The sequence below is a fragment of the Pseudomonas sp. NPDC099000 genome (assembly GCF_044759925.1).
Taxonomy (GTDB): Bacteria; Pseudomonadota; Gammaproteobacteria; order Pseudomonadales; family Pseudomonadaceae; genus Aquipseudomonas.
In genome coordinates, this window is the sequence record NZ_JBIWAF010000012.1 from 57,672 (window position 1) to 115,342 (window position 57,671).

General features: G+C 60.5%; 50 protein-coding genes and 1 pseudogene (2 of these 51 cut by a window edge). 26 read left to right on the plus strand and 25 right to left on the minus strand.

All coding sequences use genetic code 11. The features are described from left to right. The 4 genes in view from ACIQV9_RS16155 to ACIQV9_RS16170 are tightly spaced (at most 27 nt apart) and all read left to right on the plus strand, a layout consistent with a single transcriptional unit that may run on beyond the window. Positions 1 to 151: the end of a hotdog family protein gene (locus ACIQV9_RS16155; RefSeq protein WP_403103211.1), read on the plus strand. It extends 314 nt beyond the left edge of the window; the window shows 151 of its 465 coding nt (coding positions 315–465); its start codon lies beyond the left edge, outside the window; it ends in the stop codon at positions 149 to 151. Continuing rightward, positions 144 to 872 carry a 3-oxoacyl-ACP reductase FabG gene (fabG, locus tag ACIQV9_RS16160; protein WP_403103214.1) on the plus strand — a complete coding sequence of 243 codons (729 nt, stop codon included), beginning with the start codon at positions 144 to 146 and terminating at the stop codon, positions 870 to 872. The genes ACIQV9_RS16155 and fabG overlap by 8 nt, the downstream gene beginning before the upstream one ends. Beyond that, positions 872 to 2,098, plus strand: coding sequence for a beta-ketoacyl-ACP synthase (locus ACIQV9_RS16165; protein ID WP_403103218.1), 1,227 nt, complete (start codon positions 872 to 874; stop codon positions 2,096 to 2,098). Before fabG ends, ACIQV9_RS16165 begins: the two co-directional genes overlap by 1 nt. Before the next feature lie 27 nt (positions 2,099 to 2,125). Further along, positions 2,126 to 2,947 (plus strand): hypothetical protein, encoded by an 822-nt coding sequence (locus ACIQV9_RS16170; protein WP_403103221.1) that lies wholly within the window; start codon positions 2,126 to 2,128, stop codon positions 2,945 to 2,947. 190 nt (positions 2,948 to 3,137) lie between these two features. Here ACIQV9_RS16170 and ACIQV9_RS16175 read toward each other — a convergent pair whose 3' ends face one another. From ACIQV9_RS16175 to ACIQV9_RS16185, 3 genes and pseudogenes are all read right to left on the minus strand, one after another. Continuing rightward, positions 3,138 to 3,425, minus strand: a complete 288-nt coding sequence (locus ACIQV9_RS16175) for an addiction module antidote protein (protein ID WP_131061443.1) — start codon at positions 3,423 to 3,425, stop codon at positions 3,138 to 3,140. Then, a pseudogene (locus ACIQV9_RS16180) lies at positions 3,422 to 3,728 on the minus strand (type II toxin-antitoxin system RelE/ParE family toxin). The gene ACIQV9_RS16175 and the pseudogene ACIQV9_RS16180 overlap by 4 nt, the downstream one beginning before the upstream one ends. Positions 3,729 to 3,805: 77 nt before the next feature. Then, positions 3,806 to 4,708 carry a LysR family transcriptional regulator gene (locus ACIQV9_RS16185; RefSeq protein WP_223488453.1) on the minus strand — a complete coding sequence of 301 codons (903 nt, stop codon included), beginning with the start codon at positions 4,706 to 4,708 and terminating at the stop codon, positions 3,806 to 3,808. A 118-nt stretch (positions 4,709 to 4,826) separates the two neighbouring features. Between ACIQV9_RS16185 and ACIQV9_RS16190 the strand changes: the two genes are divergently transcribed. Beyond that, a complete protein-coding gene (locus ACIQV9_RS16190; protein ID WP_403103225.1) occupies positions 4,827 to 6,101 on the plus strand; it encodes an MFS transporter in 1,275 nt (424 codons plus the stop codon). A gap of 172 nt (positions 6,102 to 6,273) precedes the next feature. Here the strand turns inward: ACIQV9_RS16190 and hemE are convergent, their stop codons facing one another. From hemE to ACIQV9_RS16245, 11 genes are all read right to left on the minus strand, one after another. After that, positions 6,274 to 7,341, minus strand: a complete 1,068-nt coding sequence (gene hemE, locus ACIQV9_RS16195) for a uroporphyrinogen decarboxylase (RefSeq protein WP_403103228.1) — start codon at positions 7,339 to 7,341, stop codon at positions 6,274 to 6,276. Positions 7,342 to 7,568: 227 nt separating this feature from the next. Then, positions 7,569 to 8,987: an FAD-dependent oxidoreductase gene (locus ACIQV9_RS16200; RefSeq protein WP_403103231.1), complete on the minus strand. Its 1,419-nt coding sequence runs from the start codon at positions 8,985 to 8,987 to the stop codon at positions 7,569 to 7,571. 33 nt (positions 8,988 to 9,020) lie between these two features. After that, on the minus strand, positions 9,021 to 13,466 hold the full coding sequence (gltB, locus tag ACIQV9_RS16205) for a glutamate synthase large subunit (RefSeq protein WP_403103234.1): 4,446 nt from the start codon (positions 13,464 to 13,466) through the stop codon (positions 9,021 to 9,023). Between the two features lie 350 nt (positions 13,467 to 13,816). Beyond that, on the minus strand, positions 13,817 to 15,427 hold the full coding sequence (locus ACIQV9_RS16210) for an AAA family ATPase (RefSeq protein WP_403103237.1): 1,611 nt from the start codon (positions 15,425 to 15,427) through the stop codon (positions 13,817 to 13,819). A gap of 10 nt (positions 15,428 to 15,437) precedes the next feature. Further along, a complete protein-coding gene (gene aroB / locus ACIQV9_RS16215) occupies positions 15,438 to 16,538 on the minus strand; it encodes a 3-dehydroquinate synthase (protein ID WP_102593630.1) in 1,101 nt (366 codons plus the stop codon). A 151-nt stretch (positions 16,539 to 16,689) separates the two neighbouring features. Continuing rightward, on the minus strand, positions 16,690 to 17,208 hold the full coding sequence (gene aroK, locus ACIQV9_RS16220; RefSeq protein WP_010464421.1) for a shikimate kinase AroK: 519 nt from the start codon (positions 17,206 to 17,208) through the stop codon (positions 16,690 to 16,692). Positions 17,209 to 17,212: 4 nt separating this feature from the next. Beyond that, positions 17,213 to 19,294 (minus strand): type IV pilus secretin PilQ, encoded by a 2,082-nt coding sequence (gene pilQ / locus ACIQV9_RS16225; protein WP_403103242.1) that lies wholly within the window; start codon positions 19,292 to 19,294, stop codon positions 17,213 to 17,215. 13 nt (positions 19,295 to 19,307) lie between these two features. After that, positions 19,308 to 19,835 (minus strand): pilus assembly protein PilP, encoded by a 528-nt coding sequence (locus ACIQV9_RS16230; protein WP_403103245.1) that lies wholly within the window; start codon positions 19,833 to 19,835, stop codon positions 19,308 to 19,310. After that, the gene (gene pilO, locus ACIQV9_RS16235) at positions 19,832 to 20,455 is read right to left on the minus strand and encodes a type 4a pilus biogenesis protein PilO (RefSeq protein WP_403103248.1); all 624 of its coding nucleotides are present in this window, start codon (positions 20,453 to 20,455) and stop codon (positions 19,832 to 19,834) included. Before pilO ends, ACIQV9_RS16230 begins: the two co-directional genes overlap by 4 nt. Further along, entirely contained in the window at positions 20,452 to 21,018 is a 567-nt protein-coding gene (locus ACIQV9_RS16240; RefSeq protein WP_403103251.1) for a PilN domain-containing protein, read from the minus strand. Before ACIQV9_RS16240 ends, pilO begins: the two co-directional genes overlap by 4 nt. Then, on the minus strand, positions 21,018 to 22,082 hold the full coding sequence (locus ACIQV9_RS16245; protein WP_403103254.1) for a pilus assembly protein PilM: 1,065 nt from the start codon (positions 22,080 to 22,082) through the stop codon (positions 21,018 to 21,020). The genes ACIQV9_RS16240 and ACIQV9_RS16245 overlap by 1 nt, the downstream gene beginning before the upstream one ends. A 217-nt stretch (positions 22,083 to 22,299) precedes the next feature. On the opposite strand from ACIQV9_RS16245, the gene ACIQV9_RS16250 reads away from it, so the two are divergent. After that, positions 22,300 to 24,744, plus strand: a complete 2,445-nt coding sequence (locus ACIQV9_RS16250; protein WP_403103380.1) for a penicillin-binding protein 1A — start codon at positions 22,300 to 22,302, stop codon at positions 24,742 to 24,744. A gap of 256 nt (positions 24,745 to 25,000) precedes the next feature. On the opposite strand, the gene ACIQV9_RS16255 is transcribed toward ACIQV9_RS16250, so the two are convergent. The 3 genes from ACIQV9_RS16255 to rpmE form a co-directional block, all read right to left on the minus strand. Next, positions 25,001 to 26,269 carry a malic enzyme-like NAD(P)-binding protein gene (locus ACIQV9_RS16255; RefSeq protein ID WP_201115270.1) on the minus strand — a complete coding sequence of 423 codons (1,269 nt, stop codon included), beginning with the start codon at positions 26,267 to 26,269 and terminating at the stop codon, positions 25,001 to 25,003. A 182-nt stretch (positions 26,270 to 26,451) separates the two neighbouring features. Continuing rightward, positions 26,452 to 27,252 carry a thermonuclease family protein gene (locus ACIQV9_RS16260; RefSeq protein WP_403103258.1) on the minus strand — a complete coding sequence of 267 codons (801 nt, stop codon included), beginning with the start codon at positions 27,250 to 27,252 and terminating at the stop codon, positions 26,452 to 26,454. A 14-nt stretch (positions 27,253 to 27,266) separates the two neighbouring features. Further along, on the minus strand, positions 27,267 to 27,497 hold the full coding sequence (gene rpmE, locus ACIQV9_RS16265) for a 50S ribosomal protein L31 (RefSeq protein WP_059181778.1): 231 nt from the start codon (positions 27,495 to 27,497) through the stop codon (positions 27,267 to 27,269). A gap of 368 nt (positions 27,498 to 27,865) precedes the next feature. Between rpmE and ACIQV9_RS16270 the strand changes: the two genes are divergently transcribed. The 10 genes from ACIQV9_RS16270 to ACIQV9_RS16315 all read left to right on the plus strand — a co-directional run bounded on the left by ACIQV9_RS16270 (position 27,866) and on the right by ACIQV9_RS16315 (position 40,863). After that, positions 27,866 to 30,085: a primosomal protein N' gene (locus ACIQV9_RS16270; RefSeq protein ID WP_403103262.1), complete on the plus strand. Its 2,220-nt coding sequence runs from the start codon at positions 27,866 to 27,868 to the stop codon at positions 30,083 to 30,085. A gap of 235 nt (positions 30,086 to 30,320) precedes the next feature. Then, a complete protein-coding gene (argS, locus tag ACIQV9_RS16275; RefSeq protein WP_403103265.1) occupies positions 30,321 to 32,057 on the plus strand; it encodes an arginine--tRNA ligase in 1,737 nt (578 codons plus the stop codon). 1 nt (position 32,058) lies between these two features. Beyond that, on the plus strand, positions 32,059 to 32,766 hold the full coding sequence (locus ACIQV9_RS16280; RefSeq protein ID WP_403103268.1) for an SPOR domain-containing protein: 708 nt from the start codon (positions 32,059 to 32,061) through the stop codon (positions 32,764 to 32,766). A gap of 232 nt (positions 32,767 to 32,998) precedes the next feature. Further along, positions 32,999 to 33,529, plus strand: a complete 531-nt coding sequence (hslV, locus tag ACIQV9_RS16285) for an ATP-dependent protease subunit HslV (protein ID WP_007899242.1) — start codon at positions 32,999 to 33,001, stop codon at positions 33,527 to 33,529. A gap of 55 nt (positions 33,530 to 33,584) precedes the next feature. Then, positions 33,585 to 34,922: an ATP-dependent protease ATPase subunit HslU gene (hslU, locus tag ACIQV9_RS16290; RefSeq protein WP_403103271.1), complete on the plus strand. Its 1,338-nt coding sequence runs from the start codon at positions 33,585 to 33,587 to the stop codon at positions 34,920 to 34,922. 128 nt (positions 34,923 to 35,050) lie between these two features. Beyond that, positions 35,051 to 35,428: a gamma-butyrobetaine hydroxylase-like domain-containing protein gene (locus ACIQV9_RS16295; RefSeq protein ID WP_102593627.1), complete on the plus strand. Its 378-nt coding sequence runs from the start codon at positions 35,051 to 35,053 to the stop codon at positions 35,426 to 35,428. 258 nt (positions 35,429 to 35,686) lie between these two features. After that, positions 35,687 to 37,366 (plus strand): class II poly(R)-hydroxyalkanoic acid synthase, encoded by a 1,680-nt coding sequence (phaC, locus tag ACIQV9_RS16300; RefSeq protein WP_403103275.1) that lies wholly within the window; start codon positions 35,687 to 35,689, stop codon positions 37,364 to 37,366. Between the two features lie 149 nt (positions 37,367 to 37,515). After that, a complete protein-coding gene (gene phaZ, locus ACIQV9_RS16305) occupies positions 37,516 to 38,370 on the plus strand; it encodes a poly(3-hydroxyalkanoate) depolymerase (RefSeq protein ID WP_403103278.1) in 855 nt (284 codons plus the stop codon). Positions 38,371 to 38,500: 130 nt separating this feature from the next. Beyond that, positions 38,501 to 40,183, plus strand: coding sequence for a class II poly(R)-hydroxyalkanoic acid synthase (gene phaC, locus ACIQV9_RS16310; protein WP_403103280.1), 1,683 nt, complete (start codon positions 38,501 to 38,503; stop codon positions 40,181 to 40,183). A 59-nt stretch (positions 40,184 to 40,242) separates the two neighbouring features. Next, the gene (locus ACIQV9_RS16315; protein WP_403103283.1) at positions 40,243 to 40,863 is read left to right on the plus strand and encodes a TetR/AcrR family transcriptional regulator; all 621 of its coding nucleotides are present in this window, start codon (positions 40,243 to 40,245) and stop codon (positions 40,861 to 40,863) included. Positions 40,864 to 41,077: 214 nt separating this feature from the next. Here ACIQV9_RS16315 and ACIQV9_RS16320 read toward each other — a convergent pair whose 3' ends face one another. The 3 genes from ACIQV9_RS16320 to ACIQV9_RS16330 form a co-directional block, all read right to left on the minus strand. Next, positions 41,078 to 41,908 (minus strand): phasin family protein, encoded by an 831-nt coding sequence (locus tag ACIQV9_RS16320; protein ID WP_403103285.1) that lies wholly within the window; start codon positions 41,906 to 41,908, stop codon positions 41,078 to 41,080. A 10-nt stretch (positions 41,909 to 41,918) separates the two neighbouring features. Then, positions 41,919 to 42,341 (minus strand): phasin family protein, encoded by a 423-nt coding sequence (locus tag ACIQV9_RS16325; RefSeq protein ID WP_403103288.1) that lies wholly within the window; start codon positions 42,339 to 42,341, stop codon positions 41,919 to 41,921. Between the two features lie 243 nt (positions 42,342 to 42,584). Then, positions 42,585 to 42,860, minus strand: a complete 276-nt coding sequence (locus ACIQV9_RS16330; protein WP_403103291.1) for a polyhydroxyalkanoic acid system family protein — start codon at positions 42,858 to 42,860, stop codon at positions 42,585 to 42,587. A 155-nt stretch (positions 42,861 to 43,015) separates the two neighbouring features. Here ACIQV9_RS16330 and ubiE point away from each other — a divergent pair, with 155 nt between their 5' ends. From ubiE to ACIQV9_RS16380, 10 genes are all read left to right on the plus strand, one after another. Next, entirely contained in the window at positions 43,016 to 43,786 is a 771-nt protein-coding gene (ubiE, locus tag ACIQV9_RS16335) for a bifunctional demethylmenaquinone methyltransferase/2-methoxy-6-polyprenyl-1,4-benzoquinol methylase UbiE (protein ID WP_007948968.1), read from the plus strand. Beyond that, positions 43,786 to 44,409 (plus strand): SCP2 domain-containing protein, encoded by a 624-nt coding sequence (locus tag ACIQV9_RS16340; protein WP_403103292.1) that lies wholly within the window; start codon positions 43,786 to 43,788, stop codon positions 44,407 to 44,409. The genes ubiE and ACIQV9_RS16340 overlap by 1 nt, the downstream gene beginning before the upstream one ends. Beyond that, complete coding sequence (gene ubiB / locus ACIQV9_RS16345; protein WP_403103294.1) at positions 44,406 to 46,010, plus strand: ubiquinone biosynthesis regulatory protein kinase UbiB; 1,605 nt, start codon at positions 44,406 to 44,408, stop codon at positions 46,008 to 46,010. The genes ACIQV9_RS16340 and ubiB overlap by 4 nt, the downstream gene beginning before the upstream one ends. A gap of 81 nt (positions 46,011 to 46,091) precedes the next feature. Then, positions 46,092 to 46,493, plus strand: a complete 402-nt coding sequence (hisI, locus tag ACIQV9_RS16350; RefSeq protein ID WP_403103296.1) for a phosphoribosyl-AMP cyclohydrolase — start codon at positions 46,092 to 46,094, stop codon at positions 46,491 to 46,493. After that, the gene (locus tag ACIQV9_RS16355) at positions 46,486 to 46,818 is read left to right on the plus strand and encodes a phosphoribosyl-ATP diphosphatase (protein WP_008047820.1); all 333 of its coding nucleotides are present in this window, start codon (positions 46,486 to 46,488) and stop codon (positions 46,816 to 46,818) included. The genes hisI and ACIQV9_RS16355 overlap by 8 nt, the downstream gene beginning before the upstream one ends. Before the next feature lie 25 nt (positions 46,819 to 46,843). After that, positions 46,844 to 47,122 carry a twin-arginine translocase TatA/TatE family subunit gene (locus tag ACIQV9_RS16360; RefSeq protein ID WP_403103299.1) on the plus strand — a complete coding sequence of 93 codons (279 nt, stop codon included), beginning with the start codon at positions 46,844 to 46,846 and terminating at the stop codon, positions 47,120 to 47,122. Positions 47,123 to 47,132: 10 nt separating this feature from the next. Then, on the plus strand, positions 47,133 to 47,582 hold the full coding sequence (gene tatB, locus ACIQV9_RS16365) for a Sec-independent protein translocase protein TatB (RefSeq protein ID WP_403103302.1): 450 nt from the start codon (positions 47,133 to 47,135) through the stop codon (positions 47,580 to 47,582). Then, complete coding sequence (gene tatC, locus ACIQV9_RS16370) at positions 47,579 to 48,373, plus strand: twin-arginine translocase subunit TatC (protein WP_403103305.1); 795 nt, start codon at positions 47,579 to 47,581, stop codon at positions 48,371 to 48,373. The genes tatB and tatC overlap by 4 nt, the downstream gene beginning before the upstream one ends. Further along, on the plus strand, positions 48,370 to 49,077 hold the full coding sequence (locus tag ACIQV9_RS16375; RefSeq protein WP_403103307.1) for a 16S rRNA (uracil(1498)-N(3))-methyltransferase: 708 nt from the start codon (positions 48,370 to 48,372) through the stop codon (positions 49,075 to 49,077). The genes tatC and ACIQV9_RS16375 overlap by 4 nt, the downstream gene beginning before the upstream one ends. A gap of 238 nt (positions 49,078 to 49,315) precedes the next feature. Then, positions 49,316 to 51,232 carry a methyl-accepting chemotaxis protein gene (locus ACIQV9_RS16380; RefSeq protein ID WP_403103309.1) on the plus strand — a complete coding sequence of 639 codons (1,917 nt, stop codon included), beginning with the start codon at positions 49,316 to 49,318 and terminating at the stop codon, positions 51,230 to 51,232. Between the two features lie 157 nt (positions 51,233 to 51,389). Here ACIQV9_RS16380 and ACIQV9_RS16385 read toward each other — a convergent pair whose 3' ends face one another. From ACIQV9_RS16385 to ACIQV9_RS16405, 5 genes are all read right to left on the minus strand, one after another. Continuing rightward, entirely contained in the window at positions 51,390 to 52,124 is a 735-nt protein-coding gene (locus tag ACIQV9_RS16385) for an amino acid ABC transporter ATP-binding protein (protein ID WP_403103311.1), read from the minus strand. Next, the gene (locus tag ACIQV9_RS16390) at positions 52,117 to 53,076 is read right to left on the minus strand and encodes an amino acid ABC transporter permease (RefSeq protein WP_403103313.1); all 960 of its coding nucleotides are present in this window, start codon (positions 53,074 to 53,076) and stop codon (positions 52,117 to 52,119) included. Before ACIQV9_RS16390 ends, ACIQV9_RS16385 begins: the two co-directional genes overlap by 8 nt. A 90-nt stretch (positions 53,077 to 53,166) precedes the next feature. Continuing rightward, the gene (locus ACIQV9_RS16395; protein WP_403103315.1) at positions 53,167 to 53,964 is read right to left on the minus strand and encodes a transporter substrate-binding domain-containing protein; all 798 of its coding nucleotides are present in this window, start codon (positions 53,962 to 53,964) and stop codon (positions 53,167 to 53,169) included. Positions 53,965 to 54,286: 322 nt separating this feature from the next. Then, positions 54,287 to 56,857 carry a glucans biosynthesis glucosyltransferase MdoH gene (mdoH, locus tag ACIQV9_RS16400; protein WP_403103317.1) on the minus strand — a complete coding sequence of 857 codons (2,571 nt, stop codon included), beginning with the start codon at positions 56,855 to 56,857 and terminating at the stop codon, positions 54,287 to 54,289. Then, on the minus strand, positions 56,850 to 57,671 hold the end of the coding sequence (locus ACIQV9_RS16405) for a glucan biosynthesis protein (RefSeq protein ID WP_403103319.1). It continues 1,008 nt past the right edge of the window; the window shows 822 of its 1,830 coding nt (coding positions 1,009–1,830); its start codon lies off the right edge, out of view — the gene reads right to left on this strand; its stop codon occupies positions 56,850 to 56,852. The genes mdoH and ACIQV9_RS16405 overlap by 8 nt, the downstream gene beginning before the upstream one ends.

A 57,671-nucleotide genomic window follows, 5' to 3' on the forward strand; every position in this document is an offset into this window, starting at 1 on the left:
GTTGCGCTCGCTGGAAGACGACAACGGCATGGGCGTGTTCGAATGCCACATCAACGCCCCCGGCATTCACGCCACCGCCCGCCTGAACGTGTTCCGCCCGCCTCAGGCCGCTCAATACCTTCATGAATCCCAAGGAGCCAGCCATGACTGAATCCGTACTGGTCACCGGTTCCAGCCGCGGCATCGGCCGCGCCATCGCATTGCGTCTGGCCCAGGCCGGGCACGACATCGTGCTGCATTGCCGCAGCGGCCTGGCCGACGCCATCACCGTTCAGGGCGAAATACAGGCGCTGGGGCGCAATGCTCGAATTTTGCAATTCGACGTCTCCGACCGTGCCAGCTGCAAAGCCATTCTCGAAGCCGACGTGGAAGCTCATGGCGCCTATTACGGCGTGGTGCTGAACGCCGGCCTGACGCGCGACGGTGCTTTTCCGGCGCTGAGCGAGGATGATTGGGATGTGGTGATGCGCACCAACCTCGACGGTTTCTACAACGTGCTGCACCCGGTGATGATGCCGATGATCCGGCGTCGCGCGGCCGGGCGGATTGTCTGCATCACCTCGGTTTCCGGGTTGATCGGCAATCGTGGCCAAGTCAACTACAGCGCCTCCAAGGCCGGTTTGATCGGCGCAGCGAAAGCGTTGGCGATCGAACTGGGCAAGCGCAAAATCACCGTCAACTGTGTCGCACCCGGCCTGATCGACACAGCCATGCTGGACGAAAACGTGCCGGTGGAAGAACTGATGAAAATGATTCCCGCACAGCGCATGGGCACCCCGGAAGAGGTGGCCGGCGCGGTGAATTTCCTGATGTCGGCGGAAGCCTCGTACATCACCCGGCAGGTTCTGGCCGTCAACGGAGGCCTTTGCTGATGAAGCGCGTCGTCGTCACCGGCATGGCCGGCATCACCTCACTGGGCAGCGACTGGAACACCATCGCCGGCCACTTCGCGGCCAACCGCAGCGGTATTCGGCGGATGGACGAGTGGGATCGGTTCACCGAACTCAACACGCGTCTGGCCGGGCCCATCGACGACTTTAAAGTCCCGAGTCACTGGACCCGCAAGCAACTGCGCAGCATGGGCCGGGTCTCGCGTCTGGCGGTCGGCGCATCTGAGCAGGCGCTGGCCGACGCCGGACTGTTGGGTAACCCGATCATCAAGGATGGGCGCATGGGCGTCGCCTGCGGCTCCTCTACCGGCAGCACCGACGAGATCAAGGCGTTCGGCAACATGCTGCTCAACTCGGTGGCCGAAGGCCTGAACGCCAACTCCTACGTGCGGATGATGCCGCACACCACCGCCGCGAATATCAGCATCTTCTTCGGCCTCACCGGCCGGCTGATCCCGACGTCCAGCGCCTGCACCAGCGGCAGCCAGGGCATCGGTTATGCCTACGAGTCGATCAAGTTTGGTCGCTTGCCATTGATGCTCGCCGGCGGCGCCGAAGAGCTGTGCCCGACCGAAGCCATGGTCTTCGACGCGCTCTACGCCACCAGCCTGAAAAACGATGCGCCGCAGACTTCCCCACGCCCATACGACAGCGGCCGCGATGGGCTGGTGATCGGTGAAGGCGGCGGCATGCTGGTGCTCGAAGAGCTTGAACATGCGTTGGCACGCGGTGCGCACATCCATGCCGAACTCGTCGGCTTCGGCAGCAACGCCGACGGCCAGCACACCACCCGTCCAGAACAGGTCACCATGCGCCGGGCCATGGAACTGGCGCTGGAAGACGCCGGGCTGCAGCCTTCAGACATCGGCTACGTCAATGGTCACGGCACGGCGACAGAACAGGGCGACATTGCCGAAACACTAGCCACCAGCGCGTTGTTCGGCGAGCACATGCCGATCAGTTCGCAGAAGAGCTTCCTCGGTCACACCCTGGGCGCCTGCGGTGCGCTGGAGTCCTGGTTCAGCATCGAAATGATGAACCGCGACCTGTACGTGCACACGTTCAACCTCGACGAGGTCGATCCGCACTGCGGCAAGCTCGACTACCTGCGTGGCGAGTTCCGCCAGATGAGTAATGAGTACGTGATGAACAACAATTTCGCTTTCGGTGGCGTCAACACCTCGTTGATTTTCCGTCGCTGGCACTGATCTGAAAAAACGTCTGGAGTGAAGGGAATGACTCGGTTTCAGCGCATCGGCGCAGTATTCACCCTGGCCGTTACGCTGAGTGGCTGCACCAGCCCGGTGTACACCGCCAAGGAAAACTTCCCCGGCGACAAGGGCATGAGCGATGACCGAATGAGTCGCGCCATCGTCACCGCTCTGATCGAGCGCCGATGGACCGTGCAGTCGGCGCGCCCTGGCATGATCAAAGCGGCCATCACCGTGCGCGACCGGCACCACGCCGAAATCGACATCCCCTACACCTCCACCTCGTTCGAAATGGACTACCGCGACAGCCGCGGCCTGGACTACAAGGACGGCAGGATCCACGGCACCTACAACCGCTGGATCAACTACCTGCGCGACGACGTGGTCAAGCAACTGGCCTCCGACCCGGACGCTGATCAAGTCTTCGCGTCGCAAGGCGCCTATGAACCCACCTACCAGGACTTCCAGGAAGGCGTGAAACGCGCCACCGAAGTCGGCCTGCTGGACGGCAGCGTCAAGTTCTACCTGGCGGGAGAAGCGCTGCCGACGCAGGTGCGCAAGCTGAATGCGGTGAGCAGCAGCCGAAGAGCCGACGACAACGAAGACAAATCCGCTGAGGATTCCTGCTACTGGGCGTTGCAATCGACCTTGGCGACCTTGCAGAGCAAAGCCAAAAAGGCCGGTGCCAATGCCGTGATCAATATTGCGGGTATCAACAAGCGCGACCTGAGTAAAGACACCGGGAAATACCAGTGCAGTGACGACGGGGAGAGACCCGGGCTGGAGGCACTTAAGGCGGTGGTGTCCGGGGTGGCATTGCGTGGGGATCTGGTGCAGGTTGACTGAGGCGGCCACTTCAGAACGACAAAGGGCGCCTTTCGGCGCCCCTTCACAAACAGGTTGGCTTGTCATCGCCCTGTACCTGTCCGGCTCTGCGATGGCTGGTTACCCAGGATCCTCAGAGTCTCACAAGCCCCATTCGGGAACGGGGGGAGTATTGCTCAAGACACCACTAGTCGTCTTTTTTTGTTTTGACTCATGTACTTGCGTGTAACTTCAGTCCTAAAGCCTTCATAACTTTAAGAATGGTACCGAACTCCGGATTGCCTTCACCCGAAAGTGCACGGTAAAGGCTTTCCCGAGAGAGCCCCGCATCCCGTGCGACCTGGGTCATGCCCCGAGCACGCGCGATAGTCCCGAGTGCTCTGGCGATAAATGCTGGATCATCTCCCGCCTCTTCCATGCTAGCGTCAAGATAATTGGCCATGTCCTCTTCGGTCTTGAGGTACTCGGCAGAGTCCCAGCGAGTGAATTGTTCGGTCATGGGTTTTGCTCCTGCCAGGATTTTGCAATGAGCCTGGCTTTGTTTGATGTCACGTGTTTGGCTGCTTTTGTCACCTCCGCAAAGGAGGATGACTAACTGACGACCTTGCTGCATGAAGTAGACCCGATAACCGGGGCCGTAATCTATGCGGATTTCACTCAACCCTTCCCCGATGCCTTTCACATCACCGAATTGCCCATCGGCCATACGATCGATTCGCACCTGAATACGCATCCTGGCGCGGCTGTCGGCCAGCTTCAATAGCCAGCCGGAAAATGTTGAGCTTCGAAGGATTTCGGTCATGCAGCGAGTGTAGCTCTTGAGCCACACCTGCTCAACCAGGAATTTCAATCAGCCGTAATTCTATGATCGCAAAACAGTCACGACTTCAACGGCTCAACCTTCCTCGTCAACAACTCCACAAACGCCTTGGCCATCGGTGATTTCTGATCCTTGCGCTGCACCAGCCACACCGCCGACACCGCTTCCGGATCGAGCAATGGCCGATACACTACCCCGTCGATACGCATCCGCTGATAAGACGCCGGCAACACCGACACGCCCAAGCCCGCCGCCACCAACCCGATAATGGTCATCGCCTCGCCCGCCTCTTGTGCGAAGTGCGGGCTAAAACCGGCATCGCGGGCCAGGCTGAGCAACTGTGCGTACAGACCACTGCCATAACTGCGTGGGAAAAATACGAACGGTTCGAGGGCCAATGCCGACAGGAACAAGCCTTCTTCACTGCCGTTGACCAGCGGATGCTTGGAGCTGAGCACTGCCACCAGCGGCTCACGCATCAGTTCTACGACGCTGAGGGAATCCGGCAACCCCAGCGGTCGCATGATGCCGACTTCAATCGACTCATCGACCAGCGCGTCGGCCACTTGGGTGCTGCTCATCTCCCGCAGGTTCAAATGCACGGCCGGGAAGCGCTGGCGAAACGAGAAAATTGCCTGGGGGATGGTCGAGTTAAAGGGCGCCGACGAGGTGAAGCCAATTTTCAGTTCGCCCAACTCACCCAGCTGCGCACGCCGTGCCACATCAGCCGCTTTATCGACCTGCGCCAGCACCAGCCGCGCTTCTTCCAGAAACAAGCGACCGGCTTCGCTGAGTTCGACCCGACGATTGGTTCGCTCGAACAGCCGCGCCCCCACCTCTTGTTCCAGCGCCTGAATCTGCTGGCTCAGGGGTGGTTGCGAGATGCCCAGCACTTGGGCGGCGCGGCCGAAGTGCAGCTCCTCGGCGACAGCGATGAAGTAGCGCAGGTGACGCAATTCCATGAAAACTCCATTAGGTCGTAAAACCTATCAAACAGGTCGAACAATATATTGGATTGAATCATTAGGCAGCTATATGCTTTTTTCATTGCCTGACCGGCTGCGCCCTCCGAGGTCCGAAGTGAAAACTGCTGTCGCCCCCCTTGCCCATGAAGTTCCGCCCGCCGCGGTGGACGATGTTGTCGCCGAATTGAAAGAGATCTACATCGAGAAAGGCACGCCGATGTTCATGCGCACGGTGCTGGCGCTGTTCTCCGGCGGCTTTGCGACTTTCGCTTTGCTCTACTGCGTGCAGCCGATGATGCCGCTGCTGTCCCACGAGTACTCGATCAATGCGGCGCAGAGCAGCCTGATCCTGTCAGTGGCCACCGGCATGCTCGCCATCGGGTTGCTGATCACCGGCCCGATTTCCGACCGGGTCGGACGCAAACCGGTGATGGTGGCGGCCTTGTTCGCCGCCGCGCTGTGCACCATGGCCAGCGCGATGATGCCGAGCTGGCAAGGCGTGCTGGTGATGCGTGCGTTGATCGGGTTGTCGTTGAGCGGCCTGGCGGCGGTCGCCATGACGTACCTGAGCGAAGAGATTCACCCGCAGCACATCGGCTTGGCGATGGGCTTGTACATCGGCGGCAACGCGATTGGCGGGATGAGCGGCCGCTTGATCACCGGCGTGCTGATCGACTTCGTCAGCTGGCACACGGCAATGCTGGTGATCGGCGGTCTGGCGCTGATCGCGGCGACGGTGTTCTGGAAAATCCTCCCCGAATCACGCAACTTCCGCGCCCGCTCGCTGCACCCGCGCAGTCTGGTTGATGGCTTCACCATGCACTTTCGCGACGCCGGTTTGCCGCTGCTGTTCCTTGAAGCGTTTGTGCTGATGGGCGCGTTTGTCACCCTGTTCAACTACATCGGCTATCGCTTGCTGGCCGAGCCGTACCACATGGACCAGGTCTTTGTCGGTCTGCTGTCGGTGGTGTACCTGTCGGGTATCTACAGCTCGGCGAAAATCGGCGCCTTGGCCGACCAACTCGGCCGTCGCAAAGTGCTATGGGCGACGATCGCGCTGATGCTCGCAGGCCTTGCACTGACCATGTTGACGCCGCTGCCGGTGGTGATCATCGGGATGCTGATCTTCACCTTCGGCTTCTTCGGCGCTCATTCTGTGGCGAGTAGCTGGATTGGGCGTCGTGCGATCAAGGCGAAGGGGCAGGCTTCGTCGCTGTACCTGTTCAGCTATTACGCCGGGTCGAGTATTGCGGGAACGGCGGGCGGGGTGTTCTGGCACTTGGGCGGGTGGAACGGGATCGGGTTGTTCATTGGCGGGTTGCTGGTGATTGCGCTGTTGGTGGCGTTGAAGCTGGCGAAGTTGCCGCCATTAGGCGATGTAAGGGCCTGATGCAAAAACCTGTGGGAGCGGGCTTGCCCGCGATAGCAACAGTTGATCCAGCACAGGTGTTGTATGTGATGACGCCATCGCGGGCAAGCCCGCTCCCACAGTGATCAAGTACAACCTGATACCTCACACAAAAACGCCCGGCATAAGCCGGGCGTTTTTTATTGGGCGACGATCACTCGTGATACTGCGCCGACAGCTCATGCACCGCACGCAGGAAGGCGCCAGCATGTTCCGGGTCGACTTCCGGCGTGATGCCATGGCCGAGGTTGAACACGTGGCCGCTGCCCTTGCCGTAGCTGGCGAGGATGCGGCCGACTTCAGTGCGGATGGCTTCTGGCTTGGCGTAGAGCACGGTTGGGTCCATGTTGCCTTGCAGCGCGACTTTGCTGCCGACGCGATCACGGGCATTGCCGATGTCGCAGGTCCAGTCCAGGCCCAAAGCATCAGCGCCAGCGTCGGCGATGCTTTCCAGCCACAGGCCGCCGTTCTTGGTGAACAGGATGACCGGCACTTTTCGGCCTTCGTGTTCGCGGATCAGGCCGCTGACGATTTTGCGCATGTAGGCCAGGGAGAATTCCTGATACGCCGCCGCCGAGAGGTTGCCGCCCCAGGTGTCGAAGATCTGCACCGCTTGCGCACCGGCCATGATCTGGCCGTTGAGGTAGCTGGTGACCGACTGCGCGAGCTTGTCCAGCAGCAGGTGCATGGCTTGCGGGTTGTCGTAGAGCATCGCCTTGGTCTTGCGGAAGTCTTTCGAAGAACCGCCTTCGACCATGTAGGTGGCCAGGGTCCATGGGCTGCCGGAGAAGCCGATCAGCGGCACGCGACCGTTCAGTTCGCGGCGAATGGTGCTGACCGCGTCCATGACGTAGCCGAGGTCTTTGTGCGGATCAGGAATCGGCAGGGCTTCGATGTCAGCCAGGGTGCTGACGACTTTCTTGAAGCGCGGGCCTTCACCGGTTTCGAAGTACAGGCCCTGGCCCATGGCGTCCGGGATGGTGAGGATGTCGGAGAACAGGATCGCCGCGTCCAGTTGTGGATAGCGGTCGAGCGGTTGCATCGTGACTTCGCAAGCGAACTCCGGGTTCATGCACAGGCTCATGAAGTCACCGGCCTTGGCACGGCTGGCGCGGTATTCCGGCAGGTAGCGACCGGCCTGACGCATCATCCATACCGGCGTGACGTCTACGGGTTGCTTGAGCAGGGCGCGAAGGAAACGGTCGTTCTTCAGGGCAGTCATGTCGGCATCCGGAAAAAAAGTGCGGGCATTTTCTCAGAGCGCGACGCAAAAGGCACGGCAAGAGCCGTGCCTTTTGTCTATCGGGTCAATTTGTCGCGGTTTGCACATGCTCGATCTACGTTGATGCGACCGGCCCTTTCGCGGGCAAGCCTCGCTCCTACAGGGTTTACGCGATCCCTGTAGGAGCGAGGCTTGCCCGCGAATGGAGCGACGTCGATCAAGCAGATTTACACGCCCAGGTAATCCAGGATCCCTTCAGCGGCATTACGCCCTTCGAAGATCGCCGTCACCACCAGGTCAGAACCGCGAACCATGTCGCCACCGGCGAAGATTTTCGGGTTGCTGGTCTGGTGTTTGTACTGACCTTGTTCCGGCGCCACAACGCGGCCCTGGCTGTCGGTCTGGATGCTGAACTGCTCGAACCACGGCGCCGGGCTTGGACGGAAACCGAAGGCGATGACCACGGCGTCGGCCGGGATGATCTCTTCGGAGCCCGGGATCGGCTCGGGGCTGCGACGGCCACGGGCGTCCGGTTCGCCGAGACGGGTCTCGACCACCTTCACGCCTTCGACCTTGTCTTCACCGACAATGGCAATCGGCTGGCGGTTGTAGAGGAATTTCACGCCTTCTTCCTTGGCGTTCTTCACCTCTTTGCGCGAGCCCGGCATGTTCGCTTCGTCTCGACGATAAGCGCAGGTCACCGACTTGGCGCCCTGGCGGATCGAAGTCCGGTTGCAGTCCATCGCCGTGTCGCCGCCGCCCAGCACCACGACCTTCTTGCCTTTCATGTCGACGAAATCTTCCGGCGACTTTTCAAAGCCCAGGTTGCGGTTGACGTTGGCAATCAGGAAGTCGAGCGCGTCATGCACGCCCGGCAGATCTTCACCGGCAAAGCCGCCCTTCATGTAGGTGTAGGTGCCCATGCCCATGAACACGGCATCGTATTCTTCGAGCAGTTGCTCGACGGTCACGTCCTTGCCCACTTCGGTGTTCAGACGAAACTCGATGCCCATGCCGGTGAAGACTTCGCGACGATTGCTCAGCACGGTCTTTTCCAGCTTGAACTCCGGGATGCCGAAGGTCAGCAGACCGCCGATTTCCGGGTTCTTGTCGAACACCACCGGGGTCACGCCGCCGCGTACCAGCACGTCGGCACATCCCAAGCCTGCCGGGCCTGCGCCGATCACCGCAACACGTTTACCGGTCGGTATGACCTTGGACATGTCCGGGCGCCAGCCCATGGCGAACGCCGTGTCGGTGATGTACTTCTCGACTGAACCGATGGTCACCGCGCCGAAGCCGTCGTTGAGGGTGCAGGCACCCTCGCACAGACGATCCTGAGGACAAACCCGGCCGCACACTTCCGGCAGGGTGTTGGTCTGGTGCGACAGCTCGGCGGCCTGAAGAATGTTGCCCTCGGCCACCAGCTTCAGCCAGTTCGGAATGAAGTTGTGCACCGGGCACTTCCATTCGCAATACGGGTTACCGCAACCCAGGCAGCGGTGGGCCTGATCGGCCGAATGCTGGGGTTTGAAGGGTTCGTAGATCTCCACGAACTCTTTCTTGCGTTGACGCAACAGTTTCTTCTTCGGATCTTTGCGCCCGACGTCGATGAACTGGAAGTCGTTATTCAGACGTTCAGCCATTGTTAAAACCTCATCAAACTCTTCAGGCGCATATCACTGCGGGTTGGCACGGGTGCTGGAAAGCAACGATTTCAAGTTGGCAGCCTTGGGCTTGACCAGCCAGAAACGACGCAGATAGTCATCGAGGTTTTCAGCGAGGTTACGACCCCACTCGCTGTCGGTTTCCTCGACGTATTCGTTCAGCACGCGTTGCAGGTGGCTGCGATAGGCTTCCATCGCCTCACCGCTGATCCGCTGGATTTCCACCAGTTCGTGGTTGACCCGGTCAACGAAGCTGTTGTCCTGGTCGAGCACGTAGGCGAAACCGCCGGTCATGCCTGAGCCGAAGTTGTAACCGGTCTTGCCCAGGACGCAGACGAAACCACCGGTCATGTATTCGCAGCAGTGATCGCCCGTGCCTTCCACCACGGTGTGAGCACCGGAGTTACGCACCGCGAAACGCTCGCCCGCGGTACCGGCGGCGAACAACTTGCCGCCGGTGGCGCCGTACAGGCAGGTGTTGCCGATGATGGCACTGTCCTGCGTCTTGTAGACGCTGCCCTTCGGCGGAACGATGACCAGTTTCCCACCGGTCATGCCTTTGCCGACGTAGTCGTTGGCGTCGCCTTCCAGGTACATGTTCAGGCCGCCAGCGTTCCACACACCGAAGCTCTGACCGGCCGTCCCTTTGAAGCGGAAGGTGATCGGTGCATTCGCCATGCCTTGGTTGCCGTGTTTACGAGCGATTTCACCGGAGACCCGCGCGCCGATCGAACGGTCGCAGTTGCAGATGTCCAGGGCGAAATCGGCGCCGCTCATGTCGTTGATGGCAGAGGTGGCCATGTCGACCATTTTCTCGGCCAGCAGGCCCTTGTCGAATGGCGGGTTGCGGTCGACCTGGCAGAACTGAGGCTTGTCTGCCGGAATGTGATCGCTGCCGAGCAACGGGGTCAGGTCCAGGTGATTCTGCTTGGCGGTCTGGCCTTCGAGGATTTCCAGCAGATCGGTACGACCGATCAGCTCTTCGAGGGAGCGCACGCCCAGCTTGGCCAGCCACTCACGGGTTTCTTCGGCGACGTAGGTGAAGAAATTCACCACCATGTCGACGGTACCGATGTAGTGATCCTTGCGCAGCTTCTCGTTCTGAGTTGCGACGCCGGTGGCGCAGTTGTTCAGGTGGCAGATACGCAAGTATTTGCAGCCCAGGGCGATCATTGGCGCGGTGCCGAAACCGAAGCTTTCGGCGCCGAGGATCGCGGCCTTGATCACGTCGAGGCCGGTTTTCAGGCCGCCGTCGGTCTGCACCCGGACTTTGCCGCGCAGGTCGTTGCCACGCAGGGTCTGGTGGGTTTCGGCCAGGCCGAGTTCCCAAGGCGCGCCCGCGTATTTGATCGAGGTCAGCGGCGATGCACCGGTACCGCCGTCGTAGCCCGAAATGGTGATCAAGTCCGCATAGGCCTTGGCCACACCGGCGGCGATGGTGCCGACGCCTGCTTCAGCAACCAGCTTCACCGAGACCAAAGCCTTCGGGTTGACTTGTTTCAGGTCGAAAATCAGCTGCGACAAGTCTTCGATCGAATAGATGTCGTGGTGCGGCGGCGGCGAAATCAGGGTCACGCCCGGTACTGCGTAACGCAGCTTGGCGATCAGACCGTTGACCTTGCCGCCTGGCAGCTGACCACCTTCGCCGGGCTTCGCGCCCTGAGCGACCTTGATCTGCAGCACTTCAGCGTTGACCAGGTATTCCGGGGTCACACCGAAACGGCCCGTCGCGACTTGCTTGATTTTCGAGCTCTTGATGGTGCCGTAGCGCGCCGGGTCTTCACCGCCTTCGCCGGAGTTGGAACGCGCACCGAGGCGGTTCATGGCTTCGGCCAGGGCTTCGTGAGCTTCCGGCGACAACGCACCAAGGGAGATGCCCGCGGAGTCGAAGCGCTTGAGCACCGATTCCAGCGGTTCGATCTCGCTGAGGTCCAGCGGCGTGTCCAGGGTTTTGACCTTGAACAGATCGCGGATCATCGACACCGGGCGGTTGTCCACCAGCGCCGTGTACTCCTTGAACTTGCTGTAGTCGCCCTGCTGCACAGCGGCTTGCAGGGTGTTGACCACGTCCGGGTTGTACGCGTGATATTCGCCACCGTGGACGAACTTCAGCAGACCGCCCTGCTGGATCGGCTTGCGCGGGCTCCAGGCTTCGGCGGCCAGGGCTTTCTGTTCGGCTTCGATGTCGACGAAACGCGCACCTTTGATGCGGCTCGGCACGCCACGGAAGCTCAGCTCGCAGACTTCTTCAGACAGGCCGATGGCTTCGAACAGCTGCGCACCGCGATACGACGTGATGGTCGAGATGCCCATCTTCGACAGGATCTTCAACAGGCCTTTGGTGATGCCTTTGCGGTAGTTCTTGAACACCTCATAGAGGTCGCCCAGGACTTCACCGGTACGGATCAGGTCGCCCAGCACTTCGTACGCCAGGAACGGATAGACCGCCGAGGCGCCGAAACCGATCAACACCGCGAAGTGGTGCGGGTCGCGAGCGGTGGCGGTTTCCACGAGGATGTTGGAGTCGCAACGCAGGCCTTTTTCGGTCAAGCGGTGGTGCACCGCGCCGGTGGCCAGGGAAGCGTGGATCGGCAACTTGCCCGGGGCAATGTGACGGTCACTCAGTACGACCTGGGTGCGGCCAGAGCGCACGGCTTCTTCAGCCTGATCGGCGACGTTGCGGATGGCCGCTTCGAGGCCGACGCTTTCGTCGTAGTTGAGGTCGATGATCGCGCGCTCGAAGCCCGGACGATCGAGGTTCATCAGCGAACGCCACTTGGCCGGAGAAATGACCGGCGAGCTGAGGATCACGCGCGAGGCGTGTTCCGGCGACTCCTGGAAGATGTTGCGCTCGGCACCGAGGCAGATCTCCAGCGACATGACGATGGCTTCACGCAGCGGGTCGATCGGCGGGTTGGTGACCTGCGCGAACTGCTGGCGGAAATAGTCATACGGCGTGCGCACGCGCTGGGACAGCACGGCCATCGGCGTATCGTCGCCCATGGAGCCGACGGCTTCGTAGCCTTGCTCGCCGAGCGGACGCAGCACCTGATCACGTTCTTCGAACGTGACCTGGTACATTTTCATGTACTGCTTGAGCTGGTCTACGTCATAGAAAGCCGAACCGTGGTCGTTGTCTTCCATGGTCGCCTGGATGCGCAGGGCATTCTTGCGCAGCCATTGCTTGTACGGATGACGGGACTTCAAGCGGTTGTCGATGGCGTCGGTGTCGAGGATCTGACCGGTTTCGGTGTCCACGGCAAAGATCTGACCCGGGCCCACACGCCCCTTGGCGATCACGTCTTCAGGCTGGTAGTTCCAGACGCCGATTTCCGAGGCCAGGGTGATGAAACCGTTCGTGGTGGTGACCCAACGCGCCGGACGCAGACCGTTACGGTCGAGCAGGCACACCGCGTAACGACCATCGGTCATTACCACGCCGGCCGGGCCGTCCCACGGTTCCATGTGCATCGAGTTGTATTCGTAGAACGCCCGCAGATCCGGGTCCATGGTTTCGACGTTCTGCCACGCAGGCGGAATGATCATCCGCACGCCACGGAACAGGTCGATGCCACCGGTGACCATCAGCTCGAGCATGTTGTCCATGCTGGAGGAGTCGGAACCGACGCGGTTGACCAGCGGGCCGAGTTCTTCAAGGTCCATCAAATCGTTGGTGAACTTGGTGCGACGGGCCACGGCCCAGTTGCGGTTGCCGGTGATGGTGTTGATCTCGCCGTTGTGCGCCAGGAAGCGGAACGGTTGAGCCAGCGGCCATTTCGGCAGGGTGTTGGTGGAGAAGCGCTGGTGGAACACGCAAATCGAAGTTTGCAGGCGCTGATCGCTGAGGTCTGGATAGAAGGCGGTCAAGTCCGCCGGCATCATCAGGCCTTTATAGATGATGGTCTTGTGCGAAAAGCTGCAGATGTAGTGATCGGTGTCGGCGGCGTTGGCCACGGACGAGCGACGACGGGAGGTAAACAGCTTGATCGCCATGTCCTGATCGCTCAGGCCTTCACCGCCGATGTACACCTGTTCGATCTGCGGCAGGCGCTCCAGGGCCAGACGGCCGAGGACGCTGGTGTCGATTGGCACTTTGCGCCAGCCGACGAGTTGCAGGCCGGCAGCGAGGATCTCGCGGTTCATGTTCTCGCGAGCGGCTTCGGCTTTGACCGGGTCCTGGTTGAAGAAGACCATGCCCACGGCGTATTGCTTGGGCAGGTCGACGCCGAAGGTTTCCTGGGCGATGGCTCGCAGGTACACGTCCGGCTTTTGAATCAGCAAGCCGCAACCGTCACCGGTCTTGCCGTCGGCGTTGATCCCACCGCGGTGGGTCATGCAGGTCAGGGCCTCAATGGCCGTTTGCAAAAGGGTATGACTGGGCTCGCCCTGCATATGGGCTATCAGGCCGAAACCGCAGTTATCCTTGAATTCATCTGGTTGGTACAGACCTGCTTTCATAGACACTTTCTCACCAGGCTGCCTCTTTTCGAGGCAAATTTCTTTTCAATTCAACCACTTGCGATCCGCGCCGAACGTTCGCCGGCTTAGCGGGGGCAAAAGGGTGGTCATTGTACACAGCGACACAGAGGCTCACAAATTTGACGACGAACTGTCGCAAATCTATGTCGCATTTGTGAAAGGTTTAAAGCGATCTGCTGTGCTAGTCAAAACTTTTTTAATTTTGACCGCAACGACTCAAAGACTACTGTAACGCAGACACCACAAGGCACGCGGTCTTGAGAGACGGCATGCGCTTGCAGAAATTTTGAGGTGCTTGGAGAGGCGGCCTGGGTAAGGCCGCCGAATCTTCAGCGAGTTGTTGCCAGTTCCTGTTGGACGCTGGCGACAGTGCGAGGCCAAGGTTTACCAGCCTGAACCTTCGCTGGCAAGGCCTTGATGGCGGTCAGGGCTGCATCGCGGTTGGCGAAGTTGCCGTAGGTGATGACGTAAAGCGGCTTGCCGTTGAGCACTTTCTTGAAATAACGGTACTCGCCGCCCTGCTCTTTCACGAAGTTTTGCGCGGTCGCTTCGGAGCTGGTGCCGAGGATCTGCACCACGTAGTTGCTGGTAGGCTGCCCGGCGTACCAGGTGCCGCCGGCGCCTTTCGCAGGAGCGGCAGCTGGCTTCTCGACAGGCTTGGCGGTGGCCACGACGGCTGGCTTGGCTGGCGCTGGGGCCGGCTTCACGGCAGGCGCAGTCGGGACTGGCTTGGCGGTTGCCACCTGAGTTGGCGCTGGAGCCGGTTTGGCCGCAGGCATCGGCGCAGGCGTCGGTGCAGGACCAGGCTGGATGCCCGCCGGTGGCGCGGTGGTGGTCACAGTTGGCGGTGTAGCGCTGGAACCTTCGACCGGCACGCCGTCGTCGCCTTCGGTGATGCCACCGGCGGCTTCGGCCAGCGGTCCGCGCATGACCGGTTGCGAGTTGCCGACCAGCGGCAATGGCATCGGTTGCGAATTACCGGCGAATTCGACGGCAGGAGCACCGCCACTGTTGGGTTGTGGCGCGCCCTGGCCGAGCGGCAGTTGCGCCTGTTCGTTGGCAGGCGCGCCGGTGGTCGGTGCTTTGCTGCGACCCGGCATCAACCAGGCGGCGGCTACCGCGACCACGACGACGGCGGAAATCGCCAATACGTGTTTCTTCGGCATGTTAAACCCCATACTTGGACGCTTGACCGCTGAGCGGCTGGCAATCATGGCTTCGATCATTGCATCGCGGGCAACCTGGTTGATGGTGCCAGGCCAGCCGTCGGAGCTTTCGTGAATATCAGAGATCTGATCTGCGGTGAAAAGTTCGATACCCCGACCAGCGCCTTCGAGCCGCTGGTCCAGATATTCACGGGTTTCTTCTTCGGTGTAAGGCTGCAACTCGATGACGTGGAAGCGCTCTTCCTCGAGGCTCAGCGCATCCAGTTGCGCAATCAGCGACGACTCACCGAACAGGAACACATGCGGGCGGCCTTCCGGCGCGCCAGCGGCCAGGGCCAGCAGGGCCTCCAGCGCGGATTCATCGAGCTGCTCGGCATCATCCACCAGCAAATAGACTTCCTGCCCGGTCAGCGCAAGTTGCACGACCTGTGCCAGAATCGCGTTGACCTCTGCCTGGGCAACGTTCAGCGCCTGGGCCACCTGACGCAGCACGCCGGCCGCATCGCCAGCGCCACGGGCGGACACCACCACGCTCTGCACCGATTGCTTGTTGGTGCTGGCCACCAGGGCCTGGCGCAACAGGGTCTTGCCACTGCCTTGCGGGCCGGTGACCACCAGCAGCAACTGGCTGTAGCGGGCCAGATGATGCAGTTGCCCCAGCACCGGTTTGCGCTGGGCCGGGAAGAATTTGAAGCCAGGCACCCGTGGAGCAAAAGGGTCATGACTCAACTGGTAATGGCCGAGGAAAGCCTCGTCGGCATGCAAACTAGTCATCGGGATCTTATTAACCTTTAAGCTGAGCCAGGGCGCGGTAATCCGCTCCCAGCGTGGCCTGTAAAACTTCTTTCGGATAATCGTCGGTCACCACCGCTTCGCCCATGTGGCGCAGCAGCACCAGGCGTAAACGACCGTCGATCACTTTCTTGTCAATTGCCATGTGTTCGAGAAAATCGGCTTCGGTCATCTCTTCCGGCGGGATGACCGGCAGGCCGGCACGCTGAAACAGGCGAATGCCGCGATCGCGCTCTTGCTCGCTGATCCAGCCCAGTCGCGCGGACATTTCCAAAGCCATTACGGTGCCAGCCGCGACGGCTTCACCATGAAGCCAGACACCATAGCCCATATGGGTTTCGATAGCGTGGCCGAAGGTGTGACCCAGGTTCAACGTGGCACGAACACCGGTCTCCTTCTCGTCGGCACCGACGACCTCGGCCTTGGCTGCACAGGAACGCTCGATGGCGTAGGTCAGGGCGACCTGGTCCAGGGCGCGCAGGCGATCGACGTTTTCTTCGAGCCAGGTCAGGAACGGCTCGTCGCAGATCAGCCCGTACTTGATGACTTCCGCCAGCCCCGCAGAGAGTTCGCGGGCCGGCAAGGTATTGAGGGTCGCGGTATCGATCAGCACGACGTTCGGCTGATAGAAGGCGCCGACCATGTTCTTGCCCAGCGGATGGTTGATCCCGGTCTTGCCGCCCACCGAGGAGTCGACTTGCGACAGCAACGTGGTCGGGACCTGAATGAAATCAACACCGCGCTGATAGCAGGCAGCGGCGAAACCAGCCATGTCACCAATTACACCGCCACCGAGGGCGATCACTGTGGTGCGGCGGTCGTGGCGTGCGGTCAGCAGGCCGTCGAAAATCAGTTGCAGGGTTTCCCAGGTCTTGAAGGCTTCGCCATCGGGCAGCACCACGGAAATCACCGAGAATTGCGCGAGGCTGCGGGTCAGACGCTCGAGATAGAGCGGCGCAACGGTCTCGTTGGAGATGATCGCCACTTGCCGTCCGCGGATGTGCGGGGCCAGCAGCTCAGGCTGATCCAACAAACCTTCGCCAATGTGAATCGGGTAGCTGCGCTCGCCTAGATCGACCTTGAGTGTCTGCATGTGTCCCCACAGTGAAGATGGAATCAGGCGTCCTGCCTTGAGTTAACGAATGTCCACGGCGTCTGCTGGTGTGACGCCGTTCGGTAGCCATCCGCCACAACCTTGAGCGGTCGTGACAGGACGCCGAGGATAGCGCATTTCGCGCTACGCATTAACGGGGGGGTAGCTGCTGCAAGCGTTCGAGAATATCGAGGACGACCATTCGCGGCGGCCGCTCATCGGTTTCAACCACCAGGTCGGCGATTTCCCGATACAACGGATCGCGGATCGCCAGCAGATCCCGCAGGGTCTTGGCCGGATCGGCTGTGCGCAACAAGGGCCGATTGCGATCGCGGGAGGTGCGGCCGACCTGCTGCTCGACTGAGGCATGCAGATAGACCACCCGACCACCGGCGTGCAACGCCCGACGATTGGCTTCGCGCATCACCGCGCCGCCACCGGTCGCCAACACCACGCCATCGCAGCCGCACAGCTCGGCAATCATCGCCTGCTCGCGGTCACGAAAGCCCGGTTCGCCTTCTTTATCGAAAATCCACGGGATATTGGCGCCCGTGCGCAATTCAATTTCCTTATCGGAATCTTTGAACGGCAGGCGCAGTTCTTTGGCCAGCAACCGGCCGATGGTGCTTTTTCCAGCACCCATCGGTCCAACAAGAATCAAATTTCGCACAGAATCAATGACTCACAGCAATCGCCTGGTTATTCATGATACGCGGAGTGAGAAATACCAGCAGCTCGGATTTTTTCTCCGAAACCACGTCACGCCGGAAAAGGCGGCCAAGATACGGCACATCACCGAGAAATGGCACCTTATCTACAACCTTGCTCTGAGTATTTGAGAAAACCCCGCCAATCACGATGGTCTCGCCATCATTGACCAGGACCTTGGCATTGACCTCGTTTTTCTTGATCGGCGGCACATCCTGGACCTTGTTCAGGTAGTCCGGCTCATCCTTGGTGACCTTGACCTCCATGATGATCCGGTTGTCCGGGGTGATCTGCGGCGTGACCTCAAGGGACAGCGACGCCTCCTTGAACGACACCGACGTGGCACCGCTGGAGCTGGCCTCCTGATAGGGAATCTCGGTGCCCTTGAGGATTTTCGCGGTCTCCTTGTCGGACGTGACCACCTTCGGTTGCGAGACAATTTCGCCGTTACCGGTCTTCTCCATCGCGGTCAGCTCCAGGTCCAGCAGCACGTTATCGGTGATGAAGGCGATGCCGATCCCCGAGGTATTGCCCGCAGCGCCCAGGTCGACAAACGGCGAGTTGGTGCTGGTGCTGCCCGGCGTACCAATGGTGGTCGACGAACCATTACTGACCCCGGAGGTGTTCCAGTTGCCCTTGTTCTGCACCGAACCACCCCAGCGCACGCCGAGGCTTTTGTCGTAGTCGACGTTGGCTTCGACGATTCGTGCCTCGATCATCACCTGACGCACCGGGATATCCAGTTGCGCGACGATGCGACGAAGTTCGTCCAGCCGGTCCTGGGTCTGGTAGGCAATGATGTTGTTGGTGCGCTCATCTACCGTGATCGAACCCCGTTCGTCGATCTTCGCTTCGGCACTGGTCACCGACGTGAACAGCTTGGCGATGTCCGCAGCCTTGGCGTAGTTGACCTGCAACAACTCACGACGCAGGGGCGCGAGTTCGGAGATCTGCTTTTGCGATTCCAGTTCCTGACGTTCACGCGCAGCGATTTCATCGGCCGGCGCCACCAGCAGGACGTTGCCTATCTTGCGCTTGTCCAGGCCTTTGGTTTTCAGCACTAGGTCCAGCGCCTGGTCCCACGGCACGTTCTGCAAACGCAAGGTGATGCCGCCCTGCACCGTGTCGCTGGCCACCAGATTGAGGTTGGTGAAATCGGCGATCAGTTGCAGCACCGAGCGCACATCGATGTCCTGGAAATTCAGCGAGAGTTTTTCACCGGTATAGGCAAAGCGTTCGGCGTTGCGCTTTTGCAGGTCGTCGACGGTCATCGGCCGGATGCTGACCGTCAGCTTGTTGTCGGTCTGGTAGGTCGAATAATCGAATGCTCCGCTGGGCTCGATGCTGATCGTGGCCCGATCGCCCGTGGCGCTGGCGTTGACGAACTGCACCGGAGTAGCGAAGTCCTTGACGTCCAGACGCACGCGCAACGGCTCTGGCAATTGGGTTCTGGCGAAACCGAGGATGATCTTGCCGTCGCGCTCCTGAATGTCCGGGGCGATGGACGGATCCGACAGATCAATCACCACGTTGCCTTCACCCTGCGTACCGCGCTGGAAATCCACACCGCGGATGGCCTTGCCGACGGGCGCATAGGCTTTCGTCGGGGCGGGCGTTGCCATCGCGGCGCGGGGTGCGCTGGTAGTCGGTCGGGGCGTTTTGTTGTTGGCGCCTTGCCCGACCACCACGATCAGGTTGTTGCCCTCTACCCGTGCGCTGTATGGGGTCAACTGGGTCAGATTGATGATAAGCCGCGTACGGTCCTTGGCTTCCACCACTGTGGCGCTACGGACATTGCCGCCGCCCAGTTCACGATTTTTGCTTTTGAGCTGACTGACAACGCCGGGCAAATCCAGCGCAATGCGTGCGGGCGACTCGGTCGTGTAACCGTGGGGCTGCGGGGGCGGGCCATCGAAAGACAACTTCAACTCGACACGGTCACCCGGCAGCGCCGCAACATCCAGCGTCTTGAGGTTGGCCGCTTGTACCATCGGCGACAGCAACGCTATCCATAGCGAGATACCGAGGGTTGAGAAAATCCTGTTCATTATTCGAGTTCCACTATGAGTGCTCTTTCAAAGGGATGGTCCGGGGTCGTTCCAGCCAGGCACCTTCGCCGTCGGGAACGATTTCGACCACATCGACTTGCGAGCCGCTGATGGCGACGATCCGTCCATCGTTACGCCCCAGGTAATCGCCGACTTTCAGCCGATGCACCCCGCCTGCCCCGCGCAACAGCGCAAAGGAGCCGGAGGCATTGGAGATCGTGCCGACCATTTCAAACTGCTCGATGTTGAAACCTTCGAGGTATTGCTTGGCCCGGCCGGGGTCGGGCTTGACGTTGCGCGAGCCGCGCTGCTGCCCGGCCAGGTCGACCCTGACCTGCCGGGAAAACGGGCTGCGCAGGTTGGCAGCGTTGTAGGTGAACGTTGGGTAAGACCGGAATGTCGGCGTTGGTTCAATCTTGCCCGGCGGCCGCAGGCGCACCTCGTTCATGTAGGCGTCGAGGTCGCCGACGTCATTGCCGTTGCCGCAACCGGCCAGACCGGCGAGCAATACAACCATCAACAAGCAACGAATCGGGTTCATTTCTGCAACCCCTTGTCGTTGTAGCGATAGGTCTTGGCCAGGATGCTCATGCGCAGTTTCGGACCGCCCTCGGGGTCGGCCGGCGCAAGGTCGAAATCATGCAGCGTCACGATCCGCGGCAACCCGGCCACGCCACTGACGAACGTCGCCAGGTCGTGATAGGCACCGGTCACAGTGATCTGAATCGGTAGTTCGATGTAGAACTGCTGGGTAACCTCCGGCAACAGCTTGATCTCCTCGAACTCCAGCCCGCTACCGAGGCCGGTGCGGGTGATGTCCTCCAGCAGCCCGGGCACCTCGGTATCGCTGGGCAATTGCCGCAGCAGCACGCCGAAGGAGTTCTCCATCTCTTTCATTTGCTGGGTGTACAGCTCCAGGTTCGCCGCCATGTGCGCCTTGGTCGCAAATTGCTCCTTGAGTGTCGACTCTTCTTCACGCTTGAGTCCGAGGTGATCTTCCTGATCACTGATGTAAAAGGTGTACCCGAGGGTCAACACCAAAACCATCAGTAAGACACCCGCCAAGGCCTTGATCGCCGGCGGCCAGGAACCCATGTTGTTGGTGTCGAGATCGTTGATGTCGATCTTGCGCAGGCCTTCGAACCATTCCGAGGGGCTCATTTGCCAGCCTCCACAACAGCGGGCTGAGTCTGACGGACGGTCAACTGAAAGACATTGGCCTGATCCAGTTGCCCGGCGGTGGTGGCTTTGACTTCCGTGAGACTCGGTGCATCGAACCAGTCGGACGCATCCAGGTTACGCATCAAGTCCGAAACACGATTGTTCGATTCCGCCGCGCCGGTAATGGACAGGGTTTTGCCAGCCATTTTTACTTCGGTGAAATACACCCCGTCCGGCAGGGTACGCGCCAACTGGTCGAAAATCCGCCCACTGATCGGACGGTTGCCTTGCAGGTCCTGGATGATGCGCATGCGCTCGACGAGCTGCTGGCGACGGGACTTCAGGTCGCTGATCTGCTTGATGCGCTCGTCGACCACGACAATCTGTTTGCCGATGTAATCGTTACGGGCCACTTGTCGGTCAATGGCGCCACTGATGACCTGGTCCGCGATAAAAATCGCGCCCACCGAGCACACCAGCACGCCGACCAGCGCCAGCAAAAAGCGTTTGCGGCGCTCTTCACGCAGCTCTTCGCGCCAGGGTAAAAGATTGATCCGCGCCATCAGTCGAAACTCCTGAGGGCGAGCCCGCAAGCGATCATCAGCGCTGGCGCATCGCTTGCCAGGGCCCCGGCATTGACCTTGCTGCTCAACGCCATGTCGGAGAACGGGTTGGCCACCTGGGTCGGCGTACCCAGCCGCTGTTCGATCAGGCGATCAAGCCCCGGAACCGACGCGGTACCGCCAGCCAGCAGAATGTGATCGACCGCGTTGTACTGACCGGATGCGAAGAAGAACTGCAACGAGCGGGAAACCTGCTGCACCAGCGCATCGCGAAACGGCTGCAAGACTTCGCTGACGTAATCGTCCGGCAAGCCGCCCTGCTTCTTCGCCAGCCCCGCCTGCTCGATGGTCAGGCCATAACGACGCTGGATTTCCTCCGTGAGCTGACGACCGCCGAACAATTGTTCTCGGGTGTAGATGATCCGCCCGTTGAACAGCACGCTAAGGGTGGTCATGGTCGCGCCGATGTCGACCACCGCCACGGTCAGCCCCTCCTGAGAGACCGCCAGTTGCCGCGCCAGCAAGGAGAAGGATCGTTCCAGCGCATAGGCCTCGACATCCACCACTCGCGCCGTCAGGCCGGCCAGCGCCAGGGCAGCTTCACGCACCTCGACGTTTTCCTTGCGACAGGCCGCCAGCAGCACGTTGACCCGCTCGGGGTTACGCGCCGACACGCCCTGGACTTCGAAGTCGATGGCGACTTCATCCAATGGATAGGGAATGTACTGATCGGCCTCGATCTTCAGCTGGTTTTCCATCTCGTCGTCGGAAAGACCTGCGTCCATCTCGATGGTTTTGGTGATGACTGCCGAACCGGCGACGGCCACGGCGACATTCCTGAGGTTGGTTTTGGCCTTGAGCAGCACGCGCGCGAGTGCCTGGCCCACACCTTCGAGCTCGGCGATATTTTTTTCGACCACTGCATTGGCGGGCAAGGGCTCGACCGCATAGGCCTCGACCCGATAACGCTCGCCCTGACGACTTAGCTCAAGCAGCTTCACCGACGTGGAGCTGATGTCGATCCCCAGAAGCGTGTTGGCTTTTTTATTGAAGAGTCCTAGCACTACCAATTCCCTATGACTATCCGTGTCTTACGGACTCTGTAATACCCATTGCGTTCAAACCACCCGTCTTGACAGCAGCGCAAATGACGCCCTCGACGGAAAAATGCTTATAATGCCCAGCGTTTTTTTCCGGTTTTTACTGCAAGCGCGGGTTGTTCCCTGTTATCTGAACCCTGTTGCCCAATTCATTCTTTGCCCTGGATATCCCAAAGCCTTGATTCGTCTGCTGAAATTTTTCGGTTGGTCCATCGTCGCCGTTTTCTGCGGACTGCTCCTTGGTCTGAGCGGCGCGTTTCTTTACCTTAGTCCGGGATTGCCATCTGTGGAGGCTCTGCGAAGCATCCAGTTGCAGATTCCATTGCGGGTGTACAGCAGCGACAACAAGTTGATCGCAGAATTTGGCGAAATGCGCCGCACACCGATCCGTTTCGCCGACATTCCCCCCAACTTCATCAATGCGTTACTAAGTGCTGAAGACGACAATTTCGCCAACCACTACGGTGTCGATCCCAGCAGCCTGATGCGTGCGGCGACCCAGCTGGTAAAAAGCGGACACATCCAGTCCGGCGGCAGCACCATCACCATGCAGGTGGCGAAGAACTTCTTCCTGACCAGCGAACGCAGTTTCTCGCGCAAAACCACAGAAATCCTCCTGGCCCTGCAGATCGAACGGCAGTTGACCAAGGACGAGATCCTCGAGCTCTACGTCAACAAGATCTATCTGGGTAACCGCGCCTACGGCATCGAAGCCGCCGCGCAGGTTTACTACGGCAAATCGATTCGCGACGTCAGCCTGGCGCAGATGGCGATGATCGCCGGTCTGCCAAAAGCCCCTTCGCGCTTCAACCCACTGGCCAACCCGGCCCGCAGCAAGGAACGTCGCGACTGGATCCTGGGGCGCATGTACAAACTCGGCAAGATCACCGAAGCCGACTACACCACCGCAATCAACGAACCGCTGAACGCCAGCTATCACGTACCGACGCCGGAAGTGAACGCGCCGTACATCGCTGAAATGGCCCGTGCCGAAATGGTCGGCCGCTATGGCAGCGATGCGTACACCGAAGGTTTCCGCGTCACGACGACGGTGCCTAGCAACTTGCAGGAAATGGCCAACACTGCGGTCCACGAAGGCTTGATGACCTACGATCAGCGTCACGGCTATCGCGGCCCTGAATCGCGTCTGCCGGGCAAGACTCGCGAGGCCTGGGCCACCGAACTGACCAAACAGCGGACCATCAGCGGTCTTGAGCCCGCCATCGTCACGCAGGTCGACAAGAACGGTCTGCAAGTGATCACCCGCACCGGCGAAGAACACATCGGTTGGGACAGCATGAAATGGGCGCGTCCGTTCCTGAACACCAACAGCATGGGCGCCAATCCGAAGCAGCCGTCGGATGTGGCTCAGGTCGGCGACCTGATTCGCGTGCAGCGCCAACCGGACAATTCGCTGAAATTCAGCCAGATTCCGCAAGCGCAGGGCGCGCTGGTGTCCCTTGACCCACAGAACGGCGCCATCCGCTCGCTGGTCGGTGGTTTTGCCTTCGAGCAGAGCAACTACAACCGCGCCATGCAGGCCAAGCGTCAGCCGGGTTCGAGCTTTAAGCCCTTCGTGTACAGCGCCGCGCTGGATAACGGCTACACCGCCGCCAGCCTGGTGAACGATGCACCGATCGTGTTCGTCGATGAATACCTGGACAAGGTCTGGCGTCCGAAGAACGACACCAACACCTTCCTCGGCCCGATCCGCCTGCGTGAGGGGCTTTACAAGTCGCGCAACCTGGTATCGATCCGTCTGGTGCAGGCGCTGGGCGTCGATCGCACCATCGACTACATCAGCAAGTTCGGCTTCAACAAGCAGGACCTGCCGCGCAACCTGTCCCTGGCTTTGGGCACCGCGACCCTGACGCCAATGGAAATCGCCACCGGCTGGAGCACCTTCGCCAACGGCGGCTATAAAGTCACTCCGTACATCATCGACAAGATCGAAAGCCGCAATGGCGACACGCTGTTCGTCGCCAACCCGCCGAGCGTTCCTCAGGGCGACACAGCGACCAACGGCATCGCCGCACCGACCGACGCCCAGGCGTTCACAGTCAATGCGACGCCGGGGGAAGCTCCGGCCGCACCCGGCACCGCGCCGCAAACGCCGGCCGTGGCCGAACGCATCGTTGACGGTCGCACCACCTACATCCTCAACAGCATGCTTGAGGACGTGATCAAACTCGGCACCGGCCGCCGCGCACTGGCCTTGGGCCGCAGTGACATTGCGGGCAAGACCGGCACCACCAACGAATCCAAGGACGCCTGGTTCTCCGGCTACAACGCCGATTACGTGACCACGGTCTGGACCGGGTTCGACCAGCCTGAAAGCCTGGGCAAGCGCGAGTTCGGTGGCACCGTTGCGCTGCCGATCTGGATGAACTACATGGCTGCGGCGCTTAAGGACAAGCCGCCTCACACTCAGACTGAGCCGGAAGGCATCCTCAGCTTGCGGGTTGACCCGGTCAGCGGTCGTGCGGCCAGCCCAGGCACGCCAGGCGCGTACTTCGAGCTGTTCAAGGCCGAAGATACGCCACCGTCGGTGAATGAGCTGGGTAACGGCAATGCGCCGGGCAGCCCGCTGCCGGCGGATGAAGCGGCGCCGATCGATCTGTTCTGATCGCGTAGCGCAACGCAAAAGCCCCGCCTTCGAGAGAAGTGCGGGGCTTTTTACTGCCTGCCGATCGTTCCCACGCTCTGCGTGGGAATGCAGCCCGGGACGCTCCGCGTCCCTTTCCAGAGCTGGAACGCGGAGCGTCCCTTGTGGCATTCCCACGCAGAGCGTGGGAACGATCAACGTCCGGTGCAAAAGCCACAGATAAAAAAAAGCCCCGACTCATACGAATCGGGGCTTTCGGTTGAAGCGCTACAACGGCTTAGCCGTTGAACACGTCATCCACGCTTTTCAGCGGGTAGTTCTTTGGATACGGCAGGGTCGCTACGCCGGTCTCGATGGCGGCCTTGGCCACGGCATCGGAGATCACGGTGATCAGGCGGGCATCCATTGGCTTCGGAATGATGTACTCACGACCGAATTCCAGCTTGATACCGCCGTAGGCGTCGCACACTTCCTGAGGAACCGGCAGCTTGGCCAGTTCACGCAGGGCGTTAGCCGCGGCAACTTTCATTTCTTCGTTGATGCGCTTGGCGCGAACGTCCAGGGCACCGCGGAAGATGAACGGGAAGCCCAGTACGTTGTTGACCTGGTTCGGGTAGTCCGAACGGCCGGTCGCCATGATCACGTCGTCACGGGTGGCGTGCGCCAGTTCCGGGGAGATTTCCGGATCCGGGTTGGAGCACGCGAACACGATCGGGTTGGCCGCCATGGATTTCAGGCCTTCAGCGCTCAACAGGTTCGGGCCGGACAGGCCAACGAACACGTCGGCACCGGTCAGGGCGTCAGCCAGGGTGCGCTTGTCGGTCGCGTGAGCGAAGACAGCCTTGTACTGGTTCAGGTCGTCACGGCCGGAGTGGATCACACCGGTACGGTCAACCATGAAGATGTTTTCGATGTTGGCGCCCATGCTCACCAACAATTTCATGCAGGAGATGGCCGCTGCACCGGCGCCCAGGCAGACGATCTTGGCGTCAGCGAGGGTTTTGCCAGCGATTTCCAGGGCGTTGATCATGCCGGCCGCGGTAACGATTGCGGTGCCGTGCTGGTCATCGTGGAACACTGGAATGTCGCACTGTTCGATCAGAGCGCGCTCGATCTCAAAGCACTCAGGGGCCTTGATGTCTTCCAGGTTAATGCCACCGAAGGTAATGGAGATACGCTTGACGGTGTCGATGAAGGCTTGCGGGCTTTCGGAGTCGACTTCGATGTCGAAAACGTCGATGCCGGCGAAGCGCTTGAACAGCACGCCTTTACCTTCCATGACTGGCTTGGAAGCCAATGGGCCGAGGTTACCCAGGCCGAGAATCGCGGTGCCATCGGAAATGACTGCAACCAGGTTGCCTTTGCCGGTGTATTTGTAGGCCAGTTCAGGATCGCGGGCGATTTCGCGTACTGGTTCGGCTACGCCGGGGCTGTAGGCCAGCGACAGATCGCGGGCGGTAGCGGTGGCCTTGGTGAGCTCGACACTCAGCTTCCCTGGACGAGGATGGGCGTGATATTCGAGAGCGGCAGTTTTCAAATCAGACATGTGGGCATTCCGCTTTTACTGTTGGACAGACGGACCGCCGAGGATACGCGTGTCGCAAAGTCCCCACAAGACTGACCGGTCACCCCTGTCAAGCGCCCTGCCTTACGACTTTGGGCCAAGAGCCGCGGAACACAAGGGATAGACTGTTCACAATCGCCAGATAAAATGTCTACAATTTTTTATCAGGGTGCCGCTTGCAGCATCGCCGGATCGGTCAGCGGTAGAAGCCAGCGCGCCTGCCCGGATTTCAAACCGCCCCGGCGCGATCGATCCACCACCCAGCCACGCGCCTCGATCTGCTTGCCCTTCAGCCGCTCAAGCGATGCTACATCGAACTGCCCGAGCAAATTGGGTGCAACGCGCAATACAACCGCGTCCTGCAACTCAATCCAAACCCCGCCGCGATTGCGTTGAACCTTGCTCACACGACCGCTGAGCACGGCAAAACCGGAGGCGTTGATCTGCTCCGCTTTCAGTACAGGCGATTGCCGCCACAGGCCAAGTCCGGCCCGACGGGCACTGCGTTCGGCGGCTTGCTGGCAGTTGACCAAATCGACATTCGGTGCGACCGCCACTTGAAAACCGAGGCCCTCGGCGAGCATCTGCGCTTCGAGGTTGGCGCCATTGGCGCCATAGACATGGGCCAGCGTGCGACCGTAATGATCTTTGCTCTCTTTACCGGGCAGCAAACCCACGCGTCCGTCGCTGGCCGCCACCAGCGTTTCCAGGCGTTTGCGTGCGGCCACGGCGAACGGCTCGTCGGAACGACCCTGCTTGCCCAGCTCTGGCGTATTCAAGCCGATCATGCGCACACTGCGGCCATCGCTCAGGCGCAAGGTGTCGCCATCCACCACACGCTGCACCGCGATGGGTGTCAGACCGCTTGGCACCGGACAGAAGGCCTGGGCGCCAGACAGCCAAATCGCAGACACAAAAAAGGCGCCCGCGAGGGACGCCTTTTTCGTTAGCAAGGTAAAGCCCATGGGGCCTTTCAACCTTACTCTGCAGCAGCAGGAGCTTTCTTGCCGAAAGCGCCGAAACGGTCTGCGAAGCGCTGTACACGACCGCCAGTATCCAGAGTCTTCTGCTTACCGGTGTAGAACGGGTGGCACTCGTTGCATACGTCGATCGCCAGAGGCTTGGCCAGGTTCGAACGAGTTTCGAACTTGTTGCCACAGCTGCAGGTAACTGCGGTGACTTCGTATGTTGGATGGATATCGGCTTTCATGGTGTCTTCCTCGGGCTAGCGTGCCGCCACTCAACACTATTGTTGAATACCGCACGTAATTAGGCCGCGGATTCTACCAGACAATGCCAATCACGCAAGCTGTCGCTTCTACCGACCGTCTGCTAGGCTCGCGCCCCAAATGCTGATCATCTGCACGCAAACCTGTGGGAGTGACCTGTGGCGAGGGGTTTATCCCCGTTGGGTCGCGAAGCGGCCCTGAAGCTGTGAATACGGTGTTTCAGAAAAACCGTATTCACTGATTTGCGACTGCTTCGCAGCCGAACGGGGATAAATCCCCTCGCCACAGCCCGCTCCCACAGGGGTTGCGCTCAGCCTTTCTTGCTGCCCGCCCACAGAGAATCCCCCGCGTGCCCGACGCCATTTTGCGCCTCGCCCTGCCTTCGCCGCTGCGCCGCCTGTTCGATTACCGTGCCCCGGCCGGGGTCCTGCGCGCCCAGTTGCAACCGGGCATGCGCCTGCGGGTGCCGTTCGGCCGGCGGGAAATGATCGGCATTCTGGTGGAGGTCACCGACACCAGCGAAGTCCCGGTAGAAAAGCTCAAACCGGCCCTGGCCCTGCTCGATGCCACGCCGCCACTGCCGCCGGCGCTGTTCAAGCTGTGCCTGTGGACCTCGCAGTATTACCAGCACAGCCTGGGCGACACCTTGAGCTGGGCGCTGCCGGTGTTGCTGCGCCAGGGCGAACTGGCCGAAGCGCGGCAGGAACGCTTCTGGTCCGCCGCGCCCGGCGCCAGCCTGGATGACCCGCGTATCGCCCGTGCACCGCGCCAGCGCGAAGCCTTGGCCACGCTGGCCCAACACCCCCACGGCGTGGCTCATCAGTTGCTGAGCAAACTGATGCTGAGCAAGGACAGCCTGGATCTGTTGCTGGCCAAGGACCTGGTGCAGGTGGAGATCCGCAAGCACGCCCCCGGCGCCCGCCACGAACACTGGCTGGCGCAACCGGAGCTGCCGCTCAACCCTGAGCAGCGCGCCGCCTATGAAGCGATTCGCGCCGGGTTCGACAGTTATCACGCGTTCCTGCTGGCCGGCGTCACCGGCAGCGGCAAGACCGAAGTCTATTTGCAGCTGATCCGCGAAACCCTCGAAGCCGGCAAGCAGGCGCTGGTGTTAATCCCGGAGATCAACCTCGGCCCGCAAACCCTGGCGCGCTTCGAGCAGCGTTTCAATGCGCGCATCGCCCTGATTCACTCGGCAGTCAATGATCGCGAGCGCCTCGAAGCCTGGCTCGCCGCCCGGGACGGTGACGCCGACATCATTATCGGCACCCGTTCGGCGCTGTTCACGCCGATGAAAAATCCCGGCCTGATCATCATCGACGAAGAACACGACGGCTCGTATAAGCAGCAGGAAGGTCTGCGTTACCACGCCCGCGATCTGGCGTTGGTGCGCGCGCGGCAGGAAAACATCCCGATCGTGCTCGGCTCCGCCACACCTTCATTGGAAAGCCTGCACAACGCCTACACCGGTCGGTATGGGCTCCTACGCCTGAATGAGCGTGCTGGCGGCGCCAAGCAACCGCGATTCCTGCGTCTCGATGTGAAAAGTCGTCCGCTGGACAGCGGCATTTCCGGGCCGATGCAGCAAGCCATCGGCCAGACCCTGGCGGCCGGCCAGCAAGTGCTGGTGTTTCTCAATCGTCGCGGCTTTGCGCCGACGCTGCTGTGTCACGACTGCGGCTGGATGTCCGAGTGCCAGCGCTGCGATGCGCGGATGACCGTGCACCAGCGCTCCGGCGAATTGCGCTGCCACCATTGCGGCTACGTCGAACGCGTGCCTCGGCATTGCCCGAAGTGCGGCAAGGTCGATTTGCGGCCGGTGGGTGCCGGCACCGAGCGCGCAGAAGAACGCCTGGCGATTCTATTTCCGGACGTCCCGGTGCTGCGGGTCGATCGCGATAGCACGTCGCGCAAGGACGCGATGAATCAGCTGTTCGCAACCATCCAGAAAGGCCAGCCGTGCATTCTGGTCGGCACGCAAATGCTTGCCAAAGGGCACCACTTTCCACGGGTGACGCTGGTGTCGATTCTCGATGCCGATGGTGGGCTGTTCTCCGGCGACTTCCGCGCCAGCGAGCGCATGGCTCAATTGATCGTTCAGGTTGCTGGCCGCGCCGGGCGGGCCGAAGAGCCCGGCAAGGTGATTATCCAGACGCACCTGGCCGATCATCCGTTGCTGGTGCAATTGACCGAACAAGGCTATTTCGCCTTTGCCGAACAGGCCTTGAGCGAACGCCGCTCGGCAGGATTGCCGCCGTTTGCGCATTTGGCGTTGCTGCGGGCCGAAGCGCATAAACCGGGACAGGCCGAAGGGTTTCTCGATGAGGCGTGCAGCGAAGCCGAGCGCTTGCTGGCTGAGCAGAACCTGACCGGGATTGAGCTTCTCGGCCCGGTGCCGGCACCGATGGAGCGCCGCGCGGGGCGTTATCGTGCGCAGTTGTTGTTGCAGGCCACGGCCCGGGCGCCGTTGCATCGGTTGCTCGCCAATTGGTTGCTGGTGCTGGAGCAGATGCCGAGTGGGCGGGCGGTGCGCTGGTCCCTGGATGTCGACCCGGTCGATTTGTATTGATTGTTAGATCGCCTTCGCGGGCAAGCCTCGCTCCTACAGGGGTTAGTCGTTTGCCAATATTGTGAACGACACGAACCTGTAGGAGCGAGGCTTGCCCGCGAAGAGGCCCGATTTGTCACCACATATCCATAACCTGCCCGCTATAGTTGGCAAGCCCGCCTTCGCAACGGATAATGCCCAGTTTTTCCACTAGCGCATCGAAGCGCCGCCGCGCTTGCGGTCGAAAGAGAACACCATGAAAGACACCATTCGCCAGCTGATCCAACAAGCCATCACCCAACTCGTCAACGAAGGTGTGTTGCCTGAAGGCCTGTCGCCGGCGATCCAGGTGGAAAACTCCCGTGACAAGAAGAACGGCGACTTCGCCAGCAACATCGCGATGATGCTGGCCAAGCCAGCGGGCATGAAACCGCGTGATCTGGCAGAGAAAATCATCGCGGCACTGCCGGCTGACGAAAACGTCAGCAAGACCGAAATCGCCGGCCCGGGCTTCCTGAATTTCTTCCAGAACACTGATGCCCTGGCCACTCGCCTGGATGCTGCCCTCGCCGACGACCACATCGGCGTGCGCAAGGCCGGCCCGGTGCAACGCACCGTCGTCGACCTGTCGGCCCCGAACCTGGCCAAAGAGATGCACGTCGGCCACTTGCGTTCGACCATCATCGGCGACGGCGTGGCGCGCGTTCTGGAGTTCCTCGGCGACGACGTCGTCCGTCAGAACCACGTCGGCGACTGGGGCACCCAGTTCGGCATGCTGATGGCGTACCTGCAAGAAAACCCGATCACCAGCGACGAACTGTCGGATCTTGAAAACTTCTACCGCGCGGCGAAAAAACGCTTCGACGAATCCGAAGAGTTCGCCGATCGCGCCCGTGGCCTGGTGGTCAAGCTGCAAGCCGGCGACCCGGACTGCCTGGCGCTGTGGACCAAGTTCAAAGACATTTCGTTGTCGCACTGCCAGAAAATCTACGAACTGCTCAACGTCAAACTGACCATGGCCGACGTGATGGGCGAAAGCGCCTACAACGACGACCTGATCAACGTGGTCAACGACCTGAAGGCCGCTGGCCTGCTGGTCGAGAGTAATGGCGCGCAGTGCGTGTTCCTCGACGAATTCAAGAACGCCGACGGCGACCCGCTGCCGGTGATCATCGTCAAGGCCGATGGCGGCTACCTCTACGCCACCACCGACCTGGCGGCCGTGCGTTATCGCAGCGGTACGCTCAAGGCTGATCGCGCGCTGTACTTCGTCGACCAGCGTCAGGCGCTGCACTTCCAGCAAGTGTTCGCGGTCGCCCGCAAGGCCGGCTTCGTGACGCACCCGATGGAAATGGAACACATGGGCTTCGGAACCATGAACGGCGCTGATGGCCGTCCGTTCAAGACCCGTGATGGCGGCACGGTGAAGCTCATCGACCTGCTGACCGAGGCAATGGATCGTGCTTATGTTTTGGTAAAAAGCAAAAATCCGGAGTTGGCCGAAGACGAATTGCGCAACATCGCCAAGGTCGTGGGCATTGGCGCGGTGAAATACGCCGACCTGTCCAAGCACCGCACCAGCGACTACAGCTTCAACTTCGACCAGATGCTGAACTTCGAAGGCAACACCGCACCGTACCTGCTGTACGCCTACACCCGCGTGGCCGGTGTGTTCCGCAAGCTCGGCAAGGACTTCAGCGAAGTCGAAGGCCAGATCGTCCTCGAAGCCGCCCACGAACACGAATTGGCAGCCAAGCTCGCGCAATTCGGCGAAGTGCTGAACAACGTGTGCGAAAAAGGTACGCCGCACATCCTGTGCACCTACCTGTACGATGTCGCCGGCCTGTTCTCCAGTTTCTACGAGAACTGCCCGATCCTCAGCGCCGACACCCCGGCGCAAATGCAGAGCCGCCTGCGCCTCGCCGCGCTGACCGGCCGCACTCTCAAGCAAGGCCTGGAACTCTTGGGTCTGGAAACTCTGGAGCGTATGTAAGTTGGCTGCCAAGAAAAAACCTGCACCCAAGCGTGGCGCCAGCCGTTACCAAGCTCCTGCAAAACAACCGATCCCGGGGTGGCTGTGGATGGCCATCGGCCTGACGGTCGGCGCGTTCATTGTGTTCCTGATGAAACTGGAACCGGGCAAGGGCAGCGAGAGCGTCAAGCGCGAGAAGATCGAGCAACAGAAAGCCACCAAGATCGCCGAGGCCAACAAGACCCCGCCGAGCCCGACGCAACCGGTGAAGCCGAAATACGACTTCTACACCCTGCTGCCGGAATCGGAGGTCATCGTGCCGCCGGATGCCGTGCCGGAGAAAACCCTGCCGACGCCACAAGTGCCGGCCATTCCGACGACGCCGGTCACGCCGGCTGAAGCGGCGAAGATCGATACCGCGCGCGCCCAGGCCGCACTGGCCGGGATCACGCCGCCGCCAGCGCCACCGGTGTCCAAAGCGGCTCCGGTGACCAAGTTCTTCCTCCAGGCCGGTTCGTTCCGAAAGGAGGCTGATGCGGACAAGGTTCGGGCGCAGATCATCCTGTTGGGGCAGGCGGTGGCGGTTGAATCTGGCACGGTCAAGGACGAGACATGGTATCGGGTTTTGGTCGGACCGTTCAGCAACCGCGAACAGCTGACCACGGCGCAGAAACAACTGTCCGGCGCCGGCTTCAGCAACCTGTTGTTACAACAACGCCAGAACCGCTGATTGCGTCAGACATACCGCGTTATCGTTCTTCGCGGGCAAGCCTCGCTCCTACAAGGATTGCGTGATTCCCTGTAGGAGCGAGGCTTGCCCGCGAAGGCGTCAGAACAGTCAACACACCTTTCCCCGCGTAACACCGCTCGTCCCCTCTCCCGCCCCGCAGTTGAAAAACGCATCACCACCCCCATATGAGTTGGCATAAGGCATTTTCGCCCCGCTGCGTGGAGACTCTCACTTGACCACCATCGTTTCAGTTCGCCGCCACGGCAAAGTCGTCATGGGCGGCGACGGCCAGGTTTCTCTCGGTAATACCGTGATGAAAGGCAACGCGAAGAAAGTTCGTCGCCTGTACCACGGTCAGGTAATCGCCGGTTTTGCCGGGGCCACCGCTGACGCCTTCACCCTCTTCGAGCGTTTTGAAGGCCAGCTTGAGAAACATCAGGGTCACCTGGTTCGTGCCGCCGTCGAACTCGCCAAAGAATGGCGCACTGACCGCTCCCTCAGCCGCCTCGAAGCCATGCTCGCGGTCGCGAACAAAGACGCTTCCCTGATCATCACCGGCAACGGCGACGTGGTCGAACCCGAAGAAGGCCTGATCGCCATGGGTTCCGGTGGCGGTTACGCCCAGGCCGCCGCCAGCGCGCTGCTGAAGAAAACCGATCTGTCGGCCCGGGAAATCGTCGAAACCGCACTCGGCATCGCCGGCGACATCTGTGTATTCACCAACCACACCTTCACCATTGAGGAGCAGGACCTCGCCGAGTAAGCCTGTTCCGGCCTTTGCGCCACGGCTCACTTTTGCTTGAGGACCGCCAATTACTATGTCCATGACTCCCCGTGAAATCGTCCACGAACTCAATCGCCACATCATCGGCCAGGACGATGCCAAGCGCGCCGTCGCCATTGCACTGCGTAACCGCTGGCGCCGGATGCAGCTGCCCGAAGAGCTGCGCGTTGAAGTCACCCCCAAGAACATCCTGATGATCGGCCCGACCGGTGTCGGTAAAACCGAAATCGCCCGTCGCCTGGCCAAACTCGCCAACGCGCCGTTCATCAAAGTCGAAGCCACCAAGTTCACCGAAGTCGGCTACGTCGGTCGCGACGTCGAATCGATCATTCGTGATCTGGCTGACGCGGCGATCAAGCTGCTGCGCGAGCAGGAAATGACCAAGGTTCGCCACCGCGCCGAAGACGCCGCCGAAGAGCGCATCCTCGACGCCCTGTTGCCGCCGGCGCGCATGGGCTTCAACAGTGATGACGCCCCATCGGCCGACTCCAACACTCGTCAGCTGTTCCGCAAGCGCCTGCGCGAAGGTCAGCTGGATGACAAGGAGATCGAAATCGAAGTCGCCGAAATGGCCGGCGTCGACATCTCCGCGCCACCGGGCATGGAGGAAATGACCAACCAGTTGCAGAGCCTGTTTGCCAACATGGGCAAGGGCAAAAAGAAAAACCGCAAGATCAAGGTCAAGGAAGCACTGAAACTGGTGCGTGACGAAGAAGCCAGCCGCCTGGTCAACGATGAAGAGTTGAAGGCCAAAGCGCTGGAAGCGGTCGAGCAGCACGGCATCGTGTTCATCGATGAAATCGACAAGGTCGCCAAGCGCGGTAACTCCGGCGGCGTCGACGTGTCCCGTGAGGGCGTGCAGCGCGACTTGCTGCCGCTGATCGAAGGCTGCACCGTCAACACCAAGCTGGGCATGGTCAAGACCGACCACATCCTGTTCATCGCTTCCGGTGCATTCCACCTGAGCAAGCCAAGCGACCTGGTGCCGGAGCTGCAAGGTCGTCTGCCGATTCGTGTCGAGCTGAAGGCGCTGACGCCGGAAGACTTCGAGCGCATCCTCAGCGAGCCGCACGCGTCGCTCACCGAGCAATATTGCGCCCTGCTGAAAACCGAAGGCCTGGTCATCGAGTTCCAGCCGGACGGCATCAAGCGTATCGCCGAGATCGCCTGGCAGGTCAACGAGAAGACCGAGAACATCGGTGCCCGTCGCCTGCACACTTTGCTTGAGCGTCTGCTTGAAGAGGTGTCGTTCAGCGCCGGCGACCTGGCCAGCGCCCATGACGACAAGGTGATCCTGATCGACGCCGAGTACGTCAACAGCCACCTCGGCGAATTGGCGCAGAACGAAGACCTGTCCCGTTATATCCTGTAAGCCAAACTTGTAGGAGCGAAGCTCGCTCGCGAAATCGGTCATTCACTCAACATACATGTCGACTGACCTGACGCTTTCGCGAGCAAGCTTCGCTCCTACAGGGTTCCATCCATAACGGAACTCAGGTCATGACCCAACTCCCCACCGATATCAAACTGCACAAAGCCTCGAAAACCCTGTCGCTGAAATACGCGTCAGGCGAGGAATATCACCTGCCCGCCGAGTTCCTTCGCGTGCACTCTCCTTCCGCCGAGGTCCAGGGCCACGGCAAACCTATCCTGCAATTTGGCAAGATCGGCGTAGGCCTGACCAAGGTAGAACCGGCCGGTCAGTACGCACTGAAATTGACCTTCGACGACGGCCACGACAGCGGCCTGTTCACCTGGGAATATCTGTACCAGCTGGGCGTGCGTCAGGAGGACCTTTGGAACGATTATCTTGCCGAACTCAAAGCCGCCGGAAAAACCCGCGATCCGAACGAATCCATCGTCAAGCTGATGCTCTAGGTCAGCCCTCTTGCTCTTTAGAGGGCATTTTCTAATTCCATCTGTTTGAATGCTCCGCTCCTGGGTCAATGATTGGCCCGCTTGCGAAAAAAATTAAACTCGGGTAACCAATGGAACTGGCAAGTTCCCTGCAGTGCTCTCTGCCGTAAAAAGCAGTGATGCAGAATTAACGGTCACCCGAGCAGAAGTACCTGGCATTGGCTGTGTGATGACACGGCTGGACCCAGGTACTCGTCTCAGGACAATGGAGCGTCGTAGATGAGTAACAAGAATAACGATGACTTGAAGTATCAAGCCTCGGAAAACACCTTGGGGCTGAATCCTGTCGTTGGGCTGCGTGGAAAGGATCTACTGGCGTCTGCTCGAATGGTGCTCAGGCAGGCCATCAAACAACCGATTCACAGTGCCAGGCATGTCGCCCATTTCGGCCTTGAACTGAAAAACGTGCTGTTCGGCAAATCCGAGCTTCAACCGACGAGCGATGACCGTCGCTTCCACGATCCGGCCTGGAGCCAGAACCCGCTCTACAAACGTTATCTGCAAACTTACCTGGCGTGGCGCAAGGAACTCCACGACTGGATTGACGACAGCAATCTGCCACCCAAAGACGTCAGTCGCGGGCATTTCGTGATCAACCTCATGACCGAAGCCATGGCCCCGACCAACAGTGCGGCCAACCCGGCAGCGGTCAAACGCTTCTTCGAAACCGGCGGCAAAAGCCTGCTCGACGGCCTCTCGCACTTGGCCAAGGATCTGGTGCACAACGGCGGCATGCCGAGCCAGGTCAACATGGGCGCGTTCGAAGTCGGCAAGAGCCTGGGCGTGACCGAAGGCGCAGTGGTTTTCCGCAACGACGTGCTGGAGCTGATCCAGTACCGGCCGACCACCGAGCAGGTGCACGAGCGCCCATTGCTGGTGGTGCCGCCGCAGATCAACAAGTTCTATGTATTTGACCTGAGCCCGGACAAGAGTCTGGCGCGGTTCTGCCTGCGCAATCACGTACAGACGTTCATCGTCAGCTGGCGCAATCCGACCAAGGAGCAGCGCGAGTGGGGTCTGTCGACCTACATCGAGGCGCTCAAGGAAGCGGTCGACGTAGTCACCGCGATCACCGGCAGCAAAGACATCAACATGCTCGGCGCCTGCTCCGGCGGCATCACCTGCACTGCGCTGCTGGGCCACTACGCCGCGATCGGCGAGAAGAAGGTCAACGCCCTCACCCTGCTGGTCAGCGTGCTGGATACGACCCTGGACAGCGACGTGGCCCTGTTTGTCGACGAGCAGACCCTCGAAGCCGCCAAGCGCCATTCCTATCAGGCCGGCGTGCTGGAAGGCCGCGACATGGCGAAAGTCTTCGCCTGGATGCGCCCCAACGATTTGATCTGGAACTACTGGGTCAACAATTACCTGCTCGGTAACGAGCCGCCGGTGTTCGACATTCTGTTCTGGAACAACGACACCACCCGGTTGCCCGCCGCGTTCCATGGCGACCTGATCGAGATGTTCAAAAGTAACCCACTGATCCGCGCCGACGCACTGGAAGTGTGCGGCACGCCGATCGATCTGAAGCAGGTCACGGCCGACATCTTTTCCCTGGCCGGCACCAACGACCACATCACCCCGTGGAAGTCCTGTTACAAGTCGGCGCAGTTGTTTGGCGGCAAGGTTGAGTTCGTGCTGTCCAGCAGCGGGCATATCCAGAGCATCCTGAACCCGCCGGGCAACCCGAAATCACGCTACATGACCAGCGTGGAGATGCCGGTCAAAGCCGAAGACTGGCAAGAAAATTCCACCAAGCACACTGACTCCTGGTGGCTGCACTGGCAGGCCTGGCAGGCCGAGCGTTCGGGCAAGCTGAAAAAATCCCCAGCGAGCCTGGGCAACAAGGCTCACCCGGCAGGCGAGGCGGCGCCAGGCACTTACGTACACGAGCGGTAACCGACACACCCCGCGCCCTCTGTAGGAGCGAAGCTTGCTCGCGAAAGCGGTCTTTCATTCAACATGGATGTCGACTGACTAGACGCCTTCGCGAGCAAGCTTCGCTCCTACAGGGGATCGGGGATGAATTAACCCACAGGGCCTGAAGCATGCCGCAACCGTTCATATTCCGTACCGTCGACCTGGATGGCCAGACCCTCCGCACGGCGGTACGCCCCGGCAAGCCTCACTTGACGCCCTTGCTGATTTTCAACGGCATCGGCGCCAACCTGGAGCTGGTGTTTCCGTTTGTCGCGGCGCTGGACCCGGACCTGGAAGTCATCGCCTTCGACGTCCCCGGTGTCGGCGGTTCGTCGACGCCCAACCGGCCGTATCGCTTTCCGGGCCTGGCCAAACTCACGGCACGGATGCTCGACTATCTCGACTATGGGCAAGTCAACGTGATCGGCGTGTCCTGGGGTGGCGCTCTCGCCCAGCAGTTTGCGTACAGCTATCCCGAGCGCTGCAAGAAACTGGTACTCGCTGCCACGGCGGCCGGTGCGGTGATGGTGCCGGGCAAGCCGAAAGTGCTGTGGATGATGGCCAGCCCGCGGCGCTACATCCAGCCGTCTCACGTGATCCGCATTGCGCCGATGATCTACGGCGGCTCGTTCCGTCGCGATCCGACCCTGGCCGCCAGCCATGCCGCCAAGGTTCGCTCGGCGGGCAAGCTCGGTTACTACTGGCAGCTGTTCGCCGGGCTTGGCTGGACCAGCATTCACTGGCTGCACAAGATCAACCAGCCGACCCTGGTGCTGGCCGGCGACGACGATCCACTGATCCCCCTGATCAACATGCGCGTGCTGGCCTGGAGGATCCCCAATGCCCAGTTGCACATCATCGATGACGGGCACCTGTTCCTGATTACCCGCGCCGAAGCCGTGGCGCCGATCATCATGAAATTCCTCGAGGAGGAACGTCAGCGCGCCGTGATGCATCCGCATCCGGCGCCATTGGGCGGTTAACCGGCCCCGGCTTTTGTTAACGAAAAGGGGTCGGCAGGACGCCGCACCGCGCAACAACCCGTAACAGCGTCTATGGTGTTCTGGTTCGATGTGTTTGTATTTGGCCTGAAAGACGAAGGAGTGTTGACACATGCGCGACAAACCAGCGAGGGACTTTTTGCCCACTCCCGCCGCGTTCATCAACGCACAGAGTGCGATCACCGGCCTACGTGGCCGGGATCTGCTGTCGACCCTGCGCAGCGTGGCCGCCCATGGCCTGCGCAATCCGGTACACAGTGCCCGCCACGCCTTGAAACTGGGCGGCCAACTGGGTCGCGTACTGTTGGGGGAAACCCTGCACCCGACCAACCCGCAGGACAATCGCTTCGCCGACCCGGCGTGGAGCCTCAACCCGTTTTATCGCCGCAGCTTGCAGGCCTACCTGAGCTGGCAGAAACAGGTCAAAAGCTGGATTGACGAAAGCAACATGACCCCGGACGATCGCGCTCGCGCCCACTTCGCGTTCGCCTTGCTCAACGACGCCGTGGCGCCGTCCAACACCCTGCTCAATCCGCTGGCGATCAAGGAAATCTTCAATTCCGGCGGCAACAGCCTGGTGCGTGGCATCAGCCATCTGGTCGACGACTTCCTGCACAACGACGGCCTGCCCAGGCAAGTCACCAAGCAAGCGTTCGAGGTTGGTAAAACAGTCGCCACCACCACGGGCTCCGTGGTGTTTCGCAACGAGCTGCTGGAGCTGATCCAGTACAAGCCGATGAGCGAAAAGCAGTATTCCAAACCACTGCTGGTGGTGCCGCCGCAGATCAACAAGTACTACATTTTCGACCTGAGCCCACACAACAGCTTCGTCCAGTTCGCCCTGAAAAACGGCCTGCAGACCTTCATGATCAGCTGGCGCAATCCGGATGTGCGTCATCGCGAATGGGGGCTGTCGACGTATGTTGAAGCCGTGGAAGAAGCGATGAATGTCTGCCGTGCGATCACGGGCGCTCGCGAAGTGAACTTGATGGGCGCTTGCGCTGGCGGGCTGACCATCGCCGCGTTGCAAGGCCACTTGCAGGCCAAGCGACAACTGCGGCGGGTGTCCAGCGCGACGTACCTGGTGAGCCTGCTCGACAGTCAGATGGACAGCCCCGCCACCTTGTTTGCCGACGAGCAGACCCTGGAAGCGGCCAAGCGTCACTCCTATCAGAAAGGTGTACTGGACGGGCGCGACATGGCCAAGGTCTTTGCCTGGATGCGTCCCAACGATTTGATCTGGAGTTACTTCGTCAATAACTACCTGCTGGGCAAGGAGCCTCCAGCGTTCGACATCCTCTACTGGAACAACGACAACACCCGGTTGCCGGCAGCCCTCCATGGTGACCTGCTGGACTTTTTCAAACACAACCCACTGAGCCATCCGGGCGGCCTTGAAGTGTGCGGCACGCCGATCGACTTGCAGAAAGTCACCGTCGACAGCTTCAGCGTGGCCGGCATCAACGACCACATCACGCCGTGGGACGCGGTGTATCGCTCGACGCTGCTGCTGGGTGGTGAGCGACGCTTCGTGCTGTCCAACAGCGGGCATGTGCAGAGCATTCTCAACCCGCCGTCCAATCCGAAGGCCAACTTCGTCGAAAGCACGAAACTGAGCAGCGACCCACGGGCCTGGTATTACGACGCCAAGCAAGTCGATGGCAGTTGGTGGACCCAATGGCTGGGCTGGATCCAGGAACGCTCGGGGACGCAAAAAGAAACCCACATGGCCCTCGGCAACCAGAACTATCCACCGATGGAGGCGGCACCCGGTACTTACGTGCGTGTGCGCTGACTGACAACGAACCACGGCACACGCCTGCCGTGGCATGACTCGACCATTAAGAAGACTGGATGAAAACCCGCGACCGGATCCTCGAATGTGCCCTGCAATTGTTCAATCAGAAGGGTGAACCGAACGTTTCCACCATGGAAGTTGCCAACGAAATGGGCATCAGCCCGGGCAACCTCTACTACCACTTCCACGGCAAGGAACCGTTGATTCTCGGCTTGTTCGAGCGTTTCCAGGCCGAGCTTGCGCCACTGCTTGATCCTCCGGCCGATGTGGAACTGGCACCGGAGGATTACTGGCTGTTCCTGCACCTGATCGTCGAGCGACTGGCCCATTACCGGTTTCTGTTCCAGGACCTGTCGAACCTGGCCGGGCGCCTGCCGAAACTGGCCAAGGGGATACGCAACCTGCTCAATGCGTTGAAGCGCACGCTGGCTTCATTGCTGGCGCGATTGAAGGCGCAAGGGCAGTTAGTCAGTGACACTCAAGCGCTGGGCCAGTTGGTGGAGCAGATCACCATGACGCTGCTGTTCTCGCTGGACTATCAGCGGATTCTTGATCGCGAGGGTGAAGTCAGGTTGGTGGTGTATCAGATCATGATGCTGGTGGCGTCGCATTTGCTGCCGCCGATCAAGGTCGCGACTGAGCAGTTGGCACTGCAATACCTCGAAGAACACGAGTGACAGTGCGACTGGATAAACACATTTCACTGTAGGAGCGAGCCTGCTCGCGATGGCGTCGGGTCAGTCAATATCAATGTTGCATGACACACCGTAATCGTCGGAACGCCGCCCGGAGCAGGCTCACTCCTACATTGGATCTGCGGTGTTCATGGAACCGTGCACAAACAAAAACGCCCGACCTTTGCAGGCCGGGCGTTTTCTTGAGCCCTGAAAATCAGGACTGACTGGTTGGCGTCGATGGAGATGGCGCGACAGTCGGGGTTACAGCAGGGGTCGGCGCTGCAGCGGAGTTCGCTGAAGTGGCCGGGGCTGCCGGTTTGGCGGCAGCCACTGCTGGTTTTGGCGCGGCAGCTTTAGGCGCGGCCGGTTTTTTCACTGCGGGCTTCTTCGCTGCGGCAGGTTTTGCCGCTGGCTTGGCTGCCGGTTTGGCGGCGGATTTGACCGCTGCCTTGGCTGCTGCAGGTTTGGCGGCGGCAGTTTTAGCAACAGACTTGGCGGCGGACGCGACTTTCGACGCGGCTTTGGCGACCGGTTTAGCGGCGGCCTTGGCCAGTGGCTTGGCTGCGCTTTTGGTTGCTGGTTTAGCTGCCGCAGGTTTGGCCGCTGCGGTTTTCGCCGCAACAGGCGCGACCTTGGCACCGGTCAGGCGCTCGATCTGCTTAGTCAGGGTATCGACCTTGCTGTGCAGCGCTTTTACTTCATTGCGGCTCGGTACACCCAGGCGCGAAATGGCGCTGTTCAGGCGCTTGTCAAAAGCCCCTTCCAGCTCATCCCACTTGCCCAGTGCACGATCTTTCACGCCGCTGATGCGCGACTTGGCCGACGAAGCGGAATCCTTGACGTCATCGACTTTTTTGCCGACAGCGCTCTTGGTGAGCTTCTCGGCTTTCTCGCCGTCTTTGACCAATGTATCGAAGAGCTTGCTGCCGTCAGTGTCGATCTTCGAGTACACGCCTAAACCAGCCAGCCAGATTTTGCGGGAGTAGTCTTCGACTTTCCCGATCCACGAGCTGCCTTCTTTTTCGGTGTTCTTTTTACCAGCCATCCCGTTCTCCTTAAGATTTACGCGCGACGCGTTCGAGCAATGCCGTCAGCTCATCGAGCTTAGCAGAGAGTGTCTCAACGTCATGTTTAGACGGAATGCCGATACGATTCAAGGCACTTGCGACACGCGAGTCAAAAGCCTTCTCGACCTTGTCGAGTTGAAGTTCGACCTTGGCTTTGAAAGTGCTCACTTCACTCTTGGCTTCGTCGATCTCTGAGTTAGCCGCTTCAAGTTTCTCGGCAACTACTTTTTTGCCTTTGGTTTCAACAGTTTGACCAGCCTTGACCAACTCTTGAAAGTACTCGCTACCCTCTTGGCCAACCTTGGTGTAGGCCCCCAGGCCTGCCAGCCAGATCTTGCGGGCATAGGATTTGACGTCGCTCAGAGCAGTCGTCGAAGCGTCGATTTTTTTCTTCAAAATAACTTTGGCCATGGTGCACCTCACGCGCAGAAGGTTTGAGGAACTGCCCGCGAAAGTGTCGGGCTCAGGCACAAAGTAGGGAGAAAAATTAGAAACGGCACCCTAACAACTGACATAAACCTTTGGCTTCACACAAAACAAATGTAGGAGTGAGCCTGCTCGCGATAGCGGTCTATCAGTCGAAATCAATGTTGACTGACAGACCGCTATCGCGAGCAGGCTCACTCCTACAGGGGAAGGGATCTCAATCCGGAATCAGACCAACGCTTTATCGAGGGCCTTTTCTATTTCCGCTTTGATCATGCCGCTCATGGCCGACATCATCAGACCCAGTTCGACATCAACCTTGATCGAATCCTCGCTCACATGCACCACGCCTTTAACGCCTGAGCGTTTGAGGTTCAGGGTGTCGCCGGACCACTGCGGCTCCAGGCCATATTGATCGGACAGTTTCTGCGCCAACTGGTCGGCCTTCTCGCGGGCCGCTTCCTTGCCCAGGCCGTGGGCACGTTCAACACTAATACGGGCCATCAAATGACTCCTGCTTTATGAATGCTTTCCTGAAGCATCTTGACCGCTACTGCGGCAAAACGTCCCGGTGGTTGCCTATCTTACCTTCAGCCTTGCCAAGACAAAGCAGGCCACCGGGATTAGAATGTCCCGCATTCTCTTTTGGTGACAGCGATATGACTGATCAGCGCAAAGGCAGCGATGCCGAACCCACCACTCACTTCGGCTTCAAAAACGTTCCGGAAAGCCAGAAAGCGGAAAAAGTCGCTGAGGTTTTTCACTCGGTGGCCGCCAAGTACGACTTGATGAACGACCTCCTGTCGGGCGGCATGCACCGTCTGTGGAAGCGTTTTGCGATCGAGCTATCGGGTGTTCGCACCGGTAACCGCGTGCTGGACATCGCCGGCGGCACAGGCGACCTGACCAAAAAATTCTCGCACCTCGTTGGCCCGACCGGCCAGGTGGTGCTGGCCGACATCAACGAATCCATGCTCAAGGTCGGTCGTGACCGCCTGCTGGATCTGGGTGTAGCCGGCAATGTCGAGTTCGTTCAGGCCGACGCTGAAAAGCTGCCGTTCCCGGACAACCATTTCGACTGCGTGACCATCGCTTTCGGCCTGCGCAATGTCACGCACAAAGAAGACGCCCTGCGCTCGATGCTGCGCGTGCTGAAGCCAGGCGGCCGTTTGTTGGTGCTGGAGTTCTCCAAGCCGACCAATGCGCTGATGTCCAAAGCCTACGACGCCTACTCGTTCGCCTTCATGCCGCTGATGGGCAAGCTGATCACCAACGACTCGGAAAGCTATCGCTACCTGGCCGAATCGATCCGCATGCACCCGAATCAGGAAACCCTGAAGTCGATGATGGTCGAGGCCGGTTTCGACCGCGTGACCTACCACAACATGACCGCAGGCATCGTCGCCCTGCACCGCGGCATCAAACCCTGATGTTGCTGGCCGGCCTGCTCGCCAGCGTTGAACTCGGTCTGAACCGGGTGCTGCGTCTCGACAGCACGGCGCTGCCGCGGCTGGCGCATTTGAGCGGCAGGGTGATTGCCGTCGACTGCCGCAGCCCGGCGCTGCAACTGTTCATCCTGCCCAGTGACGAAGGCTTGATGCTCGCCTCCCACTGGGAAACCGGTGCTGACTGCACGTTGCGTGCACCGGCTTCAAGCCTGTTGAAACTGGCGATGAGCAAGGACAAGACCTCGGTCCTGCATGGCCCTGAAGTCGAGCTCGATGGTGACAGCGGCGTGCTGCTGGAACTGGCGGCGATCCTTCAGGACCTTGAGCTGGACTGGGAGTACGAACTCTCGCGCTGGCTGGGACCTGTCGCCACGCAACTGCTCGGCGGCCACCTACGCAGCCGCGCACGCTTTTATCAGCAAGGGTTCGCCAGCCTGAATCAGAATCTGGGCGAATACCTGGCCGAAGAATCGCGCACCCTCGTCGGTCAGCGCGAAGCCGAAGCCCGTTTCAGTGAACTGGACCAGATCAAACTCGATCTGGAACGTCTCGAGGCGCGTTTCGAGCGCCTTTCCCGATCCCTCGACCCAAGCGATAACGCATGAAGCTGCTTGCCGTCCGCCGTCTGTTGCGCATCCAGCGCGTTGTGATTCGCTACCGCCTCGATGACCTGCTGTTCGCCCTCCCATTGCCCTGGTTCCTCCTGGCGCTGCGCTATGCGTTGCCGTGGCGCTGGTTCCCGCGCAAGACGCTGGACCTCAGCCGTGGTGCACGATTGCGCCTGGCGTTGCAGGACCTTGGGCCGATTTTCATCAAGTTCGGGCAGATCCTTTCAACACGCCGCGACCTGCTGCCCGAAGACATTGCCGATGAGCTGATGAAGCTGCAGGACCGCGTGCCGCCGTTCGACTCGCAAGTGTCGGTCAATCTGATCGAAGAGCAGCTCGGCAAGAAAATCAGTGAAGTGTTCAGCCGTTTCGACGTCGAACCGCTGGCCTCGGCCTCGGTGGCGCAGGTGCATGCCGCGCAACTGAAGACCGGCGAAGAAGTGGTGGTCAAGGTGATCCGCCCGGGCCTGAAACCGATCATCGCCCAGGACCTGGCATGGCTGTTCATCCTCGCCCGCGCCGCCGAAAAGCTCTCGGCCGACGCACGCCTGCTGCACCCGGTGGATGTGGTTCTGGACTACGAAAAAACCATCTACGACGAACTCGACCTGCTGCGCGAGGCGGCCAATGCCAGCCAGTTGAAGCGCAACTTTGACGGCTCGCCGCTGCTGTATGTGCCGCAAGTCTATTGGGACTGGTGCCGACCAAAAGTGCTGGTGATGGAGCGCATCTACGGGATTCAGGTGACCGATCTGGCGACCCTGGCCGACCAGCGCACCGACATGAAAATGCTCGCCGAACGCGGTGTGGAAATCTTCTTCACCCAGGTGTTCCGCGACAGCTTTTTTCACGCCGACATGCACCCCGGCAACATCTTCGTCAGCACCGTGAACCCGTGGAGTCCGCAGTATATTGCGATCGACTGCGGCATCGTCGGCAGCCTGACCCCGGAAGACCAGGATTACCTGGCGCGTAACCTGTTCGCGTTCTTCAAGCGCGATTACCGGCGGGTGGCGCAATTGCACATCGATTCGGGCTGGGTACCGGCGGAAACCAAACTCAACGAATTCGAGGCGGCGATCCGCACCGTGTGCGAGCCGATTTTCGAAAAACCGTTAAAGGATATTTCCTTCGGTCAGGTGCTGATGCGCCTGTTCCAGACCGCTCGACGCTTCAACATGGAAGTGCAGCCGCAACTCGTGTTGCTGCAAAAAACCTTGCTGAACATCGAAGGCCTCGGCCGTCAGTTGTACCCGGACCTCGATTTGTGGAACACCGCGCAGCCGTTCCTCGAACGCTGGATGCGTGAGCGCGTCAGCCCCAAAGCCTTGATCGGCAACGTGCAGAGCCAGTTCGAACAGCTCCCGCATTTGGCCAACATGGCCCGCGACCTGCTCGAACGCATGTCCCAGCCCCACGCCTATGACCCGCCACCACCGTGGCACCGGCGCCGGGACGACTGGCTCCTGCGACTGCTCGGCACTGCGCACCTGGCTGGCGGTGCCGTACTCGCGGCGGGTGGGCCGTTGAACGAACTGGGTCACTGGCCGGCTGGAATCATGATGGCGGTCGGTTTGTATCTGGTCGTTCGCCGATAGCCAGCGCCTTCGCACGCTGGCACACTGTTTGAACGCTTGGGTTCTGCTCATGAAGTGTGGAACCCGCTGTCGGAGTCGAAGATGAAAAACTGGCTGGACGAGATCAAGTGGGACGCAGACGGCCTGGTGCCGGCGATTGCCCAGGATCACAAGACCGGGCGCGTCCTGATGATGGCCTGGATGAACCGCGAATCACTGGAACTGAGCGCTGCCGAAAACCGTGCCATTTACTGGTCACGTTCCCGTGGCAAGCTGTGGCGCAAGGGCGAAGAGTCCGGCCACGTGCAAACCCTGCATGAGATGCGCCTGGACTGTGACGCCGACGTGATCATCCTGATGGTCGAGCAGATCGGCGACATCGCCTGCCATACCGGCCGCCAGAGCTGCTTCTACCGCGTCTTCGAGAACGGCGACTGGAAAACCGTCGACCCGATCCTGAAAGACCCGCACGCCATCTATTCCGCAGGACACACCCATGAGTGACACTCTGACCCGTCTGGCCGAGGTACTGGAAGAGCGCAAAGGCGCCGCCGCCGATAGCTCGTATGTCGCCAGCCTGTATCACAAGGGCCTGAACAAGATTCTGGAAAAAGTCGGCGAAGAGTCGGTCGAAACCATCATTGCCGCCAAGGATGCCGCCATCAGCGGTGACTGCAGCGATGTGATCTACGAGACCGCCGATTTGTGGTTCCACAGCATGGTCATGCTCGCCCAACTGGGGCAGCATCCACAGGCTGTACTCGATGAACTGGACCGTCGTTTCGGTCTGTCCGGACACGCCGAGAAAGCCTCGCGCCCGTCCGCCTGAACAACTATTAGAGAGGAGCAGCAACATGGGCATTTTTGACTGGAAACACTGGATCGTCATCCTGGTTGTTGTCGTGCTGGTGTTCGGCACCAAGAAACTGAAAAACCTCGGCACTGACGTGGGCGAGTCGATCAAGGGCTTCAAAAAAGCCATGAACGATGAAGACAAGCCGGTTGACCCGACGGCGACCCCGGCCCAACCGGTTCCACCGGTTCAGCCACAGACCACTCAGTCCGTGAACCAGCCGCACACCATCGACGTGCAGGCGCAAAAAGTCGAAGAGCCGATCCGCAAAGACGTGTGAGCACTGACTAATGTTTGGTATCAGCTTCTCTGAACTGCTGCTCGTCGGCCTCGTCGCCCTGCTGGTGCTGGGTCCCGAGCGTCTGCCGGGCGCTGCGCGCACCGCCGGCCTGTGGGTCGGCCGTCTGAAGCGCAGCTTCAACGCGATCAAACAGGAAGTTGAACGTGAAATCGGTGCCGACGAGATTCGTCGGCAACTGCACAACGAGCACATTCTGTCGCTGGAGCAGGAGGCGCGGAAGATTTTCACGCCGACTCAGCAAGAAGCCACACCGGTTCAGCCGGTTGCACCGGTGGCGGAGCAGACGATTCATGCGCCCGCCGCCGAGCCAGCAACTGTTGTCGCGGCTGTAGAACCTGCGCCCGTTGTTGCAACGCCATCGGTTGAACCTGCCACGCCTGCGGCTGCGCCTGTTGCGCCGGCCCCTCATGACCCAACACTGCCGCCGCGAGCCCCATGAGCGATCTTCCTGAAAACGACCAGCACATGCCGCTGGTTTCGCACCTCACCGAGTTGCGTACCCGCCTGCTGCGTTGCGTAGCGGCGACCTTCATCATCTTCGCCGGGCTGTTCGCCTTCACCCAGCAGATCTACACCTTCGTCTCCACGCCGTTGCGCCAGTACCTGCCGGTGGGCGCGACGATGATTGCCACCGATGTGTCATCGCCATTCCTGACGCCGCTGAAGCTGACCATGATGGTTTCGCTGTTCCTGGCGATCCCGGTGATCCTGCATCAGATCTGGGGCTTCATCGCGCCGGGCCTGTACAAGCATGAGAAGCGCATCGCCGTGCCGTTGCTGGTGTCCAGCATCATGCTGTTCTACGCCGGCATGGCGTTCGCCTATTACCTGGTGTTCCCGCTGATCTTCAAATTCTTCGCCGCCGCCACCCCGGCCGGTGTGGAAATGATGACCGACATCAGCAGCTACCTCGACTTCGTCATGACCCTGTTCTTTGCCTTCGGCGTGGCGTTCGAGATCCCCGTGGCCGTGGTGCTGCTGGTGTGGATCGGCGTGGTCGATGTCAAATACCTGAAGAAAATCCGCCCCTACGTGATCATCGGCTGCTTCGTGGTCGGCATGATCCTGACACCACCGGACATCTTCTCGCAGACGCTGTTGGCTATACCGATGTGGCTGCTGTTCGAGATCGGCATCCTGTTCGGCGGCCTGATCAGCAAGCGCGGCGAGCATCCGGACGACCAGCCGGCCGACGATCACAACGACCAGCCGCCAGCGACCCAGCCGTGAACCTGCTGCTCCTCGAAGAGGCCGATTTCATTGCGGCCGACCGGGTGATCCTGCGTGATCGCCGGTTGACGCACATGCAGGAAGTTCATCGTTGCGAAGTCGGTGACAGCATGCGCGTCGGGCGTATCGGCGGCCTGATGGGTGCGGCCGAAGTGCTGCGCCTGGACACCGATGAAGCCGAACTGCGCGTCACCCTTGACCAGCCGCCACCGGCCAAGCTGCCACTGACACTGGTGCTGGCCCTGCCACGGCCGAAAATGCTGCGCAGGGTGTTTCAGACCGTGGCCGCCATGGGTGTGCCACGAATCATCCTGGTGAACAGCTATCGCGTCGAGAAGAGCTTCTGGCAAACGCCGTTTCTGGAGCCAGAGGCGATTCGTGAGCAACTGATCCTTGGCCTGGAACAGGCGCGAGACAGCGTGTTGCCGGAAATCGTCATCGAGAAACGCTTCAAGCCGTTTGTCGAAGATCGGCTGCCGGCCATTTCCCAAGGCACCCTCGGCCTGGTGGGTCACCCGGGCAATTACCCGCCCTGCCCCCGTGGCCTGGACGAACCGGTGACCCTGGCCATCGGCCCCGAAGGCGGCTGGATTCCTTACGAAATCGACCTGCTGGCCAAGTCCGGCCTGCAACCGGTACAACTCGGCGAGCGCATCCTGCGCGTCGAAACCGCCGTCACCGCCCTGCTCGCCCGGCTCTTCTAAGGTCATTCACGGTCCCCTGTGGCGAGGGGGCTTGCCCCCGTTTGGGCGCGCAGCGGCCACCGCTTTTTTCCTGCAAAACCGTATCTGCCTGATTTGCGACTGCTTCGCAGCCGAACGGGGGCAAGCCCCCTCGCCACAGGATTTACTCGACCCGAATACCGCGCTGCGCCTTCAGATTCCCGGCTACCTGCCGATATAGCCCCCATAAAACCAATGAGTGGTCCGAGGGAGTAGCAGCATGTACCGTTGGCTAGCCGAGAATCTGGGAAATGTAAGCGTCAATCGCAAACTGGGGATCGGCTTCGGCTTGGTGCTGCTGCTCACGTTGCTGATCACCTTCACCGGCTGGACCGGCCTGACGGGCGTGATGAGCCGAGGTGACAAGCTCGGCTTCATCGCCAGCCTCAATGACTTGACCAAAGACCTGCGCCTGGCCCGCATGGATTACGACATGCGCCGCGGCGAACAAGGTCCGGCCGCCGTCAACGACCTGCTGAGCAAACTCGACGCCGGTTTGCAAACCGCCCGTAAATTGATCGAACAACCGACCGACGTGGCCATGATCGACCAGCAACTGGCCGCCGCCAGTGAGTACAAGCAAGCCTTCACCGCCATGACTCAGGCCGGTGCCAACCGCGAAGACGCCCGCAGCAAACTGGGCGCGACTGCTGACAACGCAGTGGCCCGTGTCGCCGAAGTCGAAAAATCCATGCTGCAAGGCGACAGCGTCGCCGACTTCAACAGCGTGATCGACTTGAGCAAGCTGATTCAGCAGGCCCGCTTCCAGGTTCGCGGCTACACCTACAGCGGCAAGACCGAGGCCGAGCAGCCTGCGCTGGACGCCATCGACAACGCCCTGAAGAACCTCGAAAGCCTGCCATCGAAACTGCCGGAACAGCACATCGCCAACCTGCAACAGGCCACCGATTCGCTCAAGGCCTATCGCGCCGCCGTCAGCCAGTTCCGCGACTCTCAGGTTGCCAGCGCTGCCGCGCTCAAACGCATGGCCGTGCAAGGCGACATCCTGCTCGACGTCAGCAAAAAACTCACCGTGTCGCAAACCATCGTCCGAGACACTGACGCCGCGCATGCCAAAAACCTGTTGCTGATGGCCACTGTTCTGGCCCTGGCGTTTGGCTTGCTGGCGGCATGGGCGATCACTCGCCAGATCGTGATTCCGCTGAACCAGACCCTCAAAGTCGCCGAGCGCGTGGCGGCCGGCGACCTGACGCAAAACCTCGTTTCCGAGCGTCGCGACGAATTGGGCCAGCTCCAGCGCGCCATGCAGAGCATGACTCTGGGCTTGCGCGAACTGATCGGCGGCATTAGCGATGGCGTTACGCAAATCGCCAGCGCCGCCGAAGAGTTGTCGGCGGTGACCGAGCAGACCAGCGCCGGGGTCAACAGCCAGAAGGTCGAGACCGATCAGGTGGCCACGGCAATGAACGAGATGACCGCCACCGTGCAGGAAGTCGCGCGCAACGCCGAAGAAGCCTCCGAAGCCGCCGTCGCCGCCGATCAGCAGGCCCGCGAAGGCGACAAAGTGGTTGGCGAAGCCATCGCCCAGATTGAGCGCCTGGCCCTCGAAGTCGGCAATTCCACAGCGGCCATGGGTGATCTGAAACGCGAGAGCGACAAGATCGGCAGCGTACTCGATGTGATCAAATCCGTGGCCCAGCAAACGAACCTGCTGGCGCTCAACGCCGCCATCGAGGCCGCACGTGCCGGTGAAGCCGGACGCGGTTTTGCGGTGGTCGCCGATGAAGTCCGCAGCCTGGCCCAGCGCACCCAGAAGTCCACCGAGGAAATCGAAGAGCTGATCGTCGGCCTGCAAACCGGCACCCAGCAAGTGGCAACCATCATGGACAACAGCCGCAGCCTGACCGACAGCAGCGTCGAACTGACCCGCCGCGCCGGTAGCTCACTGGAAAGCATCACCCGCACCGTGTCGGCGATTCAGTCGATGAACCAGCAGATCGCTGCGGCGGCCGAGCAGCAAACCGCAGTGGCCGAGGAGATCAACCGGAGCGTGCTGAACGTGCGCGACGTGTCCGAGCAGACCTCGGCAGCCAGTGAAGAGACCGCGGCCTCCAGCGTTGAGCTGGCGCGGTTGGGGACGCATCTGCAGATGCTGGTGGGGCGGTTCAAGGTTTGAGGTGATTTGCATGCCTCGGTCCGCTTGGGACCGAGGTGATGCCATCGCGGGCAAGCCCGCTCCCACAGGGATCAGCGGTGTAACGCAAATAGCATGTACACCGAAAAACACTGTGGGAGCGGGCTTGCCCGCGATGGCGGTTCGTCAGGCGCTGAAGTCAGAGAACCTGCCGCAAGAACGCCTGAGCCCGCGGATCCTTCGGCGCATCGAAGAATTCCGCCGGCGAGGCATCTTCCAGCAATTTGCCGTGATCGAAGAACAGCACCCGATCCGCCACTTCCCTGGCAAAGCCCATTTCGTGGGTGACGCAGACCATGGTCATGCCTTCCACGGCCAGGGTTTTCATCACGTCCAGCACTTCGCCGACCATTTCCGGATCAAGTGCCGACGTCGGCTCATCGAACAGCATGACCTTGGGTTCCATGGCCAATGCCCGGGCAATCGCCACGCGCTGTTGCTGACCGCCGGACAGGCGCGATGGAAACTCGTTGGCCTTCTGCGCAATGCCGACCTTCTCCAACAACGCCAGGGCCTTGGCCTCGCGCTCCTTCTTGCCACGCTTGCGCACGACTTTCTGCGCCAGGCAGAGGTTTTCCAGCACGGTCATGTGCGGGAACAGGTTGAAATGCTGGAACACCATGCCAACTTCGCGACGGTAGGCATTCACGTCGGTTTTCGGGTCGGCCAGTTGCAGGCCGTCGATGCTCACCGAGCCCGAATCGAACTCTTCCAGGCCGTTGAGGCAACGCAGGAAAGTGGACTTGCCGGAACCGGACGGGCCGATCACTACCAGCACTTCGCCCTTGGACACGTGCGTCGTGACGTTATCCACCGCGCGAACCACCTGGCCACGGGTGTCGAAGACTTTTACCAGATCGCGGACTTCAATCACTTTGCGCGAGCCTCCGCTCAAGCCGGCTGGCGATTTTCGACAGCGGCAGGTTGATCAACAGGTACAACCCGGCCACGCAGAACAGGATTTCGAACGGCGAAAACGAGGTGGTGATGACTTCGCGGCCGCTTTTCAGCAGCTCGGTAATCGCGATCACCGACACCAGCGAAGTGTCCTTGACCAGACTGATGAACTGCCCGGCCAGCGGCGGTAGCACCCGCTTCAAGGCTTGCGGCAGCACCACATGGCGCATCGACTGGCCCGCGCTCAAGCCCAGCGAGCGCGCGGCTTCGTTCTGGCCACGGGCGATCGACTGCACGCCGGAGCGGATGATCTCAGCCACATAGGCGCCGGTGAACAGCGACAGCGCAGCGATCCCGGCGAACTCCCGGGACAGGTTCATCACCGTTCCGATGAAGAAGTAGAAAATGAAAATCTGCACCAGCAGCGGCGTACCGCGCACCAGTTCGACATAGATGGTCGAGAGATCGCGCAAAGTCGGGTTGTTCGAGAGGCGACACAAGCCCGTGGCGAGGCCGATCAGCAGCCCGAGCACCCCAGACACCACGGACAACCACAAGGTGGTCCAAAGACCCCACATCAGCGGTCCGGCAGCCCAATGGCGAGTCACGCCGATCACGTCGCCTTCCGCCACGTCATCGCCTTGGGCGACTTGCAGGCTGTTGTCGTCGACGGTAACACGTTGCTCGTCGCCTGCGTCATTGCGCAGGGTGACCTCGGCTTTATCGCCCTTGCGCACCAGTTCACTGACGGTGGAGGTGTCGGCGGCGCGCTGGGATTCTTCGGCGTGGTAGGCGAAGTATTGCGGTACGCGGTTCCAGCGCCATTCGTAGGACATCAGCGAGGTGGCGTAATACAACGCGCCGGCCAGGCCGATCAGCAGCAGCACGGTTAATACGTGCCACGGCCATTGGGCTTTTTTCTGTTTCATTTGCTCTGAACATTCCGAATTCTGTGTCGCCAGGGAGGCCGCCTTCGCGGGCTTGCCCGCGAATGGAGCGACTCGGTTTATCTGACCGAGTTACTCCATGTCCTTCTGCCAGGCAGTGTCCTTGAACCACTTGTCATGGATGCGATCGTAGGTGCCGTCTTCGTGGATCTGGTGCAGGAAGTTGTTGATGAAGTTGATGCTGTCGTAATCACCCTTCTTCAGGCCGAAGGCCAGCGGCTCGTAGGTGAATGGCTTGTCGAGGAACACCAGTTTGCCGGCGCCGACCTTGTTCACGGCCACGACGTTATACGGCGCGTCGTAGATGAAGGCGTCGGCCTTGCCGTTGACCACGTCGAGCACGGCTTCCTGTTCGTTGTCGTAGCCGTGGTACTTGGCCTTGGAGATCAGCTTCTTGGCGACCATCTCACCGGTAGTGCCGAGCTTGGACGTGATGCGGTAGTCGGCGGTGTTCAGGTCTTTGTAGGACTTGATGGTGCCTTCCAGCTCTTTGCGGATCAGCAGGGTCTGGCCGACCACGATGAACGGTTCGCTGAAGTTCAGGCGCAGGTTGCGCTCCTGGGTCAGGGTCATGCCGCTGCCGATCATGTCGAACTTGTCGGTGAGCAGGGCCGGAATGATCCCGTCGTAGCCGGTGGACACCAGCTCCAGTTTGACGCCCATCGCCTTGGTCATGGCTTTGAGGATGTCGACTTCGAAACCGATGATCTCGCCGCGCTTGTTAGTCATTTCGAACGGCATGTACGTCGGGTCCATGCCGACTTTCAGCGTGCCGCGCTTGACCGCGTCGTCGATGGCACCGGCCTGCGCCGCGCTGACTGCAACCCATGCCGTGACGCCGACCAGCAGCATCGACAGATACTTCTTCATCATCAAGTCCCCAAAACCATTGCGTTGTGAGACGCGCAAACGGCGGATTCCCGTCAGGAAACCGGCCGATACGAACAGAAAATTGTCCGGGCGCACCAATTCGGGGACGGATGCTAACGCACTCGTTTGTTTGCACAAGGGTTTAAGCAGGAATTGTTGCTCTAACGCTGATCGCTCCCACGCTCTGCGTGGGAATGCATCCTGTGACGCTCTGCGTCACGCTTGAAAAGGGACGCAGAGCGTCCCGGGCGGCGTTCCCACGCAGAGCGTGGGAACGATCATCAGCGCAAAAAAAAGCCCCGCTGGTTAGCGGGGCTGTTTGTTACGCCAACTGAGGCTGCGCACTCAGCGGTTTAAGCGGTAGCAGCGGTGCATGCGGATCGGCTTTCACCGATTTGCGCCAGGCCGCCAGCCACTCGGGGTGGCTTTCATTCCAGATCTGCTCGTGTAAGCGAGCCAATGCCACCGGATCGCTCAGCAGTTGCACACGTTCATTGTTGTTCAGGCCTTCAGGCCCGACTTTCAATGCATGACGCACCCGCTCGATCCGCAACCATTCGACCGGCTCGGCCTGACCGTGACGCGAGGTCGCCAGCGAGCACGCCAAGGCGTTCTGCTGTGGATCGACCACCGCGCGGGTGAAGCCGTCGTTCAGTGCATGCCAACGGTTTTCGTGGGTGTACTGATCGGTTGCCAGCAACGCCTGTGGCGGATTGTATTCCTCAGGGATCAGGAACAGGCTCTCGTCACGAGACTTGAGGCCCAGTCCGACGCGGCTGGAAATCACCGACACCGGAATCGACAGCATCAACGAACCGACGATCGGCACCAGCCACCACAGGAAGCTCGGGTTCAACCAGACCACCAGCAGGGCCCAGAAGAAGCCCAGCAAGGTTTGCGGACCGTGGCGCTTGACCGCTTCGCTCCATGGCGTGGAGTCGTCGTCACGTTGTGGCGAGTTCCAGGTCGCGGCCCAGCCGAGGAACGCGGCGAGTACGAAACGGGTGTGGAAAATCATCCGTACCGGCGCCAGCAGCATGGAGAACAGTACCTCCAGCAGCATCGACATCGTTACCTTGAACTTGCCACCGAACTCTTTCGCACCTTTGGCCCAGATCAGGAGGATGCTCAACAGCTTCGGCAGAAACAGCAGCACAATCGTCGTCGAGAACAGCGCAATCGCCTTGTCCGGGTGCCATTGCGGCCACAGCGGATAGAGTTGGCGCGGCTCAAGGAAGTACTGCGGTTCCATCAGGGTGTTGACCGCCAGCAGCGCCGTCGACAACACGAGGAAGAAGAACCACAACGGCGCCGACAGGTAAGACATCACGCCGGTCAGGAACACCGCGCGGTGCACAGGGTGCATGCCCTTGACCAGGAACAGACGGAAGTTCATCAGGTTGCCGTGGCACCAGCGACGGTCACGCTTGAGTTCGTCCAGCAGGTTCGGCGGCAATTCTTCATAGCTGCCCGGCAAGTCATAGGCAATCCACACGCCCCAGCCGGCGCGGCGCATCAGCGCCGCTTCAACGAAGTCGTGGGACAGAATTGCACCGGCAAACGCGCCTTTACCGGGCAACGGCGCCAGGGCGCAGTGCTCGATGAACGGCTTCATGCGGATGATCGCGTTGTGGCCCCAGTAGTGGGATTCGCCCAACTGCCAGAAGTGCAGGCCGGCGGTGAACAGCGGACCGTACACGCGGGTCGCAAACTGCTGCATACGCGCATAAAGGGTGTCCATGCCCGACGCACGCGGCGCGGTCTGGATGATCCCGGCGTCCGGCGTAGCTTCCATCAAGCGCACCAGACTGGTCAGGCAGTCACCGCTCATCACGGAGTCTGCGTCGAGCACGACCATGTACTTGTAGTCACCGCCCCAGCGACGGCAGAAGTCGTCGAGGTTGCCGCTTTTACGTTTCACACGACGACGACGACGGCGATAGAAAATCTTGCCGAAGCCCTTGGCTTCACGGCAGACATCCAGCCAGGCCTGTTGCTCGGCCACGCAGATGTCCGCGTCGTTACTGTCGCTGAGGACGAAGAAGTCGAAACGATCCAGGTCACCCGTGGCCGCCACCGACTCGAAGGTCGCGCGCAATCCGGCAAACACGCGCGGCACGTCTTCGTTGCAGATCGGCATCACCAGTGCGGTGCGTGCGTCCTTGGCGATCGGCTCGTTGCCGGCACTTTTACCGGAGATGCGGTATTTATCGTGGCCGGTGAGCAGTTCGAGGAAGCCCATCAGCGCGGTCCAGAAACCGGCCGAGACCCAGCAGAACAGAATCCCGAACAGAATCAGGATGCTGGTTTGCAGCGCATACGGCAGCACTTGCGTGACGGTTTGCAGGATCGGTTGATGCAGAACTTCGTTCAGGTCGACGAACGACCAGCCCTGGTACGGCATGATGCCTTTCATGTACCAGCCGGCGACGATGGTTTGACCCAGCATCAGGACCAGCAAAATGTAACGCCGGATCGAACCGACGGTGCGCCAGCGGGCCGCCGGCAGCACGTTCTCGTCTTTCGGCGGGGCCGGTGGATTGGTGCGACCGGTCAGACGCCGCCAGCCACGCACCAGAATGTTGGTGCGCCAAGGCTCCGGCACGACTTTGGTCCGGCGGATCGGCGGGGTGGCCTTGAGGCAAACCCGACCACTGGCGTCGACCGCCAGCATTTCCGCTTCTTCCAGCTCTTCAGCAGAATTCAGGGTCAAGCGACGGCCTACCGAGGCTTGCGCAGCCTCGACCGGTGCGTCGAACGTCGATGACGACAGACGCCGGTGCAATTCGCTGAAGGACTGGCAGCCCGCGAGTTCCGCGCGCTGCTGGTCGGTCATCGGTAGATGCGCCAGATACTCGGCAAGAGTCTCTGGCTGTACTTGAGAATTACTCATCGGCAGGCAACTGGTAGCTCCAGGTCTCGGTCAGGACTTCTTCAGTCGAGGCCGATTCCGGTGTGGCTGGGGCCGCGTCCGCAGCAACAGGCTGCTTGGCGTCTTTGTTGTCCTTGTCCTTGTCCTTGGTATCGGCAACTGGCTTCGCGTCAGCCTGCTTGGCTTCGGCTTGCTTGGCGTCCTTGGCTTCCTTGTCCGCCTTCTCTTGTTGCTTGGCGGCGACTTTGTCGGCCTTGGCAACAGACGAATTGGAGACTGGCAGCGAATTCTTGGAGAGGTCGCCCGGTACGATGTTCTCGACCAGTGCTGCACGCATCTCGGTAGGCTTGCCCGGATCCTTGATTTTCATCCGCAGGGTCAGGCGCCAGCCCTTGGTTTCAGGGTTGTAACGCACGCTGTTCTCGACCAGCTCGGCATTGTCGCCAACGCTGACCTGGCTGCGAACGTCTGCAGTTTCCGGCAGTGCCGCCAGCGACGGACCTTCGAAGTCCACCAGATAGGCAACGCTGCCATCCGGCTGACGGATCAGGTTGGACTGTTTCACGTCACCCGTGGAGCGCAGGGTCTGTTGGACCCAGGCGCTGTCCGGTGCGTGAAGAGCGGCTTCGTCGATGGTCCAGTGCATGCGATAGGCGACGTCCAGCGGCTGGCCAGGCTCCGGCAGTTTTTCCGGACTCCAGAAGGCAACGATATTGTCGTTGGTTTCGTCGGCAGTCGGAATCTCTACCAGATCGACGGAGCCCTTGCCCCAATCGCCTTTTGGTTCGATCCAGGCACTTGGGCGCTTGTCGTAGCGGTCGTCGAGGTCTTCGTA

Coding starts and splice junctions, on each gene's coding strand:
- fabG (WP_403103214.1), top strand. CDS start 144: ATGACTGAATCCGTACTGGTCACCGGTTCCAGCCGCGGCATCGGCCGC.
- ACIQV9_RS16165 (WP_403103218.1), top strand. CDS start 872: ATGAAGCGCGTCGTCGTCACCGGCATGGCCGGCATCACCTCACTGGGC.
- ACIQV9_RS16170 (WP_403103221.1), top strand. CDS start 2,126: ATGACTCGGTTTCAGCGCATCGGCGCAGTATTCACCCTGGCCGTTACG.
- ACIQV9_RS16175 (WP_131061443.1), bottom strand. CDS start 3,425: ATGACCGAACAATTCACTCGCTGGGACTCTGCCGAGTACCTCAAGACC.
- ACIQV9_RS16185 (WP_223488453.1), bottom strand. CDS start 4,708: ATGGAATTGCGTCACCTGCGCTACTTCATCGCTGTCGCCGAGGAGCTG.
- hemE (WP_403103228.1), bottom strand. CDS start 7,341: ATGACTGCCCTGAAGAACGACCGTTTCCTTCGCGCCCTGCTCAAGCAA.
- ACIQV9_RS16200 (WP_403103231.1), bottom strand. CDS start 8,987: ATGGCTGAACGTCTGAATAACGACTTCCAGTTCATCGACGTCGGGCGC.
- gltB (WP_403103234.1), bottom strand. CDS start 13,466: ATGAAAGCAGGTCTGTACCAACCAGATGAATTCAAGGATAACTGCGGT.
- ACIQV9_RS16210 (WP_403103237.1), bottom strand. CDS start 15,427: ATGACTAGTTTGCATGCCGACGAGGCTTTCCTCGGCCATTACCAGTTG.
- aroB (WP_102593630.1), bottom strand. CDS start 16,538: ATGCAGACACTCAAGGTCGATCTAGGCGAGCGCAGCTACCCGATTCAC.
- pilQ (WP_403103242.1), bottom strand. CDS start 19,294: ATGAACAGGATTTTCTCAACCCTCGGTATCTCGCTATGGATAGCGTTG.
- ACIQV9_RS16230 (WP_403103245.1), bottom strand. CDS start 19,835: ATGAACCCGATTCGTTGCTTGTTGATGGTTGTATTGCTCGCCGGTCTG.
- pilO (WP_403103248.1), bottom strand. CDS start 20,455: ATGAGCCCCTCGGAATGGTTCGAAGGCCTGCGCAAGATCGACATCAAC.
- ACIQV9_RS16240 (WP_403103251.1), bottom strand. CDS start 21,018: ATGGCGCGGATCAATCTTTTACCCTGGCGCGAAGAGCTGCGTGAAGAG.
- ACIQV9_RS16255 (WP_201115270.1), bottom strand. CDS start 26,269: ATGTCTGATTTGAAAACTGCCGCTCTCGAATATCACGCCCATCCTCGT.
- ACIQV9_RS16260 (WP_403103258.1), bottom strand. CDS start 27,252: ATGGGCTTTACCTTGCTAACGAAAAAGGCGTCCCTCGCGGGCGCCTTT.
- rpmE (WP_059181778.1), bottom strand. CDS start 27,497: ATGAAAGCCGATATCCATCCAACATACGAAGTCACCGCAGTTACCTGC.
- argS (WP_403103265.1), top strand. CDS start 30,321: ATGAAAGACACCATTCGCCAGCTGATCCAACAAGCCATCACCCAACTC.
- hslU (WP_403103271.1), top strand. CDS start 33,585: ATGTCCATGACTCCCCGTGAAATCGTCCACGAACTCAATCGCCACATC.
- ACIQV9_RS16295 (WP_102593627.1), top strand. CDS start 35,051: ATGACCCAACTCCCCACCGATATCAAACTGCACAAAGCCTCGAAAACC.
- phaC (WP_403103275.1), top strand. CDS start 35,687: ATGAGTAACAAGAATAACGATGACTTGAAGTATCAAGCCTCGGAAAAC.
- phaZ (WP_403103278.1), top strand. CDS start 37,516: ATGCCGCAACCGTTCATATTCCGTACCGTCGACCTGGATGGCCAGACC.
- phaC (WP_403103280.1), top strand. CDS start 38,501: ATGCGCGACAAACCAGCGAGGGACTTTTTGCCCACTCCCGCCGCGTTC.
- ACIQV9_RS16315 (WP_403103283.1), top strand. CDS start 40,243: ATGAAAACCCGCGACCGGATCCTCGAATGTGCCCTGCAATTGTTCAAT.
- ACIQV9_RS16320 (WP_403103285.1), bottom strand. CDS start 41,908: ATGGCTGGTAAAAAGAACACCGAAAAAGAAGGCAGCTCGTGGATCGGG.
- ACIQV9_RS16325 (WP_403103288.1), bottom strand. CDS start 42,341: ATGGCCAAAGTTATTTTGAAGAAAAAAATCGACGCTTCGACGACTGCT.
- ACIQV9_RS16330 (WP_403103291.1), bottom strand. CDS start 42,860: ATGGCCCGTATTAGTGTTGAACGTGCCCACGGCCTGGGCAAGGAAGCG.
- ubiE (WP_007948968.1), top strand. CDS start 43,016: ATGACTGATCAGCGCAAAGGCAGCGATGCCGAACCCACCACTCACTTC.
- ACIQV9_RS16340 (WP_403103292.1), top strand. CDS start 43,786: ATGTTGCTGGCCGGCCTGCTCGCCAGCGTTGAACTCGGTCTGAACCGG.
- ubiB (WP_403103294.1), top strand. CDS start 44,406: ATGAAGCTGCTTGCCGTCCGCCGTCTGTTGCGCATCCAGCGCGTTGTG.
- hisI (WP_403103296.1), top strand. CDS start 46,092: ATGAAAAACTGGCTGGACGAGATCAAGTGGGACGCAGACGGCCTGGTG.
- ACIQV9_RS16355 (WP_008047820.1), top strand. CDS start 46,486: ATGAGTGACACTCTGACCCGTCTGGCCGAGGTACTGGAAGAGCGCAAA.
- ACIQV9_RS16360 (WP_403103299.1), top strand. CDS start 46,844: ATGGGCATTTTTGACTGGAAACACTGGATCGTCATCCTGGTTGTTGTC.
- tatB (WP_403103302.1), top strand. CDS start 47,133: ATGTTTGGTATCAGCTTCTCTGAACTGCTGCTCGTCGGCCTCGTCGCC.
- tatC (WP_403103305.1), top strand. CDS start 47,579: ATGAGCGATCTTCCTGAAAACGACCAGCACATGCCGCTGGTTTCGCAC.
- ACIQV9_RS16380 (WP_403103309.1), top strand. CDS start 49,316: ATGTACCGTTGGCTAGCCGAGAATCTGGGAAATGTAAGCGTCAATCGC.
- ACIQV9_RS16390 (WP_403103313.1), bottom strand. CDS start 53,076: ATGAAACAGAAAAAAGCCCAATGGCCGTGGCACGTATTAACCGTGCTG.
- ACIQV9_RS16395 (WP_403103315.1), bottom strand. CDS start 53,964: ATGAAGAAGTATCTGTCGATGCTGCTGGTCGGCGTCACGGCATGGGTT.
- mdoH (WP_403103317.1), bottom strand. CDS start 56,857: ATGAGTAATTCTCAAGTACAGCCAGAGACTCTTGCCGAGTATCTGGCG.